This is a genomic window from Streptomyces sp. NPDC058371, assembly GCF_042723265.1.
GTDB lineage: Bacteria > Actinomycetota > Actinomycetes > Streptomycetales > Streptomycetaceae > Streptomyces.
Genome location: NZ_JBHXJC010000006.1, coordinates 57,672 through 115,128, shown reverse-complemented (window position 1 = coordinate 115,128; position 57,457 = coordinate 57,672). Strand labels below are relative to the sequence as shown.

50 protein-coding genes and 1 pseudogene (2 of these 51 only partly in view) are annotated in these 57,457 nt (G+C 71.2%); 36 read left to right on the top strand and 15 right to left on the bottom strand.

Features of this window, described 5'->3' with window-relative positions; all coding sequences use genetic code 11:
• Positions 1-147, bottom strand: the 5' portion of a protein-coding gene (locus ACFWM2_RS20130; RefSeq protein ID WP_383281378.1) for a hypothetical protein. The gene continues 477 nt to the left of window position 1, outside the view; the window shows 147 of its 624 coding nt (coding positions 1-147); it begins with the start codon at positions 145-147; its stop codon lies off the left edge, out of view.
• Positions 148-472: 325 nt separating this feature from the next.
• On the opposite strand from ACFWM2_RS20130, the gene ACFWM2_RS20125 reads away from it, so the two are divergent.
• The 3 genes from ACFWM2_RS20125 (at position 473) to ACFWM2_RS20115 (ending at position 3,989) form a co-directional block, all read left to right on the top strand.
• Positions 473-1,129 (top strand): response regulator transcription factor, encoded by a 657-nt coding sequence (locus tag ACFWM2_RS20125; protein WP_383281375.1) that lies wholly within the window; start codon positions 473-475, stop codon positions 1,127-1,129.
• Positions 1,130-1,350: 221 nt separating this feature from the next.
• Positions 1,351-2,655 (top strand): sensor histidine kinase, encoded by a 1,305-nt coding sequence (locus ACFWM2_RS20120; protein ID WP_383281373.1) that lies wholly within the window; start codon positions 1,351-1,353, stop codon positions 2,653-2,655.
• 143 nt (positions 2,656-2,798) lie between these two features.
• Entirely contained in the window at positions 2,799-3,989 is a 1,191-nt protein-coding gene (locus ACFWM2_RS20115; protein ID WP_383281370.1) for a spermidine/putrescine ABC transporter substrate-binding protein, read from the top strand.
• A 62-nt stretch (positions 3,990-4,051) separates the two neighbouring features.
• Here ACFWM2_RS20115 and ACFWM2_RS20110 read toward each other — a convergent pair whose 3' ends face one another.
• The 5 genes from ACFWM2_RS20110 to ACFWM2_RS20090 all read right to left on the bottom strand — a co-directional run bounded on the left by ACFWM2_RS20110 (position 4,052) and on the right by ACFWM2_RS20090 (position 9,290).
• Positions 4,052-4,567 (bottom strand): FMN-binding protein, encoded by a 516-nt coding sequence (locus ACFWM2_RS20110; protein ID WP_383281367.1) that lies wholly within the window; start codon positions 4,565-4,567, stop codon positions 4,052-4,054.
• Positions 4,568-4,623: 56 nt separating this feature from the next.
• A complete protein-coding gene (locus ACFWM2_RS20105) occupies positions 4,624-5,958 on the bottom strand; it encodes a ferric reductase-like transmembrane domain-containing protein (RefSeq protein ID WP_383281364.1) in 1,335 nt (444 codons plus the stop codon).
• Between the two features lie 101 nt (positions 5,959-6,059).
• Positions 6,060-6,869, bottom strand: a complete 810-nt coding sequence (locus ACFWM2_RS20100; RefSeq protein ID WP_383281361.1) for an FAD:protein FMN transferase — start codon at positions 6,867-6,869, stop codon at positions 6,060-6,062.
• A 163-nt stretch (positions 6,870-7,032) separates the two neighbouring features.
• Entirely contained in the window at positions 7,033-8,541 is a 1,509-nt protein-coding gene (locus tag ACFWM2_RS20095) for a sensor histidine kinase (RefSeq protein ID WP_383281358.1), read from the bottom strand.
• Complete coding sequence (locus ACFWM2_RS20090; protein ID WP_383281355.1) at positions 8,538-9,290, bottom strand: response regulator transcription factor; 753 nt, start codon at positions 9,288-9,290, stop codon at positions 8,538-8,540. The genes ACFWM2_RS20095 and ACFWM2_RS20090 overlap by 4 nt, the downstream gene beginning before the upstream one ends.
• A 449-nt stretch (positions 9,291-9,739) precedes the next feature.
• On the opposite strand from ACFWM2_RS20090, the gene ACFWM2_RS20085 reads away from it, so the two are divergent.
• The 5 genes from ACFWM2_RS20085 to ACFWM2_RS20065 all read left to right on the top strand — a co-directional run bounded on the left by ACFWM2_RS20085 (position 9,740) and on the right by ACFWM2_RS20065 (position 14,231).
• A complete protein-coding gene (locus ACFWM2_RS20085; RefSeq protein ID WP_383281352.1) occupies positions 9,740-11,755 on the top strand; it encodes an ArnT family glycosyltransferase in 2,016 nt (671 codons plus the stop codon).
• Positions 11,756-12,098: 343 nt separating this feature from the next.
• Positions 12,099-12,479, top strand: coding sequence for a sortase-dependent protein (locus tag ACFWM2_RS20080; RefSeq protein ID WP_383281349.1), 381 nt, complete (start codon positions 12,099-12,101; stop codon positions 12,477-12,479).
• Entirely contained in the window at positions 12,476-13,087 is a 612-nt protein-coding gene (locus tag ACFWM2_RS20075) for a class F sortase (protein ID WP_383281346.1), read from the top strand. Before ACFWM2_RS20080 ends, ACFWM2_RS20075 begins: the two co-directional genes overlap by 4 nt.
• Before the next feature lie 177 nt (positions 13,088-13,264).
• A complete protein-coding gene (locus ACFWM2_RS20070) occupies positions 13,265-13,756 on the top strand; it encodes an RNA polymerase sigma factor (RefSeq protein WP_383281344.1) in 492 nt (163 codons plus the stop codon).
• Positions 13,740-14,231 (top strand): hypothetical protein, encoded by a 492-nt coding sequence (locus tag ACFWM2_RS20065; RefSeq protein WP_383281341.1) that lies wholly within the window; start codon positions 13,740-13,742, stop codon positions 14,229-14,231. The genes ACFWM2_RS20070 and ACFWM2_RS20065 overlap by 17 nt, the downstream gene beginning before the upstream one ends.
• 159 nt (positions 14,232-14,390) lie before the next feature.
• On the opposite strand, the gene ACFWM2_RS20060 is transcribed toward ACFWM2_RS20065, so the two are convergent.
• Together ACFWM2_RS20060 and ACFWM2_RS20055 are read right to left on the bottom strand one after the other, a co-directional pair.
• Positions 14,391-15,074, bottom strand: coding sequence for a glycerophosphodiester phosphodiesterase (locus ACFWM2_RS20060; RefSeq protein ID WP_383281338.1), 684 nt, complete (start codon positions 15,072-15,074; stop codon positions 14,391-14,393).
• Positions 15,075-15,126: 52 nt separating this feature from the next.
• Positions 15,127-16,228 (bottom strand): annotated as a pseudogene (locus tag ACFWM2_RS20055) (adenosine deaminase).
• A 96-nt stretch (positions 16,229-16,324) separates the two neighbouring features.
• Between ACFWM2_RS20055 and ACFWM2_RS20050 the strand changes: the two are divergent.
• Together ACFWM2_RS20050 and ACFWM2_RS20045 are read left to right on the top strand one after the other, a co-directional pair.
• On the top strand, positions 16,325-17,047 hold the full coding sequence (locus ACFWM2_RS20050) for a DUF4190 domain-containing protein (RefSeq protein WP_383281335.1): 723 nt from the start codon (positions 16,325-16,327) through the stop codon (positions 17,045-17,047).
• Positions 17,048-17,161: 114 nt separating this feature from the next.
• Entirely contained in the window at positions 17,162-17,614 is a 453-nt protein-coding gene (locus ACFWM2_RS20045) for a DUF4190 domain-containing protein (RefSeq protein ID WP_383281333.1), read from the top strand.
• Between the two features lie 41 nt (positions 17,615-17,655).
• On the opposite strand, the gene ACFWM2_RS20040 is transcribed toward ACFWM2_RS20045, so the two are convergent.
• Positions 17,656-18,213: an NADAR family protein gene (locus tag ACFWM2_RS20040; RefSeq protein WP_383281330.1), complete on the bottom strand. Its 558-nt coding sequence runs from the start codon at positions 18,211-18,213 to the stop codon at positions 17,656-17,658.
• Positions 18,214-18,420: 207 nt separating this feature from the next.
• On the opposite strand from ACFWM2_RS20040, the gene ACFWM2_RS20035 reads away from it, so the two are divergent.
• The 8 genes from ACFWM2_RS20035 (at position 18,421) to ACFWM2_RS20000 (ending at position 28,165) form a co-directional block, all read left to right on the top strand.
• Positions 18,421-19,944, top strand: a complete 1,524-nt coding sequence (locus tag ACFWM2_RS20035) for a gamma-aminobutyraldehyde dehydrogenase (RefSeq protein ID WP_383281327.1) — start codon at positions 18,421-18,423, stop codon at positions 19,942-19,944.
• Between the two features lie 76 nt (positions 19,945-20,020).
• Positions 20,021-21,268: a spermidine/putrescine ABC transporter substrate-binding protein gene (locus ACFWM2_RS20030; RefSeq protein ID WP_383281324.1), complete on the top strand. Its 1,248-nt coding sequence runs from the start codon at positions 20,021-20,023 to the stop codon at positions 21,266-21,268.
• A gap of 5 nt (positions 21,269-21,273) precedes the next feature.
• Entirely contained in the window at positions 21,274-22,425 is a 1,152-nt protein-coding gene (locus ACFWM2_RS20025; RefSeq protein ID WP_383281988.1) for an ABC transporter ATP-binding protein, read from the top strand.
• Complete coding sequence (locus ACFWM2_RS20020; RefSeq protein ID WP_383281321.1) at positions 22,425-23,348, top strand: ABC transporter permease; 924 nt, start codon at positions 22,425-22,427, stop codon at positions 23,346-23,348. The genes ACFWM2_RS20025 and ACFWM2_RS20020 overlap by 1 nt, the downstream gene beginning before the upstream one ends.
• On the top strand, positions 23,349-24,149 hold the full coding sequence (locus ACFWM2_RS20015) for an ABC transporter permease (protein WP_383281318.1): 801 nt from the start codon (positions 23,349-23,351) through the stop codon (positions 24,147-24,149). It abuts the gene before it with no gap.
• A gap of 29 nt (positions 24,150-24,178) precedes the next feature.
• A complete protein-coding gene (locus ACFWM2_RS20010) occupies positions 24,179-25,597 on the top strand; it encodes an NAD(P)/FAD-dependent oxidoreductase (RefSeq protein WP_383281315.1) in 1,419 nt (472 codons plus the stop codon).
• A gap of 182 nt (positions 25,598-25,779) precedes the next feature.
• On the top strand, positions 25,780-26,232 hold the full coding sequence (locus ACFWM2_RS20005; protein ID WP_383281312.1) for a hypothetical protein: 453 nt from the start codon (positions 25,780-25,782) through the stop codon (positions 26,230-26,232).
• 166 nt (positions 26,233-26,398) lie between these two features.
• Positions 26,399-28,165, top strand: a complete 1,767-nt coding sequence (locus tag ACFWM2_RS20000) for a chitinase (RefSeq protein WP_383281309.1) — start codon at positions 26,399-26,401, stop codon at positions 28,163-28,165.
• Here the strand turns inward: ACFWM2_RS20000 and ACFWM2_RS19995 are convergent.
• Together ACFWM2_RS19995 and gabT are read right to left on the bottom strand one after the other, a co-directional pair.
• Positions 28,104-28,928 carry a phosphatase PAP2 family protein gene (locus tag ACFWM2_RS19995; protein WP_383281306.1) on the bottom strand — a complete coding sequence of 275 codons (825 nt, stop codon included), beginning with the start codon at positions 28,926-28,928 and terminating at the stop codon, positions 28,104-28,106. The genes ACFWM2_RS20000 and ACFWM2_RS19995 overlap by 62 nt on opposite strands.
• A 200-nt stretch (positions 28,929-29,128) precedes the next feature.
• Positions 29,129-30,463, bottom strand: a complete 1,335-nt coding sequence (gene gabT, locus ACFWM2_RS19990) for a 4-aminobutyrate--2-oxoglutarate transaminase (protein ID WP_383281303.1) — start codon at positions 30,461-30,463, stop codon at positions 29,129-29,131.
• 316 nt (positions 30,464-30,779) lie between these two features.
• Between gabT and ACFWM2_RS19985 the strand changes: the two genes are divergently transcribed.
• From ACFWM2_RS19985 to ACFWM2_RS19970, 4 genes are all read left to right on the top strand, one after another.
• Positions 30,780-32,924: an ATP-binding protein gene (locus ACFWM2_RS19985; protein WP_383281300.1), complete on the top strand. Its 2,145-nt coding sequence runs from the start codon at positions 30,780-30,782 to the stop codon at positions 32,922-32,924.
• Positions 32,925-33,080: 156 nt separating this feature from the next.
• The gene (locus ACFWM2_RS19980; RefSeq protein WP_383281297.1) at positions 33,081-34,769 is read left to right on the top strand and encodes a PucR family transcriptional regulator; all 1,689 of its coding nucleotides are present in this window, start codon (positions 33,081-33,083) and stop codon (positions 34,767-34,769) included.
• A 559-nt stretch (positions 34,770-35,328) separates the two neighbouring features.
• Entirely contained in the window at positions 35,329-36,774 is a 1,446-nt protein-coding gene (locus ACFWM2_RS19975) for an aldehyde dehydrogenase family protein (protein ID WP_383281985.1), read from the top strand.
• Positions 36,775-37,111: 337 nt separating this feature from the next.
• Positions 37,112-39,049, top strand: coding sequence for an acyl-CoA dehydrogenase family protein (locus tag ACFWM2_RS19970; protein ID WP_383281294.1), 1,938 nt, complete (start codon positions 37,112-37,114; stop codon positions 39,047-39,049).
• A 62-nt stretch (positions 39,050-39,111) separates the two neighbouring features.
• Here ACFWM2_RS19970 and ACFWM2_RS19965 read toward each other — a convergent pair whose 3' ends face one another.
• Complete coding sequence (locus tag ACFWM2_RS19965; RefSeq protein ID WP_383281291.1) at positions 39,112-39,561, bottom strand: lamin tail domain-containing protein; 450 nt, start codon at positions 39,559-39,561, stop codon at positions 39,112-39,114.
• Positions 39,562-39,745: 184 nt separating this feature from the next.
• Between ACFWM2_RS19965 and dxr the strand changes: the two genes are divergently transcribed.
• The 6 genes from dxr (at position 39,746) to ACFWM2_RS19935 (ending at position 47,074) form a co-directional block, all read left to right on the top strand.
• On the top strand, positions 39,746-41,008 hold the full coding sequence (gene dxr, locus ACFWM2_RS19960) for a 1-deoxy-D-xylulose-5-phosphate reductoisomerase (RefSeq protein WP_383281288.1): 1,263 nt from the start codon (positions 39,746-39,748) through the stop codon (positions 41,006-41,008).
• A complete protein-coding gene (locus tag ACFWM2_RS19955; protein ID WP_383281285.1) occupies positions 41,005-42,309 on the top strand; it encodes a M50 family metallopeptidase in 1,305 nt (434 codons plus the stop codon). The genes dxr and ACFWM2_RS19955 overlap by 4 nt, the downstream gene beginning before the upstream one ends.
• A gap of 162 nt (positions 42,310-42,471) precedes the next feature.
• Entirely contained in the window at positions 42,472-43,629 is a 1,158-nt protein-coding gene (gene ispG, locus ACFWM2_RS19950) for a flavodoxin-dependent (E)-4-hydroxy-3-methylbut-2-enyl-diphosphate synthase (RefSeq protein WP_383281282.1), read from the top strand.
• 216 nt (positions 43,630-43,845) lie between these two features.
• Positions 43,846-44,694, top strand: a complete 849-nt coding sequence (locus tag ACFWM2_RS19945; RefSeq protein ID WP_383281280.1) for a GNAT family N-acetyltransferase — start codon at positions 43,846-43,848, stop codon at positions 44,692-44,694.
• Between the two features lie 30 nt (positions 44,695-44,724).
• Positions 44,725-45,294, top strand: coding sequence for a GNAT family N-acetyltransferase (locus ACFWM2_RS19940; RefSeq protein ID WP_383281277.1), 570 nt, complete (start codon positions 44,725-44,727; stop codon positions 45,292-45,294).
• An 88-nt stretch (positions 45,295-45,382) separates the two neighbouring features.
• Positions 45,383-47,074: a proline--tRNA ligase gene (locus ACFWM2_RS19935; RefSeq protein WP_383281274.1), complete on the top strand. Its 1,692-nt coding sequence runs from the start codon at positions 45,383-45,385 to the stop codon at positions 47,072-47,074.
• Positions 47,075-47,201: 127 nt separating this feature from the next.
• Here ACFWM2_RS19935 and ACFWM2_RS19930 read toward each other — a convergent pair whose 3' ends face one another.
• From ACFWM2_RS19930 to ACFWM2_RS19920, 3 genes are read right to left on the bottom strand one after another with little or no spacing between them, the layout of a single operon-like run.
• Positions 47,202-48,107, bottom strand: coding sequence for an aminoglycoside phosphotransferase family protein (locus ACFWM2_RS19930; protein ID WP_383281271.1), 906 nt, complete (start codon positions 48,105-48,107; stop codon positions 47,202-47,204).
• A gap of 27 nt (positions 48,108-48,134) precedes the next feature.
• On the bottom strand, positions 48,135-48,608 hold the full coding sequence (locus ACFWM2_RS19925) for a ferritin-like domain-containing protein (protein ID WP_383281269.1): 474 nt from the start codon (positions 48,606-48,608) through the stop codon (positions 48,135-48,137).
• Entirely contained in the window at positions 48,605-49,153 is a 549-nt protein-coding gene (locus tag ACFWM2_RS19920; RefSeq protein ID WP_383281266.1) for a hypothetical protein, read from the bottom strand. Before ACFWM2_RS19920 ends, ACFWM2_RS19925 begins: the two co-directional genes overlap by 4 nt.
• A gap of 253 nt (positions 49,154-49,406) precedes the next feature.
• Here ACFWM2_RS19920 and rimP point away from each other — a divergent pair, with 253 nt between their 5' ends.
• The 8 genes from rimP to ACFWM2_RS19880 form a co-directional block, all read left to right on the top strand.
• Entirely contained in the window at positions 49,407-49,913 is a 507-nt protein-coding gene (rimP, locus tag ACFWM2_RS19915) for a ribosome maturation factor RimP (RefSeq protein WP_383281263.1), read from the top strand.
• A gap of 2 nt (positions 49,914-49,915) precedes the next feature.
• Positions 49,916-50,926 carry a transcription termination factor NusA gene (nusA, locus tag ACFWM2_RS19910; RefSeq protein WP_383281260.1) on the top strand — a complete coding sequence of 337 codons (1,011 nt, stop codon included), beginning with the start codon at positions 49,916-49,918 and terminating at the stop codon, positions 50,924-50,926.
• Positions 50,927-51,028: 102 nt separating this feature from the next.
• Complete coding sequence (locus tag ACFWM2_RS19905; protein WP_383281257.1) at positions 51,029-51,322, top strand: YlxR family protein; 294 nt, start codon at positions 51,029-51,031, stop codon at positions 51,320-51,322.
• Positions 51,323-51,468: 146 nt separating this feature from the next.
• Positions 51,469-54,633 carry a translation initiation factor IF-2 gene (gene infB, locus ACFWM2_RS19900; RefSeq protein WP_383281254.1) on the top strand — a complete coding sequence of 1,055 codons (3,165 nt, stop codon included), beginning with the start codon at positions 51,469-51,471 and terminating at the stop codon, positions 54,631-54,633.
• Between the two features lie 274 nt (positions 54,634-54,907).
• Positions 54,908-55,201, top strand: coding sequence for a DUF503 domain-containing protein (locus tag ACFWM2_RS19895; protein WP_355793302.1), 294 nt, complete (start codon positions 54,908-54,910; stop codon positions 55,199-55,201).
• A gap of 33 nt (positions 55,202-55,234) precedes the next feature.
• The gene (rbfA, locus tag ACFWM2_RS19890) at positions 55,235-55,693 is read left to right on the top strand and encodes a 30S ribosome-binding factor RbfA (protein WP_383281251.1); all 459 of its coding nucleotides are present in this window, start codon (positions 55,235-55,237) and stop codon (positions 55,691-55,693) included.
• Positions 55,690-56,595, top strand: a complete 906-nt coding sequence (gene truB, locus ACFWM2_RS19885; protein WP_383281249.1) for a tRNA pseudouridine(55) synthase TruB — start codon at positions 55,690-55,692, stop codon at positions 56,593-56,595. The genes rbfA and truB overlap by 4 nt, the downstream gene beginning before the upstream one ends.
• A 254-nt stretch (positions 56,596-56,849) precedes the next feature.
• Positions 56,850-57,457, top strand: partial view of a trypsin-like peptidase domain-containing protein gene (locus tag ACFWM2_RS19880; RefSeq protein WP_383281246.1) — the 5' portion only. 3,550 nt of this gene lie beyond the right edge of the window; the window shows 608 of its 4,158 coding nt (coding positions 1-608); it begins with the start codon at positions 56,850-56,852; the stop codon falls past the right edge of the window.

Genomic DNA, 57,457 nt, shown 5'->3' with positions numbered 1-57,457 from the left:
GAGGGGTGCGGCATCGGTCGTCGAGGTCCTGGCGGACGACGCGTCGGACGCCGAGGCAGCCGACGCGGTGACCGTGCCGAGAGTGGCCGCCGAGATCAGGGCACAGGCCAGGGCGAGCCGGCGTGGCCTGATGGCCGGAGCACGCATGGGAGTTCCTCCTGGTGGTGGGGTGGTGATGCGGACGTGCTCCAGACAAGCGCGGGGGCGGTTACGGCACGGGAACGGTCGTCCTTATGGCGGTGCAACGTCGCGCCTCCGCCGTACGTCCGTCGGATGTACGGCGGTGCACGCGCCCGTGCCGGACGTCCGGGGGGCAAGCTCCCGTGTCGGACTTACGGCGGTGCAGCTTCCCGCGTCCGTCGGACTTACGGCGGTGCAGCTTCCCGCGCCCGTCGGACTCACGGCGGTGCAACTTCCCGCGTACGAGGGCGACTTATCCCGGTGTAACCGGCGGCCCGCCACACTGGGCCGTATGCGTGTGCTGGTGGTCGAGGATCACGAAGAGCTCGCCGACACCGTGGCCGCCGGGCTGCGCCGGGAGGGCATGGCGGTCGACCTCGCCCTGGACGGCCCCGCGGCCCTGGAGCGGGCCCAGGTCAACGGCTATGACGTCGTCGTACTCGACCGCGATCTGCCCGGGATCCACGGCGACCAGGTGTGCCGGACGCTGGCCGCCGGCGGCAGCCGGGCGCGGGTGCTGATGCTCACCGCGTCCGGGACGGTGGCCGACCGGGTGGCGGGGCTCGGCCTGGGTGCCGACGACTATCTCTCCAAGCCGTTCGCGTTCGCCGAACTTGTCGCGCGGATACGGGCGTTGGCGCGTCGGTCGCAGCCGGCTCTGCCGCCGGTCCTGGTCCAGGGTGAGCTGCGGCTCGACCCCGCGCGACGGCAGGCGACCCGGCGCGGGACGGGGCTCGCGCTCAGCCCGAAGGAGTTCGCCGTGCTCGAACTCCTCCTGGCCGCGCAGGGTGCCGTCGTCTCCACCGAGGAACTCCTGGAGCGGGGCTGGGACGAGGCGGCCGACCCGTTCAGCCAGACCGTGAAGGTGACGGTCAGCCGGCTGCGCCGGAAACTGGGCGAGCCACCGCTGATCGAGACCGTGGACCGGGCGGGGTACCGGCTCCGGTGACGCGTCGACCGGGGTGGGGGTGGCGAGGGCGCCGGGGGCGGCGGGGGAGCTTGCCGGGCTCGTCCGGCTTCCGTGGTGTTCCGGGGAGTCCGGACCGGCATGGTCCGGGCGGCCCGCGAGGGTGGATGCGGCGTGGCCCGCACCGGCGGATGCCCCGCGGCCCGCAAGCGTGGATGTTGCGAGGCTCACGACGGTGGATGCCGGGCGGCCCGCAAGCGTGGATGCCGCGTGGCCCGCGCAGCATCCGGCTGCGGCTGACGCTGCTCTACAGCGCGTTGTTCGTGGTGGCCGGGGCGCTGCTGCTCGGCTTCACCTACCTCCTGGCGTCGCAGTCGAAGCCGTCGGTGGCCACCGGCTCGTTCGAGGGGCCGGGGATGCCCGGTTCCGCGGGACCGACGACCCCGGAACCGCCCGTGCTCACGATGTACGCCGAAGCCCTGCGCGCCGATCAGCTGCACCAGCTGCTGGTGGAGGCGGGCATCGCGCTCGGCGTGATGACCGTGGCCTCCGTCGCGCTGGGCTGGCTGATGGCCGGACGCGTCCTGGCGCCCCTGCGCACGATGACCGCCGCCGCCCGGCGGATCTCCGCCGACAACCTCGGACAGCGGCTGGCCGTCCCCGGGCCGGACGACGAGCTCAAGGCCATGGCGGACACCTTCGACGACGTACTGGCCCGGCTGGAGGGCGCGTTCGAGGCGCAGAAGCAGTTCGTCGCCAACGCCTCGCACGAGCTGCGCACCCCGCTCACCCTCCAGCAGACGATCGTGGACGTGACGCTCGCCGACCCCGACGCCTCCGTGGAGACACTGCGCGCCGCCTGTCTGCGGGTGCGGGCCGCGGGCCAGGAACAGGAACGTCTCATCGACGCGCTTCTGACCCTGGCCCGCGGTCAACAGGGGCTCCAGAAAAGGGAGTTCGTGGACCTGGCGACGCTCGTGCGTGAGCGGCTGCCCGCGGGCGGCCCGCGCGTCGAGGCCCGCCTCGAACCGGCACCCGTGTGGGGTGATCCACACCTGATCGAGCGCCTGGTCGTCAACCTCACCGACAACGCCGTACGGCACAACCACCCGGACGGAGAAGGGAGTTGGATCAGTGTGTGGACCGGCACCGACGACGGGCGGCCGGGGCTTCGGGTCACCAACAGCGGTCCCGTGATACCGCCCGAACGGGCGGCGGGGCTCTTCCAGCCCTTCAGGCGTCTGGGGGCCGAGCGGGTGCGGTCGCGTGACGGGCTGGGCCTCGGCCTGTCCATCGTCGCGGCCGTCACCGCCGCCCACGGTGGCCGGGTGGCCGCCCGCCCGCGCCCGCAGGGCGGGCTGACGGTGGAGGTCAGCCTTCCGCGGGGCATGCCTCCGCCGGGTGTCCACGCCCTTGCCGACGTGCCTCCCCCGGGCGTCCGTGCCCTCGCCGACCCACCCTCGCCGGGTGCCCGTGCCCTCGCCGACCCACCCTCGCCGGGTGCCCGTGCCCTCGCCGACCCACCCTCGCCGGGTGCCCGTGCCCTCGCCGACGTGCCTCCGGAGTGATCGACGGCCCGCGGAGTGCTCGACCGTGTCCCCGTCGTGCTCGACCGCGTCCCCGGATTGATCGACAGGGTGTCGGTTCGGCGGGCGTCCGCTCGACGCAGCGTCCATTGTCCGCGTCGCCGCCCTGAAGGCATGCTGCCCAGGTGCCCGCGATACGGAAGTCCTCGCCCCTGTCCCGCCGGTCCCTGCTGCGCGCGCTGGGCGGCGGTGCCGCGCTCGGGGCCCTGGCGGGCTGCGGTGTGCCCGCCGCGTACGTGGCACCCGGCGACCGGGCCGGGGCGGACCTCTCCGCCCACGACAAGCGTCTGACCTGGGCGAACTGGCCACTGTACATCGACACCGACGACGAGGACACGACGCGGCGGCCCACACTGGACGCCTTCGAGCGGCGTACCGGGATCTCGGTCGACTACGTCGAGGAGATCAACGACAACGACGAGTTCTTCGGCAAGATCAGCCCCTCCCTGATGAACCACCAGCAGACGGGGCGCGATCTCATCGTCATCAGCGACTGGATGTGCGCGCGCTTCGTCCGGCTCGGCTGGGTCCAGGCGATGGACCGCGCCAACCAGCCGAACGTCACCAAGTACCTTGACCCGCTGCTGCGTTCGCCGGCCTTCGACCCGGGCCGCAAGTCCACCGTGCCCTGGCAGTCGGGGATCACCGGCATCGCGTACAACCGCCGGAAACTGGGCCGCGACATCCGGCACGTCTCCGAGCTGTGGGCGGACGACCTGAAGGGCCGGGTGACGCTCCTCTCCGGCCTCGACGAGGCGTTCGCGCTGCTCATGCAGGGCAATGGCGTCGACATCACGCGATGGACGGCCGACGACTTCCACACGGTGTGCGACCAGGTGGAGAAGCACGTCCACAGCGGCCGGATCCGGCGCTTCACCGGCAACGACTACATCAAGGACCTCTCCAGCGGCGACGTGCTCGCCTGTCAGGCCTACTCCGGTGACGTGATCCAGCTCCAGGCCGACGACCCGGACATCCGCTTCGTCGTACCCGAGGAGGGGGCCGAGCTGTGGTCCGAGTCGCTGATGATTCCCAACCTGGCCCGCCACAAGGCGAACGCGGAGCGGCTCGTCGACTACTACTACCAGCCCGAGGTCGCCGCCGAGCTGGCCACCTGGGTCAACTACGTCTGCCCGGTCCCCGCCGCCCAGGACGTCCTCGCCTCCGCCAAGGACAAGGACACCGCCGCGCTGGCCGAGGACCCGCTGATCTTCCCCGACGCCACCATGCGCAAGCGGCTCGCGATCGCCCGCGACATCACCTCCACGGAACGTACGGAGTTCGGCAAGCGGTGGAACGCGATCGCGGGGCTCTGAGCGGGGGCGATGTGGCAAGCGCGACGCGGATCAGCGGCTGTCGGGGCCGCTGAGGCCCGGCCTCAGAATCCGCCGCGCCCTCCGAAGCCGCCGCCGTGCCCGTGTTCCCCGGATTCGGTGGGTGCCGTGGTGGGGGCGGTGGAGCCGTCGGCAGCCGTGAAGTCGGCCTTGTCGAGGGCGGATTGGAGGGACGCGGCATAGCTCTTGCTGGTGATGGTCGCGCCGCTGACCGAGTCGATCGCGGCGCTCTGCTTGGACAGCGCGCTCTCCCGCAGGGTCGGCACGGCGCCGTTGCTGATCTGCACGGACTGCGGTTCGTTGCCGGGTATCTGGAGCGGCTTGACGTCCGTGATCTTCCCACCCTTGATGGTGACCCGAACCTGGGTGTTGCCGAACTGGGTGGTGATGGCGGCGCCGGTGGCGGTGGTGGTCGAGCCGCTCTTCGAGACAGTCGCGCCCTGGCTTGCCGACGACGAAGAGGATGACGCGACTGCGGGGGCGACCTCGCGGGGCTTGAACATCAGCACGCCAGTGGTGCCGATGACGGTCGCGACCAGAATGATCGGGGCACGTCGCATGGGGTTCTCCAGGGATTGCGGAGGCGGAGGGCCGAGGGGCCGCAGCTGCGCGGGCGTCAGAACGCGAAGTCCTCGTGGTGGATGTGTCGCGCGGGCACCCCGGCGTCCCGGGCGGCCGTGATGACCGTGCGGGTGAACTCGGCGGGGCCGCAGATGAAGACGTCCCGGCCGGCGATGTCGGGGACGAGGGTGTGCAGAGCCGGTGCGTCCAGGCGAACCGTCTCTCGGGGCCCGGTCAACGCGTGCAGCAGGCCCCGGCGTTTGCCGACCAGCCGCTCGAACTCGTCGAGGTGGGCGATGTCTTCGGCGTACCTGCCCCGCAGTAGGACGACGACATGGCTGTCCCGGGGCAGGTCGTCGAGGAGGGCGCGGATGGGGGTCGTACCCACGCCGGCGCCGACGAGCAGGACGTTCCGGGACTGCCTGGCGTCGACGGTGAAGACCCCGTAGGGGCCCTCGAACGCCACCCGGGTGCCCGGCGTGAGCCGGGACAGCGCCGTACTGTGGTCGCCCAACTCCTTGACGGTGATGCGGAGATGACCCGCCTGTGGGGTGGCGGACAGTGAGTAGGGGTGGGCCTGCCACCACAGTTCGCGGCGCAGGAACCGCCACATCATGAACTGCCCGCCGGCCGTGGGCAGCCGCTCCAGGTGCCGCCCGCTGAGCACGATGGACCAGGTGTTCGGTCCGATGGGAGACACCCGGGCCACCCGCAGGTCGTGCCGGACGGATCGCCACAGCGGGAGTCCCACCCGGAAGGCCAGCACGACGATCAGGGCACCCACCCACAGCGAGGTCCACCAGGCCGTGGCCAGGGAGTGCCCCACGAACGGCGCACCGGTGTCGACCTGGTGGAGGAACGAGAGGCCGAGGCCCAGGTACGTGTAGAGGTGGACGGCCCACCAGGTCTCGTACTTCATCCGGCGTCGCGCCCGCCGGTAGGAGGTGACCGCGGCGGCCAGCAGCAGGGCGCTGCCGACGGTGGCCGGGAGGATGCCCGCGTAGGTCCACAGCAGTCGGCCGATCTCCGCCAGGATTCCCGACTTCGCCGCGCGCGCGTATCCGACGGTGATCAGTACGGCGTGGGCCAGCAGCAGGTAGATGCCCCAGGGAGCGAGACGCCGGTGCCAGACGACCAGCCGGTCCTGGCCCAGGGCCCGTTCCAGCGGCGGGATGCGTGCCGAGAGCAGCACGATGACGACCATCGCGTAGCCGCTGAGCATCCCGGTGACGCGGCCGAGTGCGGTGGCGACGCCACCCGGAGCGTGCAGCGCGCTGACGGTCGTGGCGCCGATGCCCAGCGCGAGCGAGATGCCGAGGCCGAGGCCGGCGGCCGCGGCCAGAGCGTCGACGGCGAGGGGGCGGCGACGGGCGGGAGACCTGCGGCTCACGCGCCCGGTTCGCCGTGCCGAAGGGGGAGCGGAAGGCGGGGGCCAGTTGGGCGGGCGGACGGGGGGCTTGGGAGCGGGCGGCCGGGAGGTCCGGGGCACGGTCATCGTGACTCCCCGGCGCGATCGGCCAGGGGGAAGCCCGGCGTGAGCAGCACGCGTTCGTCGTCGAGCACCGTCATGGCCTCGTATCCGTCGAGGCCGAGCGTCCAGTCGGCGGCCTCGCGTCCCATGGCGAAGGCCGCGGTCGCGTACGCGTCCGCGGTGCCCAGGTCGGGTCCGCAGACGGTGACGGACAGCAGCCCGGTGGGAGGCGTGCGGGTGTGCGGGTCGACGATGTGCTCACCGCGCTCGTACGTTCCCGAGGTGGCCACCGCGAGGTCACCGGCGAGCACCACCCCCGCCAGGGCGCCGCGGTCCTTGGGGTGCTGGAGCCCGATCCGCCAGGGCAGACCGCCTTGGCGGCCGCCCCGGCTGACGACGTCACCGCCGGCCGTCAGGCAGAAGTCGGTGAGACCCCGCGCCACCAACGCGTCCGCGGCCCGCTGCACCGACCAGCCCTTCACCAGGGCGGACGGGTCCAGGGATCCCGTCGCCCACGCGTCGAAGTACCCGGCCGTGTCCTGACGGAGTTCCTCGCACCTCTGGAGCACCCACGCCACCTCGGCGCTCGCGTGCGCCGGCGACAACTCGCCGCGGTTGATGCGGGAGATGTGGCTGTCCGGCCGGTAGGTACTGAAGAGGGCATCGACTTCATGCAGCCAGCGCACCACGCTCCGGGCCCCCGGTACGGCCTCCTCCTCGTCGCAGTTGCGCAGGTCGATGGAGACCACCGTGCCCATGACGTGCTCTACATGAACATGCCGAGCGGGCAGGTCGGTCGCAGAGTCTGCATGGCCTTGAAGGCTGCTCATGTGGGCTCCTCGGGGGCTGACGGTGGTCTGCCCTCACCATCCCGAGCGGACCTCTCAGTTCCCTCTCAGATCACGCCGGACAGTGGCCCTGCGCCCGGTTTTAAAGGGGAATCTCAGGTAGGAGCGTCCGGGGCGACCCGCGGGCGGATGCGGAGAAGTCCCGTCAGTGCAGCGGCAGCAGCACGGTGAACACCGTCGAACCCGGGATGCTCCGGAAGGTCAGCGTGCCCTGGTGGGCTGTCACGATGGCGGCCGCGATGGACAGGCCCAGCCCGGCTCCGGCGCCCCCGCCGCGCGTCCCGGTGCCGGGGTGACGGCGGTCGGCGCGGGTGAAGCGTTCGAAGAGCGTCTGCCGCAGCTCGGACGGGACTCCGGGGCCGTCGTCCGCGACGGACAGACTGCACTGCCCCGGGTCGCTCCGCTCCAGGCGGACTGTCACCGAGGTGCCGGCCGGGGTGTGCAGCCGGGCGTTGGCCAGGAGGTTCGTCAGCACCTGCGCCAGGCGGTCGGGATCGCCGGCGACGGTGACGGGCGTCTCGGGCAGGTCCAGGGCCCAGCTGTGCCCGGGGCTCGCTGCTCGGGCGTCGTCCGTGCAGTCGATGACCAGGCGTGTCACGTCGACCGGTTCACGCTGCAGGGGCCGGCCGGCGTCGAGCCGGGCGAGCAGCAACAGGTCGTCGACCATGGCACTCATCCGCGCCGCCTCGGCGGCCACGCGACCGAGGGCCCGCTCGACCTTGGCGGGGACCGGGCCGGGGTGGCGCAGCGCGAGTTCCGCGTGGCCGCGGATCGAGGCGACCGGTGTACGCAGCTCATGGCTGGCGTCGGCGGCGAAGCTGCGCAGCCGCTCCTCACTGGTGTGGCGTTTGGCCAGGGCGTCCTGGACATGGCCGAGCATGCGGTCGAGCGCGGCGGCCACCTGACCGGCCTCGCTGTGCGGGTCACCCGCTGCCGTCGGGCCCGGCAGGGTGACCTCGCCGCTGTCCAGTTTCAGGCCGGCGACGGCTGCCGCGGTGTCCGTGACCCGGCGCAGGGGGTGCAGTGAGCGGCGTACCCACAGGGCACCGGCGACCCCGGTGATCACCAACGCGCCGCCGAAGACCACGGAGGAGACCATGGCCAGCCGCTTGACCGTCTCCTGGAGCGGCGCCAACGGCAGTCCGCTGACCAGGATGTCGTCGTCCCTTCCCGCGCAGGCGTAGACGCGGTAGTCGCCGAGGGCCGACAGCGTGACGCTGTGGGCACTGCCGTCGGTGGGAATCCCGTCGAGAGTCGCTTCGTCGGCCGCGTCGAGGGTGACCCTGGTGTTCCGGTTGGCCCGGACGACGGCGGCCTCACTGATCTTCGCGTCGGTCAGCCGTGCGCCGAAGGTGCCGATTCCCTGCCCACGCGTGTCGGCACGCCTGCCGCCTGCCGTGTCTCCGAAGCTGATGTTCCCGCCCGACTGCTGCTGGGCGTCCGCGGTTTGCCGCAGCGTGGAGGGGAAGAGACAGCCGGAGTCGGCGAGTTGGTGGTCGAGCTGGCCGGTGAGATAACTGCGCAGGGCGAAGACGCTCGTCAGTCCCACGGTCGCGCAGCTCAGCGCGAGCAGGACGACGAGGCCCCAGGTGAGCTTGGCGCGCAGCGTGCGGGGGCGCAGCCGGTGCAGCCGGGAACGAGCCGTCGGGTTCATGAGGTGGTGGGCTTGAGGACGTAGCCGACACCGCGCACGGTATGGATCATGGGCGGCCGGCCGGCGTCCACTTTCTTGCGCAGGTACGAGATGTACAACTCGACGACGTGTGCGTGCCGGCCGTAGTCGTAGGACCAGATCCGTTCAAGGATCAGGGCCTTGCTGAGCACCTGGCGTGGATGGTGCATCAGCAGCTGGAGCAGCGCGTACTCGGTGGGGGACAGGGGGATGACCTCACCGGCCCTGGTCACTTCATGCGCGTCCTCGTCGAGGACCAGATCGCCGACGGCGAGGGCGGTGTCGCCCGCGCTCGGGCGAGCCATGCCCGCCCGCCGCAACAGGCCGTGCAGCCGCGCGGTGACCTCGTCCAGGCTGAACGGCTTGGTGACGTAGTCGTCGCCGCCCGCCCGGATCCCGGCGACCCGGTCCTCGACGGCGTCCCGCGCGGTGAGGAACAGCACGCACACCAGGGGGAGTTCGGCCCGGATCTCGCGCAGCACGGTGAAACCGTCGGCGTCCGGGAGCATCACGTCGAGGATCACCGCGTCCGGCCGGAACTCGGCCGTGGCCCGCACCGCCGTCGCCCGGTCCGCGGCGGGCCGTGCGTCATAGCCCTCGTAGGCCAGCGCGCCGCACAGCACCTCGGTGAGATCAGGCTCGTCGTCGACCACGAGCACCCGGACACGTGCGCCGTCGTGGCGGACCAGGGGAGGCGCCGTGGGGGCGGGTTCGGCAGGGCGTGGAGTCACCGTGACATCACTACCGCCCGATTCTGAGATTCCCCTGAGATGTACGGGCCCCGGGCACGGGCGGTGCGCGGGGGGCCGCGTCGGCGGCTCCGCCGGAGACACGCTCTCCTTCCTGGTCAGCGGCACTCCACGAGCTACGGCAGGGCGTGCTCGGGCAACTGGCCCCGGTGCGGCGCTGAGAGCAGGCTGATAGGTCCCCCGTGCAGGGTGACGGCCAGGCGCACCCCCGCAGGCCACGGCCCGCGGGATGCGGCTCGAAGGCCCCGCTCGCCCTGCCGGACAGGGCGTGCCGGGCAGGCCAAGGAGGGACTCCCGTATCCCGACGGCCACCCCCCACAGGCTTCCGGAACCTCGGTCCGCGAAGGGGACACGGACCACCGCGCGACCGCCCGACAGGTCCTCCGAAAACCTCGGCCACTGCCCTTGCGCGATCATCCACAAGGAGACACATGACCACGCTCAACCCCTCTGTCATGGAGGGACCGGTGCCCCCTCGGACGGCTGGGGCCGTCGGCCGCGCGGCCAGTCCGCCATGGGAACGGCCCGCCTTCTGGGCGCTGTTGCTCATCGCGGCGGTGGCCTTCTTCTGGAACCTGGGCGCGTCGGGCTTCGGGAACGAGTTCTATGCGGCGGCCACGCAGGCGGGCGGCGAAAGCTGGAAGGCCGCCTTCTTCGGGGCATCGGACGCGGGGAACTCCATCACCGTGGACAAGCCACCGGTCGCCCTGTGGCCCATGGACGTCTCCGTGCGCCTCTTCGGACTCGGGTCCTGGCAGATCCTCGCCCCCGAGGCGCTGATGGGCGTCGCCGCCGTCGCCGTGCTGTACGCGGCCGTACGGCGACTGTACGGACCGGCCGCCGGGCTGCTGGCCGGCGGGCTGCTGGCCCTGACTCCGGTCGCGGCGCTGATGTTCCGCTTCAACAATCCCGACGCGCTGCTGACCCTGCTCACGGTGTGCGCGCTGTACTGCTTCCAGCGCGCTCTCGAAGGGCCCCGGGCGGTCCGCTGGATGGTGCTCACCGGGGTCTGCTTCGGTCTCGGCTTCCTGGTCAAGACCCTGCAGGCGTGGCTGATCCTGCCGGCTCTGACCCTGGTCTACCTGGTCTGCGCGGCACTGCCGCTGACCAGGCGGATCGGCCATGTCCTGCTGGCCGGAACCGCGATCGTGGTCAGCAGCGGGTGGTGGGTGGCCATCGTCGAACTGTGGCCCGCCGACTCCCGCCCCTACGTGGGCGGGTCCACCAACAACAGCTTCCTCGACCTGACCCTCGGCTACAACGGACTGGGACGCCTCACCGGCGAGGACAAAGGCGGCTTCGGCGGCGGCGGTTCCTCCTCGGGCAGCGTGCCCGGCGTGGGCGGCGCGGGAGGCGGCGGCCATGGCGGCGAGGCCACCGGCATCACCCGCCTGTTCGACAGCGCGCTGGGCGGTCAGATCTCCTGGCTGCTGCCCGCCGCACTGATCCTGCTGGTCGCCGCGCTGGTCGTCACCCGCAGGGCCGCCAGAACCGACCTGCATCGGGCGGGTTTTCTGGCCTGGGGCGGCGCCTTGGTCTGCACCGCGGTGACCTTCAGTTTCATGTCCGGGATCTTCCACGAGTACTACACCATCGCGCTGGCTCCCTACATCGCCGCGCTGGTCGCCATGGGCACGGTCCACCTCCGGCGGCTGGGCGGGACCGTCGCCACCGCGGTCCTGGCGGCGACGGTCGCCGCGACGGCGGTGTGGGCCTTCGTTCTGCTCGGACGCGCGGAGGGCTGGACCTCCCAACTGCGCTGGCCGGTGCTCGTCGCGGGGGTGCTGGCCGCACTCGGGATGGTGCTCGCGCGCCTTCTGCCGCGGCGGTTGGCTCTCGGGGCGACAGGCCTCGCGCTGGCAGCCGTACTCACCGGACCCGCCTCCTACACATGGGCCACGGTCACCACGGCACACACCGGGCAGACCCCGCTCGCCGGCCCCGCCTCGGGCACCCAGGACCACGGCGGCCCCGCCGCGGGAGGTGCAACCCGGCAGGGCGGGGCCGGTGCCGCGGCCGCTCCCTCCGGACAGAACGCCCAGTCCGGCGCGGCGAAGGGCGGCGGCAGCAGCAGGCTGGGAGGCATCGACGCGGTCACGCCTCAACTGCGCGCCACACTGGTCAAGGACGCCCAGGCCTACACCTGGGTGGCCGCGACCGTCGCCTCGGACAACCAGACCTGGCTGCAACTCGCCGTCGGTGAGCCGGTGATGCCGATCGGCGGCTTCAGCGGCGGAGACCCGGCGCCGACCCTCGCCCAGTTCAAGCAGTACGTCGCCGACGGGAAGATTCACTACTTCGTCGTCCAGGGCGGCGAAGAGGATGGCCTCGGCCGCAGCGGCACCGACAGCACCGGATCGCAGATCTCCTCCTGGGTGACGAAGAGCTTCACCTCGCGGACCGTGGGCTCGACGGTGTTGTACGACCTCACCGGTCCCGCGAGCTGATTTCCTCTCATCCGCCGGACCGCAGCCTCACGTTGCTCGCCGTGCGCGTGCGGGCAACGTGAGGTACTCCGTTCTGTCATCGTCCGACGCGGGCGCGGTGGTGGGCCGGCGCCGGCCGACGCGGTGATGCTCCCGTACCGGCGGGCGTGGTGCCGCGCGACCGGCCTGTGCGGGGGTGGCCGGCCCGTGTACGGATGGCCGGCCCGGGCGCGGGTGGCCGGGGCTTTCGAGGACTTTGCCGTCCCTTTACAACCTGTGCTGCCGCTGTCTCGTCTCTCCGCTCGATCCGTACCCGGGCCCGCCGTGTTCACCGGGCGGCCCGGCCGACGAAAGAGAGCGATTGATGCGCCGAACTGTCCTCAGCGTCATGGCACTTGCCTGCACCGCCGTACTGGCGGGCACGGTGCCCGCCTTCGCCGACGGGGCGAGCGCGAGCCCTTCGAGCCGACCGACCGCAACCGCCGCCCCGGCCCCGGCCCAGAGCGCCCCGACGCGCGCTCCCTCGGCCACCGCCGCTCCGGCGTCGAGCGCCGAGCCGACCCGGGCGCCGGCACCGAGCCAGGTCCCCGTCGTACCGAAGGGAGCGCCCGACACCGGTGCGGCGCCGGCGTCGGCGCAGTCCGGAGTCGGGGGCGGGGCGATCGGCGGGGGAGCGGCCGCGGTAGTGGCCGCCGGCGGCGCGGCGGTCTTCGTCGTACGGCGCCGGCGGGCGACCGGGGCGTGACCCCGCTCTCCAGGCGCGCGTTCGCCACCGCGGCCATGGCCTCGCTGCTCGTGAGCTGCGGCGGCCCCGGTTCCGGCCAGGACACGGCCGCACGTCCGCCGAGCACACCGCCGCCCGCGCGTCCTCCGGCGAACGCGGCGCATGCCCTCGGGCGTTCGGTCCCGGTCCGGCTGCGGATCCCGGCGATCGGGGTGGACACCCCGGTCATGCAGCTGGGGCTGGCCGCGGACGGCACCGTGGAGGTGCCGCCGGTCACGGCGCACGACCGGGCCGGCTGGTACCGGCACTCGCCGACGCCGGGTCAGACCGGCCCGTCGGTGATCCTCGCCCATGTCACGGTCGGTGCCTATGGGGACGGCGTCTTCCGTCACCTCGGGCAGTTGCGCCGGAACGACCGGATCATGGCGCGCCTGGAGAACGGCACGACGGCGGAGTTCGCCGTGACCGCCGTACGGACCGTCCCCAAGGCGGAGTTCCCCGCGGACGCGGTCTACGGCGACGTCAACCGTCCGGAGCTGCGGCTCATCACCTGCGGCGGCCCCCGGACCGGTGACGGCTATCTCGACAACGTGATCGTCTTCGCCTCACTGATCCCCGCGAAGCCCTGACCGGACCTGACCGGACCTGACCGGACCTGGCCCGACCTCGCCCGACCCGACCCGCACACCCCGTCCCGTCCCGTTCCCCGGGATCCTGGACCGCCGGAACGTACGCCGGCGGTCCGGGCTCTTCCCTCAGGAGGACAGCACGAGGACGGCACGAGCACACCACGACCATGGAGAGCGTTGAAACGGTCCCGCGAGACGGCAGCGTCCGAGCTGTTCGCCGCCCTCTACCCGCGACTCGCCGGCTGGTGCCGCCGGCTGGTCGACGACGACGAGACGGCTCACGAGATCGCCTCGGAGGCGTTCACCCGGCTGTGGGCGCGCTGGACATCCGTGGCCGAACCCCGGGGATTCCTCTACGTGACCGCGGCCAACCTCGTCCGGGACCACTGGCGCAAGCTCGAACGCGAGCGCAGAGCCGTCCGCCGGGCCACCACGGAAGAAGCCGTCCGTCCGCCGACCGAACAGGCCGATCCGTCCGTACGCCTGCTCGTGCAGTCGCTGCCGGAACGACTGCGCGTCCCGATCCTGCTGCACTATTACGCCGACATGCCGATCCGGGAGGTGTCCGTGCTGACCGGGCGCAAGGAAGGAACGATCAAGGCCGACCTCCACGCGGCCCGCGAACTGCTCCGCGCCCACCTGAGGAGAAGTCTTGATCACACAGTCTGACGACGGTCCGGACTTCGACCCCGACGACCCGCTCGCCATCATCCTGCGGCCCTCCTCCGACCGACTCGGCCCGCCGCCGGGCCAGTACGAAGCCGTCCGCCGCGGCGCGGCCCGCCGCCGGCTGCTCCGCGCCGCGGCCGGGGTGGGTCTGTCGTGCGCCGTCGCGGTCGTCGTCGCGCTGCCGTTCCGCCTGGCGGCGTCCCAGGAACCCGCGTCCCCGGCGGTCCCCCTCGCCCCGCCACCCGCGACCGGTCCGGCCACCGCGCCCACCCCCTCGGCGTCGCCCACGCCCGTCGGCCCCCACCCCACCGAGCGCCCCCGGGCCACCGCCGCACCCACGCGGACCAGCCCGGCGGGTCCGTCCCGCGCGGCCGTCCCCACCCAGGCGCCGTCGCCCGAACGTTCCCAGCCACCCACCGCGCAGTCCGCCGAGCCCTCGACGGCCCGGAACAGCACGGACGGCACCCGCCCGTAGTCGGGCCCCCACAGCCGCACGCACGTGCCAGGCTGCATCCGAACACAGAACACAGAACACAGAACACCGAACACCGAGCCCGCCGAGGGCAGTTGGCGCCAGGATCGGGGGAACGTCAGCGGGTCCGCTCGGCCGGCTGCCAGTCCGCCCTGAACCTGCCTACACCTTGCGCAGGGCGCAGAGCGTGTCGATGCGGTTCGTGGTGATGGAGTCGACGCCCGCGTCGAGCAGTCGGCGCATGGAGCGACGGGTGTCGGGGGTCCAGACCGACAGCAGGTAGCCGTTGCGGTGGACCCGGGCGACGAGGTCGCGGTCGACCAGCCCGAAGCGGTAGTTGAGCCAGCGCGGGCGCACCGCGTCGAGCAGGGCGGGCCGTGGCGGAGCCAGCGAGGTCCAGGTCAGCGCGATCTCCGCGGCCGGGTCGGCCGCCCGCACCGCGAGCATGGTCGAGGCGCCCGCGCAGTAGTACACGCGCTCCTCCGCCCCGCACTCGCGGATGACGCCGACGATCCGGCGTACGGCCCGCTCGTCGTTCCCGCCGGGCAGGTCGATCATGAGCCGGCCCTCCCCGGCGACGGTCAGCGCGTCCGCGAGCGTGGGCACCCCGCCGGCCGTGAGCCCGCGCACCTCGTCGGAGGAGAGCGAGACCAGCGGCCGGTCCTGTTCCCACAGCCGCTTCAGTGTCCGGTCGTGCAGCAGCACGGGAACGCCGTCCCGGGTCAGCCGTACATCGACCTCGACCGCGTCCGCGCCCTGGTGGAGCGCGGAACGCAGCGAGTCGATCGTGTTCTCGCGGACGCGGTAGGGGTCGCCGCGATGGGCCACGGCAGTCACGGTGCGCATGCGCCCATTGTGAACGTTCGGCGCCGCCGGGTGGCCCGCCGGGGTGCGCGCGTCAGGGCGCAAGCCAGGCCGCGGTGTACGTGTCGATCTCCTCGGCGAGCCGCACCTTGCCGGGTCCGTCGAGGAAGGACGCCTCCACGGCGTTCTTCGCGAGCGCGGCGAGACCCCGCTCGTCGAGTCCGAGGAGCCGGGCGGCCACCGCGTACTCGTTGTTGAGGTCGGTGCCGAACATCGGGGGGTCGTCGGAGTTGATGGTGACGAGCACGCCCGCGGCCACCATGTCCTTGATCGGGTGCTCGTCGAGCGTGCGGACCGCACGGGTGGCGATGTTCGAGGTCGGGCAGACCTCCAGGGCGATGCGCTGCTCGGCGAGATGCGCGAGCAGCTTGGGGTCCCGCGCGGAACTGGTGCCGTGCCCGATGCGCTCGGCCCGCAGATCGTTCAGTGCGTCCCAGACCGTCTCCGGGCCCGTCGTCTCACCGGCGTGCGGCACGGACCGCAGCCCGGCGGCGATCGCCCGGTCGAAGTAGGGCTTGAACTGCGGCCTCGGTACGCCGATTTCGGGTCCGCCGAGCCCGAAGGAGACAAGCCCCTCGGGGCGCAACCGGTCGTCGGTGGCGAGCCGTGTGGTCTCCTCGGCGGCCTCCAGACCGGCCTCGCCGGGGATGTCGAAGCACCAGCGCAGTACGACCCCGAGCTCGGCCTCGGCCGCCTTGCGGGCGTCCTCGATGGCCTCCATGAAGGCGAGCTCGTCGATGCCGCGGCGGGTGGAGGAGAAGGGCGTGAGGGTCAGCTCGGCGTACCGGACCTGCTGCCGGGCCATGTCCCGGGCGACCTCGTACGTCAGCAGCCGGACGTCCTCCGGGGTGCGGATGAGGTCGACGACGGACAGATACACGTCGATGAAATGGGCGAAGTCCGTGAAGGTGAAGTAGTCGACCAGGGCCTCGGGGTCGGTCGGCACCTTGGAGTCGGGGTGGCGGGCGGCCAGGGTGGAGACGATCCGCGGGGAGGCGGAGCCGACGTGGTGCACGTGCAGTTCGGCCTTGGGCAGGCCGGCGATGAAGGCGTGCGGATCGCGGGCGTCGAGATGATCGGTCAAGGGTTCCTCCCCGGGAACGGCGCCCCGGACCGTGGTCGGGGACGCGGGCGATCGGCTGATCGGTGACTCAGGGATCATCGTAGGCGGGCAGCGCGACGGCCGGAGAAGGGCCGTAGCATGACGGATCGATGGAGCAAGGGGGCTGGACGTGACGGACGAAGCACGCCCGGGAGGCGACAGCGGGGGCAACGAGGACCCGTGGGCCGCGCCGGAGGACAAGGTGTCGTTCACCAAGCCTTCGGGCGCCGCATCGCCGGAGCGGGAGCGGCCCTCGCCGTTCCACGACCAGGCGACGATGGCCGGCGGATTCGCGGCACCCGGGTCCGGCCCGGCCGACAGCGGCCCGGCGGGTCCGGCCGGCTTCGGCCCGGCGCAGGCCGGTCCGGGCTCCGTGCCGCCACCGCCCTTCGCGCCCCCGGACTCGGCGAGCTCGGGCTACGGCGCACCGGGCGCATCCGGCGGATACGGCTATCCCGGCGGCCCGGGCGAGTATCCCGGCTACCCGGGCTACGGCTGGCCGGGCATGCCGATGCCCCGGCAGAACGGTCTCGGCGTCGCCGCCATGGTCCTGGGCATTCTCTCCGTCTGCCTCTTCTGCCTGTACGGCGTGGTCTCCGTGGTGCTCGGCATCCTCGCCGTCGTCTTCGGGGTCAAGGGACGCAAGCGGGCCGAGCGGGGCGAGGCCGACAACCACGGGCAGGCGCAGGCCGGCTTCGTGCTGGGCATCATCGGGATCGTGCTGGGCGTCGCCGTGATCGTCCTGATCGCCATCGGCATCACCGCCGCGTTCAACGACGACGGTTCGTACTCCGACGACCCCTTTGTCGGGAATGCTCTCGGTGCGTCGGCGCCCCTGGTGGTCCGCGGCTGACTCCGCCGCCCGCCCTGCTCCATGCCGGTTCCGTAACCGACCCGGTCAACGGCCCATCCGGTGGTGACCAGGGCCATTACGATGCCTTGACTGTCAACGAGGGGAGAGTTGCTCATGTCCGACTCCAATGCCGGGCCTGGCGGGTTCGGGCCGCCGTCCCAGCCACCGCAGCCGCCGCAGCAGCCCGGGTACGGGTATCCGCAGTCCGGTCCGGGTTACGGCTATCCGCAGTCCGGTCCGTCCTACCCGGCCACGCCTCCGGGGGCGTACCCGCAGGCCGCCGGCTATGGCATGCCTGTGCAGCCCAGCAACGGCATGGGAACCACCGGACTGGTGCTCGGCATCATCGGCGTGGTCTGCAGCCTGACCTTCGTCCTCTGGATCCTCGGGGTCATCCTCGGGATTCTCGGGATCATCTTCGGCGCGATCGGCCGGGGCAAGGCGAACCGGGGCGAGGCCACGAACAAGGGTGCGGCGACCGCCGGGCTCGTGTGCGGGATCATCGCCACCGTGCTGCTGCCGCTGCTGGGTGTGCTGCTCTTCGCGAGTGTGATGGGCGCGAGCTGAGGACTTGAGGGGGCGCCTGCCATGCGGCGGCGCCCCCTGCGTCACCCCGCCCGCAGCCTCTCCCGCGCCTCCATCAGCGCGAAGCCCAGCAGATTCGGCCCGCGCCAGCGCGCGGGATCCGCCGCCCGCTCGTCGTCCGCGGCCAGGCCGATGCCCCAGACGCGGTCCAGGGGGCTCGCCTCGACCAGCACCCTCTCGCCGGTGCCCAGCAGGAACTCCCGCAGATCCGCGTGCGCCGCGAACTTGTGGACGCTGCCGTCGACCACGATCCCGAAGCGCTCCCGCTCCCACGCGGCGTCGTCGAAGCCGCGCACCAGCCGCCCCGCCTTCTTCGCGAGCGCCGGGCTGGTCGCCTCCAGGGCGAGCCGCTCCGCCTTCTCGTCACCGAAGAGCCTGGCCTTGGCCGCCATCATCCAGTGCTCCGCCGTCGCGTAAGTGACGCCGTCGACCTCGAACGGTGACGGCCACCACTGGCTGAGACAGCTCGCGCTCACCTGCCCGTCGGCCCGCGGCCGATGCCCCCAGAAGTGCAGATACTTGATGCGGGCCCCCGAGCGGGTCTCCCCGATCAGGGCTTCCCGTGAATTGATCTTCCCCATGCACGCGAGTCTGGCAGGCACCACTGACACAGCGTCCTCCCTTTTCCAGGTCGACTCGACACCTGGTCGACAGATTCCGTCGCGTAACCAAAAGGCAACAACGGAATCACTTGTTGGAGTCACCTTGCTCTGTCAGGATCGGCACTCAAATCGAGCTGGAGCTACGCCGACCCCCGTGGGACGGGGAGGGCGGCGGAGGAGAGCTACATGCACAATCCGGGCCATCGCTTCCAGGCGCAGGACCGCTTCGCGGACGGCGCGCAGTACATCGCAGGCCGGCTGACCAAGGGCACCTCCGGCCGCACCTTCACGGTCGTCGACCCCGCCACCGGCGAAGAGGTCTACACGTACGAACTGGCGAGCACCGTGGATGTGGACGCGGCCGTCGCCGCCGCCCGCGAGGCGTTCCCGGGCTGGTCGGGCGCCACCCCGGGTGAGCGCTCCGACGCACTGCACCGCTTCGCCGGCGTGCTGGCCGAGCGGGCCGAGGAGTTCGCCCGTGCCGAGTCCCTGCAGTGCGGCAAGCCGCTGAAGCTGACGCGGGAGTTCGACGTCCCGGGCACCATCGACAACACCTCCTTCTTCGCGGGCGCCGCCCGGCATCTGCAGGGCCAGTCCGCGGGCGAGTACTCCGGCGACCACACCTCGTACGTACGGCGCGAGCCCATCGGTGTCGTCGGCTCCATCGCGCCCTGGAACTACCCCCTCCAGATGGCCGCCTGGAAGGTCCTCCCGGCGATCGCGGCGGGCAACACGATCGTGCTCAAGCCTGCCGAGCTCACCCCGCTGACCTCGCTCCTCTTCGCGGAGGCCGCCACCGAGGCGGGGATCCCGGACGGTGTCATCAACATCATCACGGGCGCGGGCAAGGATGCCGGTGAGCATCTGGTCGGCCACCCCGACGTCGCGATGACCTCCTTCACCGGGTCCACCGCGGTCGGCCGGCGGGTCGCCGAGATCGCCACCTCGACCGTCAAGCGGCTCCATCTGGAGCTGGGCGGCAAGGCGCCCTTCCTGGTCTTCGACGACGCCGACCTCGAAGCCGCCGTGCACGGCGCGGTCGCCGGCTCACTGATCAACACCGGGCAGGACTGCACGGCCGCCACGCGCGCGTACGTCCAAAGGCCCCTCTACGACGAGTTCGTCGCGCGGACCGCCGAGCTCATGGCGAGCGTCCGGCTCGGCGACCCCTTCGCGCCGGACACCGACCTCGGTCCGCTGATCTCGCACGCCCAGCGCGACCGGGTCGCCGGATTCGTCGACCGGGCCCGCGGCTACGCGCGCGTGGTCACCGGCGGGGAGATCCCGCAGGAACTCAAGGACGGCGCGTACTACCGCCCCACCCTCGTCGCCGACGCCGCCCAGGACAGCGAGATCGTGCAGTCCGAGATCTTCGGTCCGGTCCTGGTCGTGCTGCCCTTCGACAGCGACGACGAGGGCATCCGGCTGGCCAACGACACGCCGTACGGGCTCGCCGCCTCCGCCTGGAGCCGTGACGTCTACCGTGCCCACCGCGCGACCCGGGAGATCAAGGCCGGCTGCGTGTGGGTCAACGACCACATTCCGATCATCAGCGAGATGCCGCACGGCGGCTACAAGGCCTCCGGTTTCGGCAAGGACATGTCCTCCTACTCGTTCGAGGAGTACACCCAGATCAAGCACGTCATGTTCGACAACACCGCAGTCGCCAGGAAGGACTGGCACCGGACGATCTTCGGGGACCGGCCGTAGTCGGGCGACCGACCACCGCCGAGTGGCAGACAAGGCCGCGACCACGGCCGCGACACTCCGGAAAGGCACCACGAGCATGGAGCAGTACGAGCCCGACCGCCTCTCCCCGGCCCAGGTGGCCGCCATGCGGCGCAGCCTCAGGAACGGCAGGGCCTCTCTCAGCCGCCGTTCGCTGCTGCGTGCCTCCGCGGGCGGTGCGCTCACCGTCGGCGGACTCGGCGCGCTGAGCGCCTGCGGGATTCCCGCGGCCGGCAAGACCCAGGGCGGCGTCTCCGCCGAGGACCACTCGGCCACGGAGAAGACGATCAGCTTCTCCAACTGGACCGAGTACATGGACGTCGACAAGAGCGAGAAGCACCACCCCACGCTCGACGCGTTCACCAAACGCACCGGCATCCAGGTCAAGTACACCGAGGACATCAACGACAACAACGAGTTCTTCGGCAAGATCAAGCCGCAGCTCGCCGCGGGCCAGGCCACCGGCCGCGACATCGTCGTCCTGACCGACTGGCTGGCGGGCCGGCTGATCCGCCTGGGCTGGGTCCAGAAACTGGACCCGGCCAACCTGCCGCACGCGTACGCCAACCTCTCGGACCAGTTCCGCAGCCCCGACTGGGACCCGGGCCGCGCCTACTCGTACCCGTGGCAGGGCATCTCGACCGTCATCGCGTACAACAAGAAGGCGCTCGACGGCGTCGAGGTGAAGTCGATCTCCGACCTGCTCGACAACCCCAAGCTCAAGGGACGCGTCGGCTTCCTCTCGGAGATGCGCGACAGCATCGGCATGACGCTGCTGGACATGGGCAAGGACCCGGCGAAGTTCACCAACGACGACTTCGACGCGGTGATCGCCCGCCTCCAGAAGGCCGTCGACAAGGGCCAGATCCGCCGCTTCACGGGCAACGACTACACGGCCGACCTCACCAAGGGCGATCTCGCGGCATGTGTCGCCTGGGCCGGCGACGTGGTCCAGCTCAAGGCGGACAGCCCGGACCTCGACTTCATCATCCCGGACAGCGGCTACATCACGTCGACCGACAACATGCTGATCCCCAACAAGGCGCGCCACAAGACGAACGCCGAGCGGCTCATGGACTACTACTACGAGCCCGAGCCGGCCGCCGAACTCGCCGCCTACATCAACTACGTCTGTCCGGTCGACGGAGTGAAGCCCTATCTCGCGAAGATCGACAAGGACGCGGCGGACAACCCGCTGATCATTCCCGACCAGTCCATGGCCGCCAAGTCTCACTCCTTCCGCTTGCTCAGCAGCAAGGAAGAGACGGCCTACGAAGAGAAGTTCGCGAAGCTCACAGGGGCGTGACGATGATGACGACAGACAACAGCGGCGACGTCCGCCTCTCCGGGATCAGCAAGACGTACGGCTCCTTCACCGCCGTACACCCCCTCGACCTGACCGTCCCCCAGGGCTCGTTCTTCGCGCTCCTCGGGGCGTCGGGCTGCGGCAAGACCACCACCCTGCGGATGATCGCCGGCCTGGAGGAGCCCTCCTCGGGCACCGTGGCGCTCGGCGAGCAGGACGTGACGAACCTGCCGCCCTACAAGCGGCCGGTGAACACCGTCTTCCAGTCCTACGCGCTCTTCCCGCACCTCGACATCTTCGAGAACGTCGCCTTCGGCCTGCGCCGGCGCGGCATCAAGTCGGTGAAGAAGCAGGTCGGGGACATGCTCGACCTGGTGCAGCTCGGTGAGCAGGCCCGCAAGAAGCCGCACCAGCTCTCCGGCGGCCAGCAGCAGCGCGTCGCCGTGGCCCGCGCGCTGATCAACACCCCCAAGGTGCTGCTCCTCGACGAGCCCCTCGGCGCCCTCGACCTCAAGCTGCGCCGCCAGATGCAGCTTGAGCTCAAGCGGATCCAGACCGAGGTCGGCATCACGTTCGTCCATGTCACGCACGACCAGGAGGAGGCCATGACCATGGCCGACACGGTCGCCGTGATGAACGCGGGCCGCGTCGAACAACTCGGTTCGCCCGCCGACCTCTACGAGAACCCGAACACCACCTTCGTCGCCAACTTCCTCGGCACCTCCAACCTCATCGAGGCCGAGGTCGACTCCCGCAGCGGCGACGAGATCATCCTCAGGGCCGGCGGCGGCAAGCTGAACCTCTCCGCGGCGCGATGTTCGGCGCCCACCACGACCGGCGGCAAGGTCCTGGTCGGTGTGCGCCCCGAGAAGATCTCGCTCACGCATGCCGACGACGCGGGCGAGATCCCGGCCGGCCGCAACCGGATCACCGGCAAGATCGCCGACTCCAGCTTCATCGGGGTCTCCACCCAGTACGTCATCGACAGCGCGGTCTGCCCAGAGTTCGAGGTGTACGCCCAGAACATCGACCGCGACTCCCGGCTCACGCCCGGCGCCGACGTCGTCCTGCACTGGAACCCGGCGCACACGTTCGGTCTGGACGCGGCCCAGGACATCGACGCCGGAGCCGCGACGGTGGACGAGGAGGCCTCCTGATGGCCACCCTCACCCAGGCACCGCCGCTCGCGCCGGTGCCCGCGGAGAAGCCGCCCCGCAAACGCGGCCGGCTCACCCCGTACTGGCTGCTGCTGCCGGGCATCCTCTGGCTGGTCGTCTTCTTCGCGCTGCCGATGGTCTACCAGGCCTCCACGTCCGTGCAGACGGGCTCCCTGGAGGACGGCTACAAGGTCACCTGGCACTTCGCGACCTACTGGAACGCGCTGACCGACTACTGGCCGCAGTTCCTGCGCTCGGTCCTGTACGCGGGCTCCGCGACGGTCCTGTGCCTGGTGCTCGGCTACCCGCTGGCCTATCTGATCGCGTTCCGCGCGGGCCGCTGGCGCAATGTCGTGCTGATCCTGGTCATCGCTCCGTTCTTCACCAGCTTCCTGATCCGTACGCTCGCCTGGAAGACGATCCTCGCGGACGGCGGCCCGGTCGTCGGCACCCTCAACTCGCTGCACCTCCTGGACGTCACCAGCTGGCTCGGCATGACCTCCGGCGACCGGGTGCTCGCGACACCGCTCGCGGTGGTCTGCGGACTCACGTACAACTTCCTGCCGTTCATGATCCTGCCGCTCTACACCTCGCTGGAGCGCATCGACGGGCGGTTGCACGAGGCGGCCGGCGACCTGTACGCCAAGCCGTTCACCACCTTCCGCAGGGTGACGTTCCCGCTCTCGATGCCGGGTGTCGTCTCCGGGACGCTGCTGACCTTCATCCCGGCCAGCGGTGACTACGTGAACGCCGATCTCCTCGGCTCCACGGACACCCGGATGGTCGGCAACGTCATCCAGACCCAGTTCCTGCGGATCCTCGACTATCCGACGGCCGCGGCCCTTTCGTTCATTCTGATGGCGGCGATCCTCATCATGGTCACGCTCTACATTCGCAAGTCCGGGACGGAGGATCTGGTTTAAATGGCCTTCGTACGCTGGTTCAAGCGTCATCTCGTCGTCATCGGGGGACTGCTGACCCTCGGATATCTGCTGCTGCCGAACGTCGTCGTCACGGTGTTCTCCTTCAACAAACCGAAGGGCCGTTTCAATTACGAGTGGCAGAACTTCTCCCTGGATGCGTGGCGCGATCCGTGCGGCGTCGCCGACATGTGCGGCTCGCTCTCGCTCAGCCTCCAGATCGCGGTCTGGGCGACCATCGGAGCCACGGTTCTCGGCACCATGATCGCCTTCGCGCTGGTCCGCTACCGCTTCCGGGCCCGCGGCGCCGTGAACTCGCTGATCTTCCTACCGATGGCGATGCCCGAGGTCGTGATGGCCGCCTCGCTGCTGACGCTCTTCCTCAACATGGGCGCCCAGCTGGGCTTCTGGACGATCCTGATCGCCCACATCATGTTCTGCCTCAGCTTTGTCGTCACCGCCGTCAAGGCGCGCGTGATGTCGATGGACCCGCGCCTCGAGCAGGCCGCGCAGGACCTCTACGCCGGTCCCGTGCAGACCTTCGTCCGGGTCACCCTGCCGATCGCGGCCCCCGGCATCGCGGCGGGCGCGCTGCTCGCCTTCGCGCTCTCCTTCGACGATTTCATCATCACCAATTTCAACGCGGGCTCGACCGTCACCTTCCCCATGTTCGTCTGGGGATCGGCACAGCGCGGAACACCCGTTCAGATCAATGTCATCGGTACGGCCATGTTCATCGTCGCCGTACTGTTCGTTCTGGCGGGAATGGTCATCGGAAACCGCCGCAACCGCCAAAAGGCATAACAGCACAGCACGTGTAGGGAGTTGAAATCATGGCCCCAGGCGCCATGACCCGTTGGACCAAGTCACTCTCCGACGCCCAGCCCGTCTCCTTCTGGCTGGACGACCCCGGCAAGCCCCGCCCCGAGCCCGCGCTCACCGGCGCCGAGACCTGCGACCTGCTCGTCGTCGGCGGCGGCTACAGCGGACTGTGGACCGCGCTCCTCGCCAAGGAGCGCGACCCGCAGCGCGAGGTGGTCCTGGTCGAAGGCCATGAGGTGGGCTGGGCCGCCTCCGGCCGCAACGGCGGCTTCTGCGCCGCGTCCCTGACCCACGGCCTGGCCAACGGCCTCACCCGCTGGCCGGACGAGATCAGGAAGCTGGAGGAGCTGGGCGCCCGCAACCTCGACGCGATCGAGGCGGCCGTCGCCCGCTACTCCCTGGACTGCGAATTCGAGCGCACCGGCGAGATCGACATCGCCACCGAGCCGTACCAGGCGGCCGAACTGCGGGAGTGGTACGAGGAGTTGGGGCGCGTGGGCCTCGCCGACGGCACCGAGTTCCTGGACACCGACGCCGTACGGGAACAGGTCGACTCACCGACCTTCCTGGCCGGCCTGTACGACCGCGGCGGCGTCGCCATGCTCCACCCCGCCAAGCTCGCCTGGGGCCTGAAGCGGGCCTGCCGGGAACTCGGCGTGCGCGTGTACGAGCACACCCCCGCGCTCGCCCTGAAGCCGGACGGCGCGGGCATGGCCGTACGCACCCCCTACGGTTCGGTCCGCGCCCGCCGGGTCGCCCTCGGCACCAACATCTTCCCGAACCTCGTCAAGCGCGTGCGGTCGTACACCGTCCCGGTCTACGACTACGCGCTGATGACCGAGCCGCTGACCGCCGACCAGCTGGCGTCCATCGGCTGGAAGAACCGCCAGGGCCTCGGGGACTCGGCGAACCAGTTCCACTACTTCCGGCTGTCCGCCGACAACCGGATCCTGTGGGGCGGTTACGACGCGATCTACCCGTACGGCGGCCGGCTGCGCGCCGAGTACGACCACCGCCCGGAGACGTACGCCAAGCTTGCCGGGCACTTCTTCACCTGCTTCCCGCAGCTCGAAGGGGTCCGCTTCAGCCACGCCTGGGGCGGCGCGATCGACACCTGCTCGCGCTTCTCGGCCTTCTTCGGCACGGCGCACCAGGGCCGGGTGGCGTACGCGGCGGGCTACACCGGGCTCGGCGTGGGCGCGACCCGGTTCGGCGCGGACGTGATGCTCGACCTGCTCGCGGGCGAGCGCACCGAACGCACCGAGCTGGAGATGGTCCGCAGGAAACCGCTGCCGTTCCCGCCCGAACCCTTCGCCTGGACGGGCATCGCGCTCACCAAGTGGTCGCTGGCCAGGGCGGATGCGCGCGGCGGCCGGCGCAACCTCTGGCTGAAGACGATGGACAGGCTGGGGCTCGGCTTCGACAGCTGACTCCCGGGTCCTCGGCCCTGCGGGGCGCGCGGAAGCGTTCGTGATCAAGCAGCGCACGCCCGCTCGATCACTGTGATCCGGTTCACTACCAACTGGTAGCCGGAACCCGCGTAATGCCGGGCCCCGACCTCCCTCTCCCCTGTGACGCGACCAGCGTCGACACGAGAGAGGGAGGTTCCGTCATGACAGGGGCCAAGACGGCGGTCGAGTGGCTCGCATCCGTAGCTCCGGATCCCGAGGCCTGCCGCTGGGAATGGGAGCGCAACCCGCTGGGGGTCGCGCTGCTGCCGGCCGGCAAGGCCTGGGACGTCCTCATCCTGCCGGGCGAGCTCGGCTATCCCACGCTCGACGTGCTGACCCGGGTGATCGACCATCCGGGCCCGGTCCTCGTCGACTTCGGTGACGCCCGGATGGGCTTCTTCGTGCCCGCGGGCACGGCGGCCCGGTGGCTCGGCACGGGGGTGCGCACAGCGGGCCGCGGCACGTGGATCGTGGTGCCGTACCCGGGCCGGTCGACCGGCGGCGTCCGCTGGCTGGTTCCGCCGGACGGCTCCGGCACGCTCACCGACCCGGCGCTGCTGGAACTGGCCATGCACGAGGCGGCGGCGGGGCTGGCCGGGGATGAGAACCGGTAGCCGGGCCGGGGGCCGCCCCCGGTAGCCGTCAGAGGTCTTGACAACAGAATTGGTCTGGACCACATTGGGCGCGCTCGACCCTCCAATTCCCCCATTCGCGGAGGCAGTTGTGGATCGCACCGGACGCAACAGACCATTCGTACGTTGTCGTCGCAGACTTCTCGCCGTGTGCACGGCCACCGTCCTGGCCGTACCCGGCGTCACCGCGCTCTCGTCGGCCGCCCGTGCGGCCGACGCGGACCTGACCCGCAACGGCGGGTTCGAATCGGGCCTGGACGGCTGGACGTGTTCGGCGGGCAGTACGGTCAACTCGCCCGTGCGGACGGGAAGTTCGGCACTCAAGGCGACTCCGGCCGGCAGCGACTACGCGCAGTGCGCGCAGACGGTGACCGTCAGACCCGACGCGCAGTACACCCTCGCCGGTTACGTCCGCGGCAGCTACGTCTACCTCGGCGCGACCGGCACCGGCACCACCGACGTCTCCAGCTGGACGCAGTCCGCGCCCGACTGGCAGCGGCTCGCCACCACCTTCCGCACCGGCCCGTCCACCACCAAGGTCACGATCTACACGCACGGCTGGTACGGCACCGGCGCGTACTACGCCGACGACGTCTCCCTCGTCGGCCCCGGCGTCGACGCGGGCCAGCCACCGGCCGTCCCGACGGGCCTCAGGACCGGCACGGTGACCTCCACGAGCGTCGCCCTGTCCTGGTCCGCGGTGACCGGCGCCACCGGATACGCCGTCTACCGCGACGGAGTGAAGGTCCAGACGGCCACCGGCACCTCGGCCGCCGTCAGCGGGCTCACCCCCTCCACGGCGTACTCCTTCCAGGTCGCGGCGGTGAACGACGCCGGTGAGTCCGCGAAGTCGGCGACCGTGACCGCGACCACCCCCGCCGGGTCGGGCGGTTCGACCGACCTCCCCGCCCACGCCCTCGTCGGCTACCTCCACGCCAGTTTCGCCAACGGAGCCGGCTACACCCGCCTGGCCGACGTACCCGACAGCTGGGACGTCATCGACCTCGCTTTCGGCGAACCGACCTCCACCACCTCCGGCGACATCCGCTTCACCCGCTGCCCGGTCACCGAGTGCCCGACGGTCGAGAGCGAGGCCGACTTCAAGGCGGCCGTCAAGGCCAAGCAGGCGGCCGGCAAGAAGGTCCTGATATCCATCGGCGGCCAGAACGGCCAGGTGCAGCTGACCACCACGGCCGCCCGCGACACCTTCGTCTCCTCGGTCTCGAAGATCATCGACACCTACGGTCTGGACGGCCTGGACATCGACTTCGAGGGCCACTCGCTCTCGCTGGACGCGAGCGACACCAACTTCAAGAGCCCGACCACACCGGTGGTCGTCAACCTCATCTCCGCGCTGAAGACCCTGAAGGCCAAGTACGGCGCGAAGTTCGTCCTGTCGATGGCCCCCGAGACCTTCTTCGTCCAGCTCGGCTACCAGTACTACGGCACGGGCAAGTGGGGCGGGCAGGACCCGCGCGCGGGCGCCTACCTCCCGGTCATATACGCCCTGCGCGACGACCTGACCCTGCTGCACGTCCAGGACTACAACTCCGGCTCGATCATGGGCCTCGACAACCAGTACCACTCCATGGGCGGCGCCGACTTCCACATCGCCATGACCGACATGCTGCTGACGGGCTTCCCGGTCGCCGGCGACGCCAACAACGTCTTCCCGCCGCTGCGCCCCGACCAGATCGCCATCGGCATGCCGGCGTCGACGAACGCGGGCAACGGCTACGTGGCGCCGTCCGAGGTGAACAAGGCCCTGGACTGTCTGACGAAGAAGACCAACTGCGGCTCGTACGCCACCCACGGCACCTGGCCCGCCCTGCGCGGCCTGATGACCTGGTCGGTCAACTGGGACCGGTACGGGAGCTGGGAGTTCCAGAAGAACTTCGACGGCTACTTCGGCTGAGGAACAGCGCGAGCCCCGACAGCAGCACCGCGCACAGACACCAGCTCGCCACCACGTCCAGCGGCCAGTGGAAGCCCCGGCGCACCAGGCCGTAGGCGACCGCGAGGTTGAGGGCGAGGCAGACGGCGAGCAGCGTGCGGCGGGCGGTGGTGGTGCGCAGCCAGGGGAGGAGCAGCAGGGTCGCGGCGCCGTAGGCGATGGCGGCCGTCGCGGTGTGACCCGAGGGATAGAAGCCCGTGCCCGGGCCCATGACCGGTGGGCCCGGCCGGGCGATCAGCTCTTTCAGGGGGACGATCACGGCCGGTACGACGGCCATCAGCACGGCGGCCGCGGCGGGCGCCGACCACCAGCGCGGCACCCCGGCGGCACGGGCCCGCCCGGCCACGTACAGGAGGGCGAGCGCGAGGACGGGTACGGCGACCGTGATGTTGCCGAGGTCGGCGAGCAGCTCATGGAACGGGTTCGGCCGGACCACGGCGTCGCTGAGGCGTTCGTCCGCGCGGGCGAGGGGGCCGTGGGCCGCGACCTGCCAGGTGATCAGCGCGAAGAGAAGGGCCGGAAGGCCGAGGAGGAAGGTCGGCCGCCCCGGAACAGGGGGGGTGGTTCCGGGGCGGCCGTCCGGATCGGTGTGCCGCGCGCCCCGGGGGGTTTGGGGCGAGCGGCCATCCGATCGGTGAGGAGATCCAGAGCTGGAAGCTCCGGTTGTGTGCGCGAGGGCACGACCAGGGTGAAGCTGGGGAGGCCCCGACCCTGTGTCGCCCACAGTCCCCTGTGGGCGGGGTGTTTCTCTCATCTGGTTAGAACCTACGACAGGGGATGCGACTCCGACAGACGGAATCGCGTCCTGTCATCCACCTCGCACACGTTCTTCACACGCTCTGACCGTCCCCGCCCCGGCCCGCCCGCGAAACGGAATGCAGGGCGACGACCAGCCCGGATGCCCGGGCCGGGACGTGCGGGACCTCAGATACGGGCGAAGGCCTGCTCGATGATGTCGAGGCCCTCGTTCAGGAGGTCCTCGCCGATGACCAGCGGGGGCAGGAACCGGAGGACGTTGCCGTAGGTGCCACAGGTCAGGACCAGCAGGCCCTCCTGGTGGCACGCCTTGGCGAGCGCACCGGCCGCCTCCGCGTTCGGCTCCTTGGTGTCGCGGTCCTTGACGAGCTCGATCGCGATCATCGCGCCGCGGCCGCGGACATCGCCGATGATGTCGAACTTCTCGGCCATGGCGCCCAGCCGGGCCTTCATGACGGCCTCGATGTTCTTCGCCTTGGCGTTGAGGTCGAGCTCCTTCATGGTCTCGATCGCGCCGAGCGCGCCCGCGCAGGCCACCGGGTTGCCGCCGTAGGTGCCACCCAGGCCGCCCGCGTGCGCGGCGTCCATGATCTCGGCGCGGCCGGTCACGGCGGCGAGCGGCAGACCGCCCGCGATGCCCTTGGCGGTCGTGATCAGGTCCGGGACGATGCCCTCGTCCTCGCAGGCGAACCACTGGCCGGTGCGGCAGAAGCCGGACTGGATCTCGTCCGCGACGAAGACGATGCCGTTGTCCTGGGCGAACTTGCTGATGGCCGGAAGGAAGCCCTTCGCGGGCTCGATGAAGCCGCCCTCGCCGAGCAGCGGCTCGATGATGATCGCGGCGACGTTGTCGGCGCCGATCTGCTTGTTGATCATGTCGATGGCCTGCGCGGACGCCTCGGCCCCTGCGTTCTCCGGGCCGGTCAGCCAGCGGTAGCCGTACGCCACCGGCACCCGGTAGACCTCGGGCGCGAACGGGCCGAAGCCGTTCTTGTACGGCATGTTCTTCGAGGTCAGCGCCATCGTGAGGTTCGTACGGCCGTGGTAGCCGTGGTCGAAGACGACGACGGCCTGGCGCTTGGTGTGCGCACGGGCGATCTTGACCGCGTTCTCGACGGCCTCGGCGCCCGAGTTGAACAGGGCCGACTTCTTCGCGTGGTCACCCGGCGTGAGCTCGGCCAGCGCCTCGGCGACGGCGACGTAGCCCTCGTACGGCGTGACCATGAAACAGGTGTGGGTGAAGTCCTGGAGCTGGGCGCTCGCCCGGCGTACGACGGCCTCGGCGGACGCGCCGACCGACGTCACGGCGATACCGGAGCCGAAGTCGATCAGGCGGTTGCCGTCGACGTCCTCGATGATCCCGCCGCCGGCGCGCGTGGTGAAGACCGGCAGCACGGAGCCCACACCGGCCGCGACCACGGCGGTACGGCGGGCCTGCAGCTCCTGCGACTTCGGGCCGGGGATGGCGGTGACGACGCGGCGCTCCTGCGGAAGTGCGCTCATGAGGGGCTCCCTGAGATCTTACGAACCCGGCTGAGCCGGCGACCGGGCTGTTCCGGTGGACCGGGCCGGTCCGGGCGGGGTGTTTTTCGGACGCTTGCCTTCTTTCTTCGCAGGCTAGGGCCGGGGACGGGGGGTGGGCATGCTCCATGTGGGAGTTGTCGGGGGATCCGCTTGTCCGCCGTGGACATAGAGCCGAGGCGCCCGGCCGGATCCAGGTCCGCACAGGTCCGGCCGCGTAAACGGTGAACTCCCCCGGGCAGGGCACTAGATTGACCCGCGTACGAGGCACGGATCGGCTGGTCAGGGGGCAAGGGCGATGGACAGCGACGGCACGCAGGACGCACGGGGCACACATGCGAATCCTGTGCCGCGTCCGGCGGGGCCGCCCGAGGTGCCCGCGACACCGCCCAGGCCGGCCCGGGCGCCGGGCATGCCCCCGCTGCCGGACGGGTCCGCGTTCCTGACCTGGGTACGGACTCCGCGGCCGGACGCGGCGCCGGGCGTGTGGCGGTTCGGGCACCGGCCCCGGCCCGAGGAGGAACCGGAGCAGATTCCGGGGCGGCAGCTGCTGAGCGGTGCCGTGATCGCGTTCCTGGTGGGGTGGCTCATCTGGTCGCTGCTGTGGAACGGATATCTGGGCGGCTGGTGGGTGCTGCCGCTGGAGCTGTTCACCCCCGACTCCTGGCGGCACAGCGGCGACCGGGTCGGGAACGCGTTCCTCTGGTACGGCTACTACACGCTGATCGCCCTCGTCATCATGATCGGGGTCGGGCGACTCGGCCGATGGGGTGAGGTGTGGCGGCGGTACGGACCGCCTGCCTGGCTGCGCGCCGCACCCGTGGCCGAACGGCCGCCGGCGCCCGAAGAGGACCCCGCCCAGTGGAACCACCTCCGCGCCGCCGGGGCCTCCGACGCCGCCGACCGGCTCGCCGCCGAGGCCCGCGCCGGGCTGATGCGCGACGTCGACCACGCCCGGATCGCCCGCGCCTGGCAGAGCGTACGCAGCGGACGGCACAGCCTCGCCACCTTCAACGGCACCGTGCTCGAGGAGGGTGCCGCCGCCTGTCTGCACCCGTCGGGCGACCGCGATCTGCCCGGCCGGCTCGCCCGGCACGACCTGGTGACCGGGCAGGTGCGGCTCGGCACGACCGCCGACGACCCCCGGAACCCGTACGCCTACCGCGGTACCGGCCTCGCCCTCGGCCCCGACCTCCTCGGCACCTCGCTGCTCGCCGTCGGGCCCCCCGGTTCCGGCAAGACCGGCGGGATCGTCCGGCCGCTCGCCGAGTCGCTGTGCCTGCACGCGCTCGCCGGCCGGGCGGCCGTCGTCGTGGTGGGAGCCGCCGGAGCCGGGCTCGGCCCCACCGAGGCCTACGACGTCGTCGTGCGGATCGGGAACCCCGACTCCGTGTACGACCTCGATCTGTACGGCGGCACCACCGACCCCGACGAAGCGGCGGCCGTACTCGCCGAGGCGCTCGTCGGGGATCTCGCCGATCCGCACCCCAGCGGCGACAGCCGGCGGTCCACCACGGTGCTGGCCCAGCTGCTCGGGCCGTACCGCGCCGTCCACGGCCGCTTCCCCTCCGTACCGGAACTGCGCCAGCTCCTCGACGGCTCGCCCGGACCGCTCGCCGCCCTGCGCAAGGGGCTCGAGGACGCCGGGCAGGCCTCGCTGCTGCGGGAACTCGACGCGCGGGAGCGGCAGTTGGGGCACCCCGGGGATGTCGGCAGTGTCCTCGCCGACCGGGTCGCGTTGCTCGACCGGCCCGCCTTCGCCGGCTTCTTCGACACGTCCGGGCAGTCGCGGCCCTTCTCGCTGCGCGCCCTCGACCACCCGGTGCGGGTCCGCATCGACCTGCCCCAGCGGGGGCACGCCGACGCCTCGCGGATCCTCGCGCGGCTCGTGCTCGCACAGTTCACGGCCAGCGTCGCCGTCCGCGAGGACCGGTCCCTGTTCGCCTGCCTGGTGCTCGACGACGCGACCGGTGTCATCACCCCGGAAGCCGTCCGGGGCATTCAGCGGCTGCGCTCCGGCAACGCGGGCGCCGTGCTGACCCTGCGCACGCTCGACGACGTACCCCGGCCGCTGCGCAGCCCGCTGCTCGGCGCCATCGGCTGCCGGATGGCGCTGTCCGGGCTCACCCCCTGGGACGGACAGGACTTCGCCGAGGTCTGGGGCAAGGAGTGGATCGAGGCGCGGGACGTCACCGACCGGCAGATCATCGCGGAGACCCCGGCCGGGAAGGCCGTGCACATGCTGCGGCGGGTGATCACCGGGCACGCGCCGACCGCCCGGGCCGTCACCGTGCGGCAGGTCGAGCGGGAGCGGTGGTCGGCGTCCGAGCTGGCGCACGGGGTGCCGCCGGGGCACGCGGTGCTGTCACTCACGAGTGTGAAGGGCGAGCACGCGCCGCCCCTGCTGGTGGATCTGCGGGCGCAGTCCTCCGACGGGAGCTGACGGGAGCTGACGGGATCCTGGGGTCGGGGCGTCTGGAGTTACCGTCACCGGGTGACCGTACGGTGAGGCAGAATCGACATAGGTCGTTCATACGTGGCGGCCAAAAGATCACACTGCCCGTGACCGTCGAAGATCCCGTGAAGACCTGAAGGTCCCATGCCCCCCACGCTCGCCTCGCTCGTCCACCACTCCGCGCTGAAACTGACCGTGCGGGCGGGCGAGGATCGCCTGGACGTACCCGTCCGCTGGGCGCATGTCAGCGAGCTCGCCGACCCCGTGCCCTACATGGAGGGCGGGGAGCTGCTGCTGATCACCGCGCTCAAGCTGGACGCGGACGATCCCGAGGTCATGCGGCGGTACGTGAAGCGGCTGGCCGGCGCCGGGGTCGTGGGACTCGGCTTCGCTGTCGGGGTCAACTACGACGAGATCCCGAAGGCACTCGTCGAAGCCGCGGAGAAGGAGGGGCTGCCGCTCCTCGAAGTGCCCCGGCGCACACCGTTTCTCGCCATCAGCAAGGCCGTCTCCGCCGCGATCGCCGCCGATCAGTACCGTGCCGTGACCGCGGGGTTCGCCGCCCAGCGCGAGCTGACCAAGCAGGCGCTGAGCGGCGGTCCCGAAGGCGTGCTCGCCGCGCTCGCCGGGCAGGTCGACGGGTGGGCGGCGCTGTACGACGCGTCCGGCGCCGTCGTGGCCACCGCACCCGAGTGGGCCGGGCGCAGGGCCGCGCGCATCACCGCCGACGTCGAACGGCTGCGGGAGCGGCCCGCGCCCGCGAGCTCCGTCGTCGGCGGCCCCGGCGGGGAGGACCGGATCGAGCTGCACTCGCTCGGCACCGGGCGCCGGCCGCGCGCCGCGCTCGCCGTCGGGACCGCCGCCGCCCTCGGCACCGCCGAACGGTACGCCGTGCACTCCGCGATCGCCCTGCTGACGCTCACCACCGAACGGTCGCGGTCCCTGTACGCCGCCGAGCAGCGGATCGGCGAGGCCGTGCTGCGCATGCTCCTCGCCGGCGAGTCCGACCATGCGCGCGCCGTCGCCGGGGGCCTGTACGGCGAGCTGCTCGACGCGCCCTTCCGGCTGATCCTGGCGGAGTCCGCGTCCGCGTCTGCCGGCCGTGCCCATGCCGACGGGTATCCGCGGGCGGCGGGCGTTGGCGCCGGCGCCTCTGCCGGTTCCGGTGGTTCCGGCGGCTCGGGCGCGGTGTCCGACCCGCGCGGCGATTCCCTCGGGGGGCTCGCCGAGGTCGTCGAGTCCGCCGCCGCGCGCTCCGGTGAGTCCGTGCTCGTCGTGCCCGACGGCGAACGGCTCGTGGTGCTCGCCGTCGACGGGGGTGCGGCCGTCTCCGCCTGCCAGGAGCACGCGGCGGCCCTGGAGGCGGCCCGGGCCGCGGTCCGGGAGCAGCCTGCCGGCGAGGAGGGCGAGCTCGTCGTCGGGCTCTCGGCGCCTGCCGGGCCGATCGCCGCGGGTGCCGCGTACAAGCAGGCCGAGCAGGCGCTGTCGGTGGCCCGGCGGCGGGATCGCGCGCTCGTCGAGCACGAGGATCTGGCGGCCGGGTCCGTGCTGCCGTTGCTCGCGGACGACGCGGTGCGGGCCTTTGCGGACGGCTTGCTGCGGGCGCTGTACGAGCACGACGCGACCGGGCGCGGTGACCTGGTCGCCTCGCTGCGGGCCTGGTTGTCGCGGCACGGGCAGTGGGACGCGGCCGCCGCGGACCTCGGGGTCCACCGGCACACGCTGCGCTACCGGATGCGGCGCGTGGAGGAGATCCTGGGCCGCTCCCTCGACGATCCGGACGTCCGCATGGAGCTGTGGCTGGCCCTGAAGGCTTCGGCCGCGGGGGAGTAGGGCTTGGCGGTGGCCGCCTTGTGTGGGCCGGTTCGTCGCCCGGCGGTGGGTGGTTCGCCTTGTGCCGGCGGTGGGTGGTTCGCCGTCCGGTGGTGGGTGGGTCGGGTCCGTGCCGGTACATCCGCCCGTCGCCCTACCGGCTGTGCTGTCTTCTGGGGGCGCTCGGTTGCCTGTCCTGACGCATGGCGACGGGCATTTGATGTACCGGCACGGCCCCTTGCGTGCTTCGGCGACTGCGGGTGCGTGGGGGTTGCGGGCCCTTGGCAGCCCGCCGTCGCCGTCTTGCGCTGCGGGCACCCCCGCGGCGCCGGGCTCGCCGACGCAGCCCTGCGCCGGCAACCACGCCGGGTGCCGATGCACGTACGGGACCGGGCCCCCGGGCGGCATTTTGCAGGCCCCGGGCTCGCCGAGGGCTTGGACGGGGTGGAGCGTGCGGGTGGGCGAGTCTGACGTCGTGGACAAGTGGGCGCGCCGCGTCCCGGGCCTACCGTGGGGCAGGAAACGCACAGGATCACCTCAACCTCGGAAGGGCCGGGACTCGAGAATGCCGAATGAGACCGTGGCAGCCACCCACGCCTTCTGGCTCGCCGGCCGCCAGGCCACCGGCGAGACCACCTTCGACGTCACCTCACCGTGGGACGGACGACTCGTCGCCCAGGTCAGCGTGCCGACCGAGGCCCAGGTCGAGGAAGCCGTGGCCGCCGCGTACGCCGTACGCGACGAGTTCGCCGCGACCCCGGCCCACATCCGCGCCGCCGCCCTCGACCACGTGAGCAGGCGGCTGACCGAGCGGACCGAGGAGATCGCGCAGCTCATCTCCGCCGAGAACGGCAAGCCGATCAAGTGGGCCCGCGGCGAGGTCGGCCGCGCGGTGTCCGTGTTCCGGTTCGCCGCCGAGGAGGCCCGCCGGTTCAACGGCGGCGAGGCGCAGCGCCTCGACACCGACCTGGGCGGACAGGGCCGGCTCGCGCTGACCCGCCGCTTCCCCAAGGGCGTCGTGCTGGGCATCGCCCCGTTCAACTTCCCCCTGAACCTGTGCGCCCACAAGATCGCCCCGGCGATCGCGGCCGGCGCGCCGATCATCCTGAAGCCCGCCCCCGCGACCCCGCTGTCCGGCCTCATCATCGGTGACCTGCTCGCCGAGACCGAGCTGCCGGCCGGTTCGTGGAGCATCCTCCCGGTGTCCAACGAGCGGATGCCCGCCCTGGTGCAGGACGAGCGGCTGCCCGTCATCTCCTTCACCGGTTCCGAGAAGGTCGGCTACGCGATCATGGACTCGGTCCCGCGCAAGCACTGCACCCTGGAGCTGGGTGGCAACGGCGCGGCCGTCGTGCTGGCCGACTTCGCGAGCGACGAGGACCTGGACTGGGCGGCGACCCGCATCGCCACCTTCTCCAACTACCAGGGCGGCCAGTCCTGCATCTCCGTGCAGCGGGTGATCGCCGACGCGTCCGTCTACGAGCGCCTGCTGCCGCGTATCGTCGCCGCCGTCGAGGCCCAGGTCACCGGCGACCCGACGGACGCCAAGACCGACGTCGGCCCCCTGGTCAGCGAGGACGCCGCCCAGCGCGTCGAGTCCTGGGTCGACGAGGCCGTCGAGTCCGGCGCCACGCTCCTCACCGGCGGCAAGCGCGACGGCGCCTCCTATGCGCCGACCGTCCTCGCCGACGTACCGGCCGACGCCACCCTCTCCTGCGAGGAGGTCTTCGGACCGGTCCTCACGGTGCAGAAGGTGGACGGGGAGGCGGCCGCCTTCGCCGCCGTCAACGAGTCCAAGTACGGCCTCCAGGCAGGTGTGTTCACCCACGACCTGCAGACCGCCTTCCGTGCCCACCGGGCCCTGGAGGTCGGTGGTGTCGTGGTCGGTGACGTGCCCTCCTACCGCGCCGACCAGATGCCCTACGGCGGTGTGAAGCAGTCCGGCGTCGGCCGCGAGGGTGTGCGGTTCGCGATGGACGACTACACGTACGAGCGCGTTCTCGTGCTGACGGGCCTCGCCCTCTGAAAACCCGTAGACCGACGGCCGGAGCCCACTGTGCGGGGGCTCCGGCCGTTGTCGTATGCGGGAAGCGGGCGCCGGGTGCCCGGGGTGGCGGGCTCCCCGCCCGCCCTTCCGCCGTTCCCGAAGGCGCAGGCGTGGTGGACGAGTTCGGGTCGTCGCGGCTGCGGACGGTCGAGCCGGCCCATGTGACCACGGCCGCCGGCGGCCCGGGGCGGGCGCACGTTCGGCCGAACGCTGCGCGAGGACTGGTGGGGGCGGCCCGAATCGGGTACATACGATCGGGTAGCACCGGTCGGTAACGAACAGCCCCAAGTTCCCTATTCGCGGCGAGGTGAGCCTCATGTCCGCAACACCCCCCAAGCCCACAGTCTCCGAACGTGAGGCACGCCAGGTCGCCGAGGCCGCGCGCGAACAGGACTGGCGCAAGCCGAGTTTCGCCAAGGAGCTGTTCCTCGGCCGCTTCCGGCTCGACCTGATCCACCCGCACCCCCTGCCGTCGGACGAGGCAGCCCAGCGCGGCGAGGAGTTCCTCGCCAAGCTGCGCGACTTCTGCGAGACGAAGATCGACTCGGCCCGTATCGAGCGCGAGGCACAGATCCCGGACGAGGTCGTCAACGGGCTCAAGGAGCTCGGCGCCCTCGGCATGAAGATCGACACCAAGTACGGCGGCCTGGGCCTCACGCAGGTGTACTACAACAAGGCGCTCGCCCTGGTCGGCTCCGCGAGCCCGGCGATCGGCGCCCTGCTCTCCGCCCATCAGTCGATCGGCGTACCGCAGCCGCTGAAGCTCTTCGGCACCCAGGAGCAGCGGGACACCTTCCTGCCGCGCTGCGCCCGCACCGACATCTCGGCCTTCCTGCTGACCGAGCCGGACGTGGGCTCCGACCCGGCCCGGCTCGCCACCACCGCCGTACCGGACGGGGACGACTACGTCCTCGACGGAGTGAAGCTCTGGACGACCAACGGCGTCGTCGCCGACCTGCTCGTCGTCATGGCCCGCGTGCCGAAGTCCGAGGGCCACAAGGGCGGCATCACGGCCTTCGTGGTCGAGGCGGCCTCCGAGGGCATCACGGTCGAGAACCGCAACGCCTTCATGGGCCTGCGCGGCCTGGAGAACGGGGTCACCCGCTTCCACCAGGTGCGCGTCCCCGCCGCGAACCGGATCGGCCCCGAGGGCGCGGGTCTGAAGATCGCCCTGACCACGCTGAACACCGGGCGGCTCTCGCTGCCCGCCATGTGCGTGGGCGCGGGCAAGTGGTGCCTGAAGATCGCCCGCGAGTGGTCGGCGGCGCGCGAGCAGTGGGGCAAGCCGGTGGCCTTCCACGAGGCGGTCGGCGCGAAGATCTCCTTCATCGCGGCGACGACGTTCGCCCTGGAGGCCGTCCTCGACCTGTCCTCCCAGATGGCGGACGAGAACCGCAACGACATCCGCATCGAGGCCGCCCTCGCCAAGCTGTACGGCTCCGAGATGGCCTGGCTCATGGCCGACGAGCTGGTCCAGATCCGCGGCGGCCGGGGTTTCGAGACCGCCGAGTCGCTCGCGGCCCGCGGAGAGCGCGCCGTGCCGACCGAGCAGATCCTGCGCGACCTGCGCATCAACCGCATCTTCGAGGGCTCCACGGAGATCATGCATCTGCTGATCGCCCGCGAGGCCGTGGACGCGCACCTGAAGGTCGCGGGCGACCTCATCGACCCCGAGAAGTCCCTCTCGGACAAGGCGAAGGCGGGCGCGAACGCCGGCGTCTTCTACGCCAAGTGGCTGCCGAAGCTGGTCGCGGGCGCGGGCCAACTCCCGGGCACGTACGGCGACTTCCACCCGGACGGGCATGTCGACCTGTCCGGGCACCTGCGTTTCGTCGAGCGCAGCGCCCGCAAGCTCGCCCGTTCCACCTTCTACGCCATGTCCCGCTGGCAGGGGCGCATGGAGACCAAGCAGGGCTTCCTCGGCCGGATCGTCGACATCGGCGCCGAGCTCTTCGCGATGAGCGCGGCCTGCGTACGCGCCGAACTCCTGCGCACCACGGAGGAGCACGGCCGGGAGGCCTACCAGCTCGCCGACGCCTTCTGCCGCCAGTCCCGCATCCGCGTCGACGAACTCTTCGCCCGGCTGTGGACCAACACCGACGATCTCGACCGCACCGTGGTCAAGGGCGTGCTGTCGGGCACGTACGAGTGGCTGGAGCACGGCGTGATCGACCCCTCGGGTGAAGGGCCCTGGATCGCGGACGCCACCCCCGGCGCGTCCCAGCGGAAGAACGTCCACCGTCCCATTCGCTGACGTCCCCGTCGCCCGGCCCGGGAGTTCCGGACCGGGCGACGGCGTGCGCGGCTGGACTCCGCTCAGCAGTACTTGTAGCTGCCGCTGTTCGACCAGGTGCACGAGTCGACCTTCGTGCCGTTCGCCTTGTAGAGCTTCGCCGTGTCGCCGGTGTTGTTCCACACGTACCAGCCGCGGCCCCAGTACTTGTCGTACGCGTTGTTCGTGCCGACTCCGGTGTGGACCTTCTTGCTGTGGCCCGCGCCGACCTTCACGTCACCGAACGTGTACGTGTAGCCGGTGTTGTCCTTGATCTTCCAGTTCTTCAGGGAGACCGCGGCGGAGGTGCTGTTCTTCACCCGGACCCACTCGGCGTTCAGTGAGGCGTTCGAACCGTGGTCCGAGCCGGGACTGTTGTAGTACACCTCGTAGATGAAGACGCTTCCGGCGGCGTGGGCCGGAGCGGTGCCGAGAAACGTGCCCGTCAAAGCCACCGCTCCGGCAAGCGCGGGCAGGGCAGCACGTATGCGCATGAGAACCCCCCAGAGTTACATTCCGACCAGTCGTCCACCGGCCGGTAGTGCAGTGTTGTCATGAGATATTCACCCTTTCTCCAAAAAGGGCATTTTGGCCTCACTCGGTACCCAGGAGTGTTATGAAGGGCCGGGAGTGGGATGCGCTGTCCTGCCGGGGCCGCGTTGCGGCAACAATGGGGGGATGAGCGACAGTCCAGCCCCCCTAGCTGATCCGCATCTCGTTTTCGACCCCGTGGACGGAGTCCGGGATGTCGTGATCCTCGGTTCCACCGGTTCGATCGGCACCCAGGCCATCGACCTCGTGCTGCGCAACCCCGACCGGTTCCGGGTCACCGCGCTCTCCGCCGCGGGCGGGAGGGTCGGACTGCTGGCGGAGCAGGCCCACCGGCTGCGCGTCGGCGTGGTCGCCGTCGCCCGCGAAGACGTCGTACCGGCCCTGCGCGAGGCGCTGACCGCGCGGTACGGGACGGGCGAGCCGCTCCCCGAGATCCTCGCCGGGCCCGACGCGGCCACCCGGGTGGCCGCCTCCGACTGCCACACGGTGCTCAACGGAATCACCGGCTCCATCGGCCTCGCGCCCACCCTCGCCGCCCTGGAGGCGGGCCGCACCCTCGCGCTCGCCAACAAGGAGTCGCTCATCGTCGGCGGCCCGTTGGTGAAGGCGCTGGCCAAGCCGGGCCAGATCATCCCCGTCGACTCCGAGCACGCCGCCCTCTTCCAGGCCCTCGCCGGCGGCACCCGTGCCGACGTGCGCAAACTCGTCGTCACGGCATCCGGCGGCCCCTTCCGGGGACGTACGAAGTCCGAGCTGGCGCACGTGATCCCCGAGGACGCCCTCGCCCACCCCACCTGGGCCATGGGACCGGTCATCACGGTCAACTCCGCGACCCTCGTCAACAAGGGGCTCGAAGTCATCGAGGCGCACCTCCTCTACGACATTCCCTTCGAGCGGATTGAGGTGGTGGTGCACCCGCAGTCGTATGTCCACTCGATGGTTGAGTTCACCGATGGATCGACGCTGGCCCAGGCGACGCCCCCCGACATGCGCGGGCCGATCGCCATCGGGCTCGGCTGGCCCGAGCGCGTCCCGGACGCGGCGCCCGCATTCGACTGGACCAAGGCGTCGAGCTGGGAGTTCTTCCCGCTCGACACCGACGCGTTCCCGTCCGTCGGACTCGCCCGGCACGTGGGACAGCTCGCGGGTACGGCCCCGGCGGTGTTCAATGCCGCAAACGAGGAGTGCGTGGACGCGTTCCTGAACGGCACCCTGCCGTTCAACGGGATCATGGAGACCGTCACGAGGGTGGTCGGGGAACACGGCACACCTCGTTCGGGAACTTCCCTGACCGTCGCGGACGTCCTCGAAGCGGAGACCTGGGCACGGGCCCGGGCCCGGGAACTCACCAAGACAACGGCGCAGACGACCGCGGAGGCGCGTGCATGACGACCCTGATGATGATCCTCGGCATAGTCGTCTTCGCGGTCGGCCTGCTCATCTCGATCGCCTGGCACGAGCTGGGACATCTGTCGACGGCCAAGCTCTTCGGCATCCGTGTGCCGCAGTACATGGTCGGCTTCGGGCCGACCATCTGGTCGCGCAAGAAGGGCGACACGGAGTACGGCATCAAGGCGGTCCCCCTCGGCGGCTACATCCGCATGATCGGGATGTTCCCGCCCGGCCCGGACGGCAAGATCGAGGCCCGCTCCAGCTCCCCCTTCCGCGGCATGATCGAGGACGCCAGGTCGGCCGCCTTCGAGGAGCTCAAGCCGGGCGACGAGTCCCGCCTCTTCTACACGCGCAAGCCGTGGAAGCGGGTCATCGTGATGTTCGCGGGCCCCTTCATGAACCTGATCCTGGCCGTGGCGATCTTCCTCGGCGTGATGATGACGTTCGGCGTCAACACCCAGACGACCACGGTCGGCCGGGTCTCGGACTGCGTCATCCAGCAGAGCGAGAACCGCACGAAGTGCGCGAAGGGCGACGAGGCCGCCCCCGCCAAGGCCGCCGGGCTCAAGCTCGGCGACAAGATCATCGGCTTCAACGGCAAGCCCGTCGAGGACTGGTCGGCGCTGCAGTCCGACATCCGCGCCAACCCCGGCAAGGACGTCACCCTCACCGTCGAGCGCAAGGGCCGGCAGCTCGATCTCGCCGCCCACCTGATCAAGAACCAGGTCAGCAAGACCGACGGCAACGGCGGCTACGTCGAGGGCAAGTACGTGTACGCCGGCTTCCTCGGCTTCACGCCCGCCTCCGGCATCGTCGAGCAGTCCTTCGGACAGTCCGTGGACCGCATGGGCGACATGATGCAGAACGGCGTCGAGTCGCTGATCGCGCTGCCCGGCAAGGTCCCCGCCCTGTGGGACGCGGCCTTCGGCGACGGCCCGCGCGCGGCGGACTCCCCGATGGGCGTGGTCGGCGCGGCCCGGATCGGCGGCGATGTCTTCACCCTGGACATCCCGGCGTCCCAGCAGATCGCGATGATGCTGCTGCTCGTCGCGGGCTTCAACCTCTCGCTGTTCCTGTTCAACATGCTGCCGCTGCTCCCGCTCGACGGCGGGCACATCGCCGGCGCGCTGTGGGAGTCGCTGCGGCGCAGCACGGCGCGGGTCCTGAAGCGGCCCGACCCGGGTCCCTTCGACGTGGCGAAGCTGATGCCCGTCGCGTACGTGGTGGCCGGAATCTTCGTCTGCTTCACGATTCTGGTGCTGATCGCGGACGTGGTTAACCCGGTGAAAATCAACTAGCAAGGCGCTGTTCGAGGCGGCCGGGCACCCTGGGTGCCCGGCCGCCCTCCATTGGGTGGGTTTGGGGGCGGGATGTGCTCGGGCGTTCGCCCGTGCCGTAATCTCGAAGCCTGGAGCCCACGATTCAGGGACCTTGATCCACAACTTGGGGTTGCACAGCAGATGACTGCGATTTCTCTCGGCATGCCGTCCGTTCCGACCAAGCTCGCCGAGCGCCGGAAGAGCCGGCAGATCCAGGTCGGAACGGTGGCCGTGGGTGGAGACGCACCGGTCTCGGTGCAGTCGATGACGACGACGCGTACGTCGGACATCGGCGCCACGCTGCAGCAGATCGCCGAACTGACCGCGTCCGGCTGCCAGATCGTCCGGGTCGCCTGCCCCACCCAGGACGACGCCGACGCGCTCGCCACCATCGCCCGCAAGTCGCAGATCCCCGTCATCGCGGACATCCACTTCCAGCCGAAGTACGTCTTCGCGGCGATCGACGCGGGCTGCGCGGCCGTCCGCGTGAACCCGGGCAACATCAAGCAGTTCGACGACCAGGTCAAGGAGATCGCGCGGGCCGCCAAGGACACCGGCACCCCGATCCGGATCGGCGTCAACGCGGGCTCGCTCGACAAGCGGCTGCTCCAGAAGTACGGCAAGGCGACGCCCGAGGCGCTCGTCGAATCGGCCCTGTGGGAGTGCTCGCTCTTCGAGGAGCACGACTTCCGGGACATCAAGATCTCGGTCAAGCACAACGACCCGGTGATCATGGTCAACGCCTACCGGCAGCTCGCCGCGGCCTGCGACTACCCGCTGCACCTCGGTGTGACCGAGGCGGGTCCGGCCTTCCAGGGCACGATCAAGTCGGCCGTCGCCTTCGGCGCGCTCCTCTCCGAAGGCATCGGCGACACGATCCGGGTCTCCCTGAGCGCGCCGCCGGTCGAGGAGGTCAAGGTCGGTCTGCAGATCCTGGAGTCCCTCAACCTCAAGCAGCGCGGCCTGGAGATCGTCTCCTGCCCGTCCTGCGGGCGTGCCCAGGTCGACGTCTACAAGCTGGCCGAAGAGGTCACCGCGGGCCTGACCGGCATGGAGGTCCCGCTGCGCGTCGCCGTCATGGGCTGCGTGGTGAACGGCCCGGGCGAGGCCCGCGAGGCCGACCTCGGTGTCGCCTCCGGCAACGGGAAGGGGCAGATCTTCGTCAAGGGCGAGGTCATCAAGACCGTCCCCGAGTCGAAGATCGTGGAGACCCTGATCGAGGAGGCGATGAAGCTCGCCGAGAAGATGGAGGCGGAGGGAATCGCCTCCGGCGAGCCCTCGGTGTCGGTCGCGGGCTGACCCGCTGCGGCGAGCCGGAGCGTCTGCGGCCCGCTCGCGTTCGGACCAGACCGCCGCGGCCTGCCGAAGGGGCCCGGGGCGCCCGCCCCGGGGCCGGGCGGGCGGCGGCGGAACAGGCCCCCGCAGGCTCCTGGAGCCGAGCAAACAGGACGGCGCCGCACACTCCTGACAGGTACAGTGCGGAGATCAGCAGACCGTATGGTGAGGCCCCCGCACGTGTTGACCCAGACCACCACCAGGGTCCTCGAACCGAGTGACCTGGACGCCGCGCTCGCCGTCCTCGACCGCGAGCCGGTGGCGAACGCCTTCGTGATGTCCCGGGTGCAGGTCGCGGGCCTCGACCCCTGGCGCCTCGGCGGCGAGATGTGGGGCTGGTACGAGGACGGCATGCTGACGTCCCTGTGCTACGCGGGCGCCAATCTGGTCCCCATCTGCGCCACCCCCCGCGCCGTGCGCGCGTTCGCCGACCGCGCCCGCCGGGCCGGGCGCCGCTGCTCTTCCATCGTCGGCCCCGCCGAAGCCACCACCCAGCTGTGGCGGCTGCTCGAACCGAGCTGGGGCCCCGCCCGCGACGTGCGCGGCAATCAGCCGCTGATGATCACCGACCGGCTGCCCGCCGACATCGCCCCGGATCCGTACGTCCGCCGGATGCGCAAGGACGAGATGGACACGATCATGCCGGCGTGTGTGGCGATGTTCACCGAGGAGGTCGGCGTCTCCCCGATGGCCGGCGACGGCGGGCTGCTCTACCAGGCCCGGGTCGCCGAACTCGTCGGCTCCGGACGCTCGTTCGCCCGTCTCGACCAGGACGGCAAGGTCGCCTTCAAGGCCGAGATCGGCGCCGCGACCCCCCAGGCCTGCCAGATCCAGGGCGTCTGGGTCGCCCCCGAATACCGGGGGCGGGGACTCGCCGCGCCGGGCATGGCCGCCGTCCTGCGCTACGCCCTCGCCGACGTCGCACCGGTCGCCAGTCTCTACGTCAACGACTTCAACACGGCCGCCCGGGCGACGTACCGGCGCGTGGGGTTCCGCGAGGTCGGAGCCTTCATGAGCGTGCTGTTCTGACACCCGTGAGGTGCCTGTAGTCTCCCCGGCATGCTGCGCTTTCCCGGGCAGGGTCCCCGCAACCCCGACGACGTGGTCATCGGCCCGCTGGATCTCGCCGAGCGCGTCGACGAAGCGCTCGCCGTGCAGGCCCTGGCCTTCGGGCTCGGCGCCGAGGAGATCGCCGTACGACGGCAGATCGTGCTGCGGCACCTGACCCACCCGGGAGCCCGCGCGTTCGGCGCCACCACCCCCGAAGGGCGGCTTGTCGGCTTCGTCTACGGCATGCCCAACGACCGCGCGCACTGGTGGTCCACCGTCGTCGAGCCGTATCTGCGCGCCCAGGGCCGCGACGGCTGGCTCGACGACTCCTTCGTGATCACCGAGCTGCATGTGCACCCGCACTACCAGAACCGGGGAGCCGGGCGCGGACTGATCACCACCATCACCGACGGTGCGGCGGAACCCCGCTCCATCCTCTCCGCGATCGACGCGGAGAGTCCGGCCCGCGGGCTGTACCGCTCGCTGGGATACGAGGATCTGGCGCGCCGGGTCCACTTCCCGAGCGCCCCGAAGCCGTACGCCGTGATGGGCGCCCCGCTGCCGTTGCTGCGCGGTTAGAGGGTGTCGGCGGTAACCGATTTCCACCGGCCCGTACCGCCCGGCTAACCTCCTTGGCATCACCCTTACGCAGCAGGAGTCGAGAATCATGGCCCAGGTCCAGCGCATGTCCCGTTTGATGGTCAAGACACTGCGTGACGACCCGGCGGACGCCGAGACACTCAGCCACAAGCTGCTGGTGCGTGCCGGCTATGTGCGCCGCAACGCCGCCGGCATCTGGACCTGGCTGCCGCTGGGCAAGAAGGTCCTCGACAACATCTCCCGGGTGGTCCGCGAGGAGATGGACGCGATCGGCGCCCAGGAGGTCCTGCTGCCGGCCCTCCTCCCCAAGGAGCCGTACGAGGCGTCGGCCCGCTGGGAGGAGTACGGCGACCTCCTCTTCCGCCTCAAGGACCGCAAGGGCGGCGAGTATCTGCTCGGTCCCACCCACGAGGAGATCTTCACGCTCGTGGTCAAGGACCAGTGCACGTCCTACAAGGACCTGCCGGTCATGCTCTACCAGATCCAGACGAAGTACCGGGACGAGGCGCGTCCCCGCTCGGGCGTTCTGCGCGGCCGCGAGTTCCAGATGAAGGACTCGTACTCCTTCGACACCACGGACGAGGGACTGGCCGAGTCGTACGCGCTGCACCGCGCCGCCTACCAGAAGATCTTCGCGCGCCTGGGCCTCGACTACCGCATCGTGTCGGCGGTCTCCGGCGCGATGGGCGGCTCGGCGTCCGAGGAGTTCCTGGCCCCGGCCGCCGCCGGGGAGGACACCTTCGTGGACTGCCCCGCCTGCGACTACGCGGCGAACACGGAGGCGGTCACCTTCACGCTGACGCCCGTCTCCGCGGAGCACGGCCCGGTCGAGGAGCTGGACACCCCCGACACTCCCACCATCGAGACCCTCGCCCAGCACCTCGGCGTCCCGGCCTCCGCCACGCTCAAGAACCTGCTGGTCAAGGTGGACGGCGAGATCGTCGCCGTGGGCGTCCCCGGTGACCGCGAGGTCGACCTCGGCAAGCTCGGCGAGCACCTCGCCCCGGCCGTCGTCGAGCTGGTGACGGCCGAGGACTTCGAGGGCCGCGACGACCTCGTACGCGGCTACGTCGGCCCGCAGGGCCTGGAGAAGGTCCGCTACATCGCCGACCCGCGGGTGGCCCCCGGCACGTCCTGGATCACCGGTGCCAACAAGGAGGGCAAGCACGCCCGCAACGTCGTCGCCGGCCGTGACTTCGAGGTCGACGACCACCTGGACGTCGTCGTGGTCGAGGCGGGCGACCCCTGCCCGAAGTGCGGCACCGGCCTGAGGCTGGACCGCGCCATCGAGATCGGCCACATCTTCCAGCTCGGCCGCAAGTACGCCGACACCTTCCAGCTCGACGTCCTCGGCCGGCAGGGCAAGCCGGTCCGCGTGACCATGGGCTCGTACGGCATCGGCGTCTCCCGGGCCGTGGCCGCGCTGGCCGAGCAGTCGGCGGACGAGCAGGGCCTGTGCTGGCCCAAGGAGATCGCCCCGGCCGACGTGCACGTCGTCGCCGCCGGCAAGGCCCTGCAGACCGAGCTGGCACTCGACGTCTCCGAGAAGCTGGGCGCGGCCGGCGTACGGGTGCTGGTGGACGACCGTGCGGGCGTCTCGCCGGGTGTGAAGTTCACGGACGCCGAGCTCATCGGCGTACCGAAGATCCTGGTCGCCGGCCGTCGCTCGGCCGAGGGCGTGCTGGAGCTCAAGGACCGCAGGACCGGCGAGCGCGAGGAGCTGACGGTCGACGAGGCGATCGCCCGCCTGAGCGCGTAGTCGCCGTGCCGTCGTAGGCGCCGCTCAGCTGCCTCACCCGGGGCGGAGGAGCGGCGCACGGCTCTGTCGTACGGCGGTTGCAGCCGGTCGGCAGTGCGGCGGTGACAGCCGGTCGGCCGTACGGCGGTTACAGCCAGCCGGCGAACTCCAGCAGCAGCTCCGCGTCCTGGAGGCGTCCGACCCGCCGGGCCCGTACGCCGGACTCGACCGCGCGGAACAGGGTCCAGCCCCGCAGCCGGTCCTGGTCCAGGTCGAGTGACTCGGCCAGCCGCTTCACCCGGCGCCGGGTGGTGGACGCGCCCGAGGGTGAGGCGATCAGATCCTCCACCCGGTCGCGGACCAGCCGGGCCAGGTCGAAGGCGCTCTCGCCGACCACCGGATCGGGGCCCACCGCCACCCACGGCATCCGCTCACCGGCGAGCACCTTGCTCTGCCGGAAGGTGCCGTGCAGCAGCCGCGCCTCGGGAGCGTCGGCGAGCAGTTCCTCGCGGGCCGCGAGCGCCGCGTCCACCAGCGCCACGGTCTCGCCGTCGGCGCTCGCCCGCATCGCCTCGGCCTGCCGTCCCGTCCGCTCGGCCACGGTCTCGAAGACATGACCGGCGGGCGGTTCCACCCACAGCCGACGCAGTGTCCCGGCCGCCTCCAGAAGCGCCTTCGCCTCGGGCAGCGAGCGCACCGACACCTCGGGGTGCAGCCGCTCCAGGAGCAGTACGCCCTGGGTGTCGCCCGGGTTGAGCAGCTGGACGGCGCCGAAGCCGTCCCAGTGCGCCAGCGCGGCGCGCTCGCTCTGCGGCCGGGCCCGCTCGGGCGCGAACTTCAGCACGGCGGGCGTCCCGTCGACCTGTCGCACCAGCACGACGAGGCTGCTGCGTCCACCCGGCGCCTGCACCCGCTCGACGGCCAACTCGCGTAGATCCACGGCCAGTTGAACCTGCTCGGGCAGCTTCTCCAGCCACTCGGTGACCCCGTCGATCCCGTCCTGCGGCGTCTCGCCGAGCGCCCGTACGAGGCGCTGCGGCGGTTCAAAAGCCATGCGCGAGTGATTCCCTTCCAGGTCGCGTTATGTCCCCGAGGTCGCCGACGCGGAGGGCTCGGCCGCCCGCTCGGCAAGACCAGGGAAGGCTACGCTCTCGCCCCGCCAGCGCACCGCCCGCACCGCCGCTTCCCGCAGGGCGTCCGCCGCGGCCCGCCGCCGCTCGCCCTCGGTGGCCCGCACCAGATCGCCGTAGACCCCGGCCACCCGCTCCTCCAGCTCGGCCGCGAGCCGCACCGCGGCGGCCGCGTCCGGCACGGCGAAGGGCAGCGCGTACGCGGCCGCCGCGGCGACCGGCTTGCCGCCCAGGTCACGTACGACGCGCTCCAGCTCGTCGCGGCGCGCTCGGTGCGCGTCGTACGCCGTCCGTGCCTCGGCCCGGCGCGTCTCGCGGATCCTGCCGCCGACGACGCCGTACCCGTACACCGCGGCGTGCTCCGCCCCGAGTGCGGCCTGGACGGCCTTCAGCTGCGCGCTCTTCTCCGCCTTCGGGGTGCTCACTTGCCGTCCTCCGTCAACAGGAACGCGTGGGCCGCCCCGGCCGCCGCGACCGACGCCAGCAGCCTGGCCAGTTCTCCGGGGACCTCCAGGAGCGCCTTCGCCCGCCGGTCGGCCAGTGTGCGCTCCGCCGTGGCCAGGTCGGCGAGGGCGTCCTTCTCCGTGGCCGGCACGGACGCGGAGGCGCTCGCGGACGGGGAGCCGGACACCGCGGCGATCCCGGACGCCGATGCCGACGCGGACGCCGAGGTCCGGCGCCCGGCGTCGAACGCCTCCGCATGGCGTACGACCTCCGCGCGCAGCGGCCGCAGCCGTTCGGCGAGGGACGGATGCGCGGCGATCACCGCGGCGTACCGCGCGGCGAGCGTCTCGCTGTCCCCGGCGGCACGCGCGCGTGCGCGATCGCCGGCGGACGGGCTCCCGCCGGTGGTGTCGGTGGCGGAATCGGGGGCGGAACAGCCCGCGAGCGCGACGGCGCCCGCGGCCGACGCGAGCAGGCTCCTTCGGCGCGGCCCCGACGGGGTGCGCGGCGGCAGGGTGAACGGCACGGGAGACGTCCTCGGCAGGCTCGTACGAAAGGGAGGGCGGCACGCCCGTGATCACGGTACCCGCGCGCACGCCGATCGCCCGCCAGGTGCGCCCCCGCGGTGATCCCGGAGGTGATCCTTTCGGCCACCTCGGGCGCCCGTGTACCGCATCCGGCCACGCCACGGTGGACGGCAACACCCCCCGGGACCGGATACCCTTTGACCTGACACGCGACCAACCCACAACAGCACACGCGGCCGAGGAGTCACCCGGATGAGCACCACCCAGAGCGAGAGGCTGCGAGAACTGCTGGAACCGCTCGTCAGCTCCCAGGGACTCGATCTCGAAGAGATCGAAGTGGACTCGGTCGGGCGCAAGCGGGTGCTGCGTGTCGTCGTCGACTCGGACACCGGTGCCGATCTGGACCGGATCGCCGATGTGAGCCGCGCGCTCTCGGCGAAGCTCGACGAGACGGACGCGATGGGCGAGGGCGAGTACACCCTCGAGGTCGGAACCCCCGGTGCCGAGCGCGAGCTCAAGGAGCACCGCCACTACGTACGCGCCGTCGACCGGCTCGTGAAGTTCCAGCTCGCAGAGGACGACGAACTCGTCGCCCGGATCCTTCAGGTCGACGACGACGGAATCGACGTCGAGGTGCCCGGCGTGAAGGGGCGCAAGCCCACCGCCAGGCACCTGGCCTTCACGGACATCGCCAAGGCGCGCGTCCAGGTCGAGTTCAACCGTAAGAACAACAACGAAGAGAACGCAGAGGAGGCGTAGCCGTGGACATCGACATGAGTGCCCTGCGGGGCTTGGTACGGGAGAAGGAGATCTCCTTCGACCTGCTGGTCGAGGCGATCGAGTCGGCCCTCCTCATCGCCTATCACCGCACCGAGGGAAGCCGCCGCCACGCGCGCGTGGAGCTCAACCGGGAGAGCGGTCACGTCACCGTGTGGGCGAAGGAGGACCCCGAGGACCTGGAGGAGGGGCAGGAGGCGCGCGAGTTCGACGACACCCCGAGCGGGTTCGGCCGGATCGCCGCGACCACCGCCAAGCAGGTCATCCTGCAGCGCCTGCGGGACGCCGAGGACGACGCGACACTCGGCGAGTACGCCGGGCGTGAGGGCGACATCGTCACGGGCGTGGTCCAGCAGGGCCGCGACCCGAAGAACGTGATGGTCGACATCGGCAAGATGGAGGCCATCCTGCCGGTGCAGGAGCAGGTCCCCGGCGAGACGTACCAGCACGGCCTGCGGCTGCGCTCGTACGTCGTACGGGTGGCCAAGGGTGTCCGCGGTCCGTCCGTGACCCTCTCCCGCACGCACCCCAACCTGGTGAAGAAGCTCTTCGCCCTGGAGGTCCCGGAGATCGCCGACGGGTCCGTCGAGATCTCCGCCATCGCCCGCGAGGCCGGCCACCGCACGAAGATCGCCGTCCGCTCCACGCGCTCCGGGCTCAACGCCAAGGGCGCCTGCATCGGTCCCATGGGCGGCCGGGTGCGCAATGTCATGGCCGAGCTGAACGGCGAGAAGATCGACATCGTCGACTGGTCGGACGACCCTGCCGAGATGGTGGCGAACGCGCTGTCCCCGGCCCGGGTCTCCAAGGTCGAGGTCGTCGACCTCGCCGCCCGCTCCGCGCGGGTGACCGTTCCCGACTACCAGCTGTCGCTCGCCATCGGCAAGGAGGGGCAGAACGCGCGACTCGCGGCCCGTCTGACCGGCTGGCGCATCGACATCCGCCCGGACACCGAGCAGCCGTCCGAGCAGGACGCTGACCGGGCCGGGGAATAGATCCAGGCCGCGAGTGGCTTAGATCACGACAGTTTTATGCGCGGCAACTGTTCGATTCTTGCCCCAAAGGGGTGAGGTCGCCGCGGGGAGGTAGACTTAAGCGTGTCTGGCCGGACGCATGCCCGCGCATGCCCTGAGCGCACTTGTGTGGGGTGCCGGGAGCGAGCGGCCAAGGACGATCTGCTGCGCATCGTGGCGATGGAGGGCGAATGCGCCCCCGATCCTCGCGGTACGCTGCCCGGCCGGGGTGCGTATGTACACCCGGCCCTGGTCTGTCTCGACCTGGCGGTCCGCCGCCGGGCGTTCCCACGGGCGCTGCGTGCCCAGGGACCGCTCGACACGAAAGCGTTGCGCCGAGTGGTCGAGCAGACGGTTGCCCAGCAGGCAACACCGTAAGACGTGTCGTACGGAACCCCGTGCGGCCCTGGTACCCCGCGAGTTGGAAGTAGGTCGAGATTGCGATGAGCACTCGATGAGCACGCGATGAGTACGCCCATGAAGTAGCGACGGTCCGGACGCAACCCGGACCTAAAAGGAGCGAAGTGGCTAAGGTCCGGGTATACGAACTCGCCAAGGAGTTCGGGGTGGAGAGCAAGGTCGTCATGGCCAAGCTCCAAGAACTCGGTGAATTTGTCCGTTCGGCGTCCTCGACGATCGAGGCGCCCGTAGTACGCAAGCTGACCGACGCTTTCCAGCAGGGCAGCAACGGCGGCGGCAAGCCCGCCGCGCGCAAGTCCTCGCCGGCGCGTCCGGCAGCCCCCTCTCCGGCGCAGGCAGCCCGTCCGGCCGCCCCGCGCCCGCCGGCCCCGAAGCCGGCCGCGGCCGAGACGCCCTCCGCGGCTCCGGTCACCCCGGCTGTTCCGGGTTCACGTCCGACCCCGGGCCCCAAGCCCGCGCCGAAGCCCGCTCCGGCGTCTCCGGCTCCGGCGGCGCCCGAGTTCACCGCGCCCCCGTCGGCTCCCGAGGCTCCCGAGGCTCCCGCAGCCTCTGCGGCTCCGGCCGCCGGCTCCCGCCCGGGTGCCCGTCCCGGCGCACCGAAGCCCGGTGTCCGTCCGGCCGGTCCTGCCCAGGGCGGTCAGACCGGCCAGGGCCGTGGCGACCGCGACAACCGCGGTGACCGCGGTGACCGTCAGGGCGCTGCGCGTCCCGGTGGCCAGGCTCCGCGCCCCGGTGCTCGTCCGGCCGGTCCGCGTCCGGGCAACAACCCCTTCACCTCTGGTGGCTCCACCGGCATGGCGCGCCCGCAGGCGCCCCGTCCGGGCGGCGCCCCGCGTCCCGGTGGCGACCGTCCCGGTGCTCCGCGTCCGCAGGGCGCCGGCCAGGACCGTGGTCCGCGTCCCCAGGGTGGTCCCGGCGGCGCTCCGCGTCCGCAGGGTGGCCCCGGTGGCGCTCGTCCGAGTCCGGGCGGCATGCCTCGTCCGCAGGGTGGCGCTCCGCGTCCCGGCGGCGGCCCCGGTGGTAACCGTCCGAACCCCGGCATGATGCCGCAGCGTCCCGCTGCGGGCACCCCGCGTCCCGGTGGCGGTGGCCCCGGCGGCCGCGGTCCCGGCGGCGGTGGTCGTCCCGGCGGTGCCGGTGGCGGCGGCGGTCGTCCCGGTGGCGGCGGCTTCGCCGGTCGTCCGGGTGGTCCCGGTGGCGGTGGCGGCGGCTTCGCCGGTCGTCCGGGTGGTCCCGGTGGCGGTGGCGGCGGCTTCGCCGGTCGTCCCGGTGGTCCCGGCGGTGGCGGCGGTGGCCGTCCCGGCTTCGGCGGTCGTCCCGGTGGTCCCGGTGGCCGTGGTGGCACGCAGGGCGCCTTCGGTCGTCCCGGTGGTCCCGCGCGTCGTGGTCGCAAGTCGAAGCGGCAGAGGCGCCAGGAGTACGAGGCCATGCAGGCCCCGTCGGTCGGCGGCGTCATGCTGCCTCGCGGCAACGGACAGTCCGTCCGCCTGTCGCGCGGTGCCTCGCTCACCGACTTCGCCGAGAAGATCAACGCCAACCCGGCGTCGCTCGTCGGCGTGATGATGAACCTCGGCGAGATGGTCACTGCCACGCAGTCCGTCTCCGACGAGACGCTGAAGCTCCTCGCGGACGAGATGAACTTCGTCCTCGAGATCGTCAGCCCCGAGGAGGAGGACCGCGAGCTGCTCGAGTCCTTCGACATCGAGTTCGGCGAGGACGAGGGTGGCGAGGAGTTCCTCGTCGCGCGTCCGCCGGTCGTGACCGTCATGGGTCACGTCGACCACGGTAAGACCCGCCTGCTCGACACCATCCGCAAGACGAACGTCGTCGCGGGCGAGGCCGGTGGCATCACCCAGCACATCGGTGCCTACCAGGTCGCGACCGTCGTCAACGAAGAAGAGCGTCGCATCACCTTCATCGACACCCCGGGTCACGAGGCGTTCACCGCCATGCGTGCTCGTGGTGCCAAGTCGACCGACATCGCGATCCTCGTGGTGGCGGCCAACGACGGTGTGATGCCCCAGACGATCGAGGCGCTGAACCACGCCAAGGCGGCCGGTGTGCCGATCGTGGTCGCGGTCAACAAGATCGACGTCGAAGGTGCCGACCCGACGAAGGTGCGCGGTCAGCTCACCGAGTTCGGTCTGGTGGCCGAGGAGTACGGCGGCGACACGATGTTCGTCGACATCTCCGCCAAGCAGGGCCTCAACATCGAGAACCTGCTGGAGGCCGTGGTCCTCACCGCGGACGCCTCGCTCGACCTGCGGGCCAACCCGGAGCAGGACGCGCAGGGTATTGCGATCGAGTCCCACCTCGACCGCGGCCGCGGCGCCGTCGCGACCGTCCTGGTCCAGCGAGGCACCCTGCGGGTCGGCGACACCATGGTGGTCGGCGACGCGTACGGCCGTGTCCGCGCGATGCTCGACGACAAGGGCGAGAACGTGGAAGAGGCGGGTCCCTCGACTCCGGTCCTCGTCCTCGGTCTCACCAACGTCCCGGGCGCCGGCGACAACTTCCTGGTTGTCGACGAGGACCGCACGGCGCGTCAGATCGCCGAGAAGCGCGCGGCGCGTGAGCGCAACGCCAACTTCGCCCGGCGTGGAGTCCGGTTCTCCCTGGAGAACCTGGACGAGGCGCTCAAGGCCGGTCTGGTGCAGGAACTCAACCTCATCATCAAGGGCGACGCGTCCGGTTCGGTGGAGGCTCTCGAGTCCTCGCTGCTCCAGCTCGACGTCGGCGAAGAGGTCGACATCCGCGTCCTGCACCGCGGTGTGGGTGCGGTCACCGAGTCGGACATCGACCTGGCGACCGGCTCCGACGCCATCGTCATCGGCTTCAACGTCCGCGCTGCGGGCCGCGCGGCGCAGATGGCGGAGCGCGAGGGCGTCGACGTCCGGTACTACTCGGTGATCTACCAGGCCATCGAGGAGATCGAGGCGGCCCTCAAGGGCATGCTCAAGCCGGAGTACGAGGAGGTCGAGCTCGGCACGGCGGAGATCCGCGAGGTCTTCAAGTCGTCCAAGCTGGGCAACATCGCCGGTGTCCTGGTCCGCTCGGGCGAGGTCAAGCGCAACACCAAGGCGCGCCTCGTCCGCGACGGCAAGGTCATCGCGGAGAGCCTCAACATCTCCGGGCTGCGTCGCTTCAAGGACGACGTCACCGAGATCCGCGAAGGGTTCGAGGGCGGTATCAACCTCGGCAACTTCAACGACATCAAGGTCGACGACGTCATCGCGACGTACGAGATGCGGGAGAAGCCGCGCTCGTAAGGTGATGGTGTGAGCTGGCCGGGGTGACTCAGTCACCCCGGCCAGCTCGCCGTCTTTTAGGGGCGCGGGGACTGCGCGACACGCCCCCACCGGCCGACAGCCGGAGAACAACCGAGGGGTCTGGGGCACAGCCCCGGAAAGACGGGACGGGCAGGGGCGGCGGGGGTGAAAACCCCGTCGAGCGAGCCGGAGGTTCGTTGTACGGTTCTGATGTCCCCGCCAAGCATTTGGCTGGGCCATCTACCCCGTACCGGCGGGACATCCGGATACACATATGTACGTGGGGACACTGTCCTTCGATCTGCTCCTCGGCGACGTCCACTCGCTGAAGGAGAAGCGCTCTCTCGTCCGGCCGATCGTCGCCGAACTTCAGCGGAAGTACCCGGTGAGCGTGGCGGAGACGGGCAACCAGGACCTTCACCGCAGGGCCGAGATCGGCCTGGCGGTGGTCTCCGGAGACACCGAGCACCTCACCGACGTCCTGGACCGGTGCGAACGGCTCGTGGCGGCGCGACCGGAGGTGGACCTGCTCTCGGTGCGACGCAGGCTCCACAAAGACGAAGACTGACGGAACAAGCAAGGCGAAGAAGGAGACGGACCAGTGGCCGACAACGCGCGGGCGAAAAGGCTGGCGGACCTCATCCGAGAGGTGGTGGCCAAGAAGCTGCAGCGCGGGATCAAGGATCCGCGGCTCGGCACCCACGTCACCATCACGGACACCCGGGTCACGGGTGATCTGCGGGAGGCGACCGTCTTCTACACGGTGTACGGGGACGACCAGGTGCGGGCGGAGGCCGCCGCGGGCCTGGAGAGCGCCAAGGGCGTGCTCCGCTCCGCGGTCGGTGCGGCGGCGGGCGTGAAGTTCACGCCGACGCTGACGTTCGTCGCGGACGCCCTGCCGGACACCGCCAAGACCATCGAGGACCTGCTCGACAAGGCACGGGCCTCGGACGAGAAGGTGCGGGAGGTCTCCTCCGGCGCGAAGTACGCCGGTGACGCGGACCCGTACAAGAAGCCGGGCGAGGACGACGAGCACGACGAGGACGACGCCGCGGAATGACGCAGAAGCCCACGACGCCCGACGGGCTTGTCATTGTCGACAAGCCGTCGGGCTTCACCTCGCACGACGTGGTCGCCAAGATGCGCGGCATCGCCAGGACCCGCCGCGTCGGCCATGCCGGCACCCTCGACCCCATGGCCACGGGCGTGCTCGTCCTCGGGGTCGAGAAGGCGACCAAGCTCCTCGGGCACCTCGCCCTCACCGAGAAGGAGTACCTGGGGACCGTCCGGCTCGGGCAGAACACCCTGACGGACGACGCCGAGGGTGACATCACCTCGTCCGCGGACGCGTCCGGCATCAAGCGCGATGCCGTCGACGCCGGGATCGCCAAGCTGACCGGCGACATCATGCAGGTACCGTCCAAGGTCAGCGCCATCAAGATCGACGGCGTGCGCTCCTACAAGCGGGCGCGCGAGGGCGAGGACTTCGAGATCCCGGCCCGCCCGGTGAGGATCTCCTCGTTCGCGGTGTACGACGTGAGGGACGCGGTGGCCGAGGACGGCACGCCGGTGCTCGACCTGGTCGTGTCGGTGGTCTGCTCGTCCGGCACCTACATTCGGGCGCTCGCCCGTGACCTGGGCGCGGACCTCGGAGTGGGCGGCCATCTGACCGCTCTGCGCCGCACCCGCGTCGGTCCGTACAAGCTCGATGCGGCGAAGACCCTCGACCAGCTCCAGGAGGAGCTGACCGTGATGCCCATCGCCGAGGCCGCCACCGCCGCGTTCCCCCGCTGGGACGTGGACGACAGGCGGGCCCGGCTGCTGCTCAACGGCGTACGGCTGGAGATCCCCGAGGAGTACGCCGGGGCCGGCGCCGTGGCCGTCTACGACCCGTCGGGGCGGTTCCTGGCGCTGGTGGAGGAGCAGAAGGGTAAGGCGAAGAGCCTCGCGGTGTTCGGCTGACGGCCTGAACGCCGTTGCCGTCGGTGCGTTGTCCGTGGAGCGGCGATCACGGGGTTGTTTCCTGGTCGCCGCTCCACGGCCCCCCTCGGTTCCCCCACCCAAGGTGTATCCATCCGTCCTCGGCTATTCACCCCATCGGGCAGGCGCTCGGAGTGAACCGAGGGAGCGGAAGGGGGCGCGTTCGCGACGCGATCTGTCCCGCTGATCAGTGCGTGCCTACCGTCGGAAGCAGGCGCACGGCGGGGAGGTCGACCATGGCGGGACGGGACCCGCGGCCCGGAGGCCGGCAGACACCGGACCCGGCCCGGGAAGCGGCGTGGGACGCGGCCTTGGTGCATGTCCAGGACCTGGCGGGACGCCCGCGCGGCACGGGATTCGTCGCCGACCACCACGGGACCCTCGTCACCAGTCACGAGGCGGTCGACGGCCTGGCCCGGCTGGTCCTGCACGCTTCCGGGGGTCGCACCCGCGTGGTGAGCGCCGAGGACGTCACCGCGCTGCCCGAGGTGGACCTGGCACTCGTACGCACCGAAGGCCTCGGCGTGGACCCGCTCCCCGTCACCGTGCGGGACCACGTCGGGACCGGTGCGTACGTCCGGATCGCCGCGGGCGGTCTCCGGGAGGCCCGGGTGCTCGGCGCGACGGCCGTGACGTACGCGGCGACCGACCGCTTCCATCTCCTCGACGGGGCACTGGAGTTGGCGATCGGCACGGCGGGCGCGGATGCGCTGCGGCTGGGCGGAGGGGCGGCCGGGGGACCGGTCGTCGACATCGCGACGGGGGCGGTGGTGGCGGTCCTCGGCACCGCGCTGCAGGCCGGGCACCGGGCGGCGGGCCTGGCGGTCCCCCTGCGCGGAGCCGC

Bases quoted from the DNA above. Each gene is read 5' to 3' on its own strand.
- ACFWM2_RS20040 (WP_383281330.1), bottom strand. From the start codon at position 18,213: ATGGGGAAGATCAATTCACGGGAAGCCCTGATCGGGGAGACCCGCTCG.
- ACFWM2_RS19985 (WP_383281300.1), top strand. From the start codon at position 30,780: ATGGACAGCGACGGCACGCAGGACGCACGGGGCACACATGCGAATCCT.
- ACFWM2_RS20080 (WP_383281349.1), top strand. From the start codon at position 12,099: ATGCGCCGAACTGTCCTCAGCGTCATGGCACTTGCCTGCACCGCCGTA.
- ACFWM2_RS20110 (WP_383281367.1), bottom strand. From the start codon at position 4,567: ATGCGACGTGCCCCGATCATTCTGGTCGCGACCGTCATCGGCACCACT.
- ACFWM2_RS19895 (WP_355793302.1), top strand. From the start codon at position 54,908: ATGTACGTGGGGACACTGTCCTTCGATCTGCTCCTCGGCGACGTCCAC.
- ACFWM2_RS19970 (WP_383281294.1), top strand. From the start codon at position 37,112: ATGTCCGCAACACCCCCCAAGCCCACAGTCTCCGAACGTGAGGCACGC.
- ispG (WP_383281282.1), top strand. From the start codon at position 42,472: ATGACTGCGATTTCTCTCGGCATGCCGTCCGTTCCGACCAAGCTCGCC.
- ACFWM2_RS20020 (WP_383281321.1), top strand. From the start codon at position 22,425: ATGGCCACCCTCACCCAGGCACCGCCGCTCGCGCCGGTGCCCGCGGAG.
- ACFWM2_RS20085 (WP_383281352.1), top strand. From the start codon at position 9,740: ATGACCACGCTCAACCCCTCTGTCATGGAGGGACCGGTGCCCCCTCGG.
- dxr (WP_383281288.1), top strand. From the start codon at position 39,746: ATGAGCGACAGTCCAGCCCCCCTAGCTGATCCGCATCTCGTTTTCGAC.
- ACFWM2_RS20025 (WP_383281988.1), top strand. From the start codon at position 21,274: ATGACGACAGACAACAGCGGCGACGTCCGCCTCTCCGGGATCAGCAAG.
- ACFWM2_RS20095 (WP_383281358.1), bottom strand. From the start codon at position 8,541: ATGAACCCGACGGCTCGTTCCCGGCTGCACCGGCTGCGCCCCCGCACG.
- ACFWM2_RS20120 (WP_383281373.1), top strand. From the start codon at position 1,351: ATGCCGCGTGGCCCGCGCAGCATCCGGCTGCGGCTGACGCTGCTCTAC.
- ACFWM2_RS20060 (WP_383281338.1), bottom strand. From the start codon at position 15,074: ATGCGCACCGTGACTGCCGTGGCCCATCGCGGCGACCCCTACCGCGTC.
- ACFWM2_RS20030 (WP_383281324.1), top strand. From the start codon at position 20,021: ATGGAGCAGTACGAGCCCGACCGCCTCTCCCCGGCCCAGGTGGCCGCC.
- ACFWM2_RS19955 (WP_383281285.1), top strand. From the start codon at position 41,005: ATGACGACCCTGATGATGATCCTCGGCATAGTCGTCTTCGCGGTCGGC.
- ACFWM2_RS19930 (WP_383281271.1), bottom strand. From the start codon at position 48,107: ATGGCTTTTGAACCGCCGCAGCGCCTCGTACGGGCGCTCGGCGAGACG.
- ACFWM2_RS20100 (WP_383281361.1), bottom strand. From the start codon at position 6,869: ATGAGCAGCCTTCAAGGCCATGCAGACTCTGCGACCGACCTGCCCGCT.
- ACFWM2_RS20015 (WP_383281318.1), top strand. From the start codon at position 23,349: ATGGCCTTCGTACGCTGGTTCAAGCGTCATCTCGTCGTCATCGGGGGA.
- rimP (WP_383281263.1), top strand. From the start codon at position 49,407: ATGAGCACCACCCAGAGCGAGAGGCTGCGAGAACTGCTGGAACCGCTC.
- ACFWM2_RS20035 (WP_383281327.1), top strand. From the start codon at position 18,421: ATGCACAATCCGGGCCATCGCTTCCAGGCGCAGGACCGCTTCGCGGAC.
- ACFWM2_RS20010 (WP_383281315.1), top strand. From the start codon at position 24,179: ATGGCCCCAGGCGCCATGACCCGTTGGACCAAGTCACTCTCCGACGCC.
- gabT (WP_383281303.1), bottom strand. From the start codon at position 30,463: ATGAGCGCACTTCCGCAGGAGCGCCGCGTCGTCACCGCCATCCCCGGC.
- truB (WP_383281249.1), top strand. From the start codon at position 55,690: ATGACGCAGAAGCCCACGACGCCCGACGGGCTTGTCATTGTCGACAAG.
- ACFWM2_RS20005 (WP_383281312.1), top strand. From the start codon at position 25,780: ATGACAGGGGCCAAGACGGCGGTCGAGTGGCTCGCATCCGTAGCTCCG.
- ACFWM2_RS20045 (WP_383281333.1), top strand. From the start codon at position 17,162: ATGTCCGACTCCAATGCCGGGCCTGGCGGGTTCGGGCCGCCGTCCCAG.
- ACFWM2_RS20125 (WP_383281375.1), top strand. From the start codon at position 473: ATGCGTGTGCTGGTGGTCGAGGATCACGAAGAGCTCGCCGACACCGTG.
- ACFWM2_RS19935 (WP_383281274.1), top strand. From the start codon at position 45,383: ATGGCCCAGGTCCAGCGCATGTCCCGTTTGATGGTCAAGACACTGCGT.
- ACFWM2_RS19940 (WP_383281277.1), top strand. From the start codon at position 44,725: ATGCTGCGCTTTCCCGGGCAGGGTCCCCGCAACCCCGACGACGTGGTC.
- ACFWM2_RS19980 (WP_383281297.1), top strand. From the start codon at position 33,081: ATGCCCCCCACGCTCGCCTCGCTCGTCCACCACTCCGCGCTGAAACTG.
- ACFWM2_RS19965 (WP_383281291.1), bottom strand. From the start codon at position 39,561: ATGCGCATACGTGCTGCCCTGCCCGCGCTTGCCGGAGCGGTGGCTTTG.